Below are 57,671 nucleotides of genomic sequence, written 5' to 3'. Positions count from 1 at the left end.
ATGAGTTAGAACGGCAATTGAATAGCGATGCCAATGACGATGCGGCGAATACGGTGCGTAAGCTGAAGTTTATGCACAAGCTGCACCACGAACTCGAACAGCTTGAAGAGCGAGTACGATATTAGCTATTAGATATTAGATATTAGCAAGAGCTAGAAACATCAGATCTAATATCTAATATCTAACGGCTAATATCGCTCTCGTATTTAAAAAGAGGATTTAAATGGCTTTACTACAAATTGCGGAGCCGGGCCAAAGCACCGCGCCCCACCAACATCGACTTGCAGCCGGTATCGACTTAGGCACCACCAACTCATTGGTAGCCAGCGTGCGGAGCGGCGAAGCGCAGGTGTTGCGTGACGAGCAAGACCGCGCCATTTTGCCATCGGTTGTTTATTACGGTGCTAATGAGGTGCTAACCGGCCACGAAGCGCTGGCTAAGCACGCCGATAAAAGCATCGATACCGAGAACACCATTGTATCGGTGAAGCGATTTATTGGTCGCACCATTGCCGATGTACAGAAGAATTTCTCGAATTTACCGTATCGCATGAGCGAAACGGACAACGGCGTGCCGGTATTCCATACCGCAGCAGGCGAAAAGAACGCCGTGGAAGTTTCCGCAGATATTCTGCGCACGTTAGCAGCTCGCGCTGAAGCTTCGTTGGGTGGTGAGCTGACTGGTGTGGTGATCACCGTGCCGGCATATTTCGATGAAGCACAGCGCCAGAGCACAAAAGATGCAGCACAATTAGCGGGCTTGAAAGTTTTACGCTTGTTGAATGAACCGACCGCAGCGGCCGTTGCTTATGGTTTAGATTCTGGCCGCGAAGGCCTGATTGCTGTGTACGATTTAGGTGGCGGCACCTTCGATATTTCGATTCTGCGCCTGCAAGGTGGGGTGTTTGAAGTTCTGGCAACCGGCGGGGACAGTGCTCTTGGCGGCGACGACTTTGACCAACTCATTGTCAATTGGCTTAAGCAAGAGTGGCAACTACCCGACAATGTCGACGCCCGCACTGAGCGCGACCTCGTCAACGCCGCCAAAGCCGCCAAAGAGCTATTGACGGACGTCAATAGCGTAGTAGCCCGGCGTTCCACGCCGGGTGGTGCGCAGCACCGTGAATCTCGAATTGATGCACAAAGTTCTCTAGATGGCGAAACCATTGTTATAGAACCCTGCAGCGATGCTGAACCGATCACCGATTCCCGGCGTGCAACGCCGGGCTACAGTGTACTTACCCGAGACAAGCTTAATGAGCTCATCGAACCTCTAGTGCGCCGTACGCTCTCAGCCTGCCGCCGCGCTTTAAAAGACGCTGACGTTAGTGCCGATGAAATTCTCGATGTGGTAATGGTTGGCGGTTCAACCCGCGTCCCACGCATCCGCGAAGCCGTAGGCGAGTTTTTTGGACGTGAGCCACTCACCTCAATCGACCCAGATCAAGTTGTGGCGATTGGTGCCGCCGTACAAGCCGATATCTTGGCCGGTAATAAGCCAGATTCTGACATGCTATTGCTCGATGTCATTCCATTGTCGCTAGGCCTTGAAACAATGGGTGGCTTGGTCGAAAAAGTTATCGCGCGGAACACCACTATTCCTGTGGCAAAAGCACAGGAATTTACCACCTTCAAAGATGGTCAAACCGCCATGATGATCCACGTGGTGCAAGGTGAGCGTGAGTTAGTGGATGATTGCCGCAGCTTAGCTCGTTTCGTTTTAACCGACATTCCACCGATGGCCGCTGGTGCAGCGCACATTCGCGTAACCTTCCAAGTCGATGCCGATGGCTTACTCAGCGTCACCGCCATGGAAAAATCGAGTGGTGTCACTGCCTCGGTGCAAGTGAAACCGTCGTACGGTCTAGGCGATGACGACATCACCAAAATGATTCAGTCGTCGATGACTAACGCCAAAGAAGACATGGCCGCACGCATGTTGCGTGAGCAACAAGTAGAAGCCGACCGCGTGTTGGAAGCATTGAGTAGTGCGTTAGCCGCAGATGGCGCGTTGTTGAGCGAAAACGAGCGCGAGACCTTGGATACTGCGATGGAAGCGTTACGTATTGCCCGCAACGGTACCGACACTGATGCCATAGAAAAAGCTATTGAAGCTGTCGATAAAGCCAGCGATGATTTCGCAGCCCGCCGCATGGATGAGAGCATTCGCAAAGCCCTCTCCGGCAGCAAAGTCGACGAATTGTAGCCCGGCGTTCTACGCCGGGTGGCGCAAAGCGCCGTAAATCGTTTTTCGTTATTGGTTATTCGTGATTCGAAAATGCCCACCAATAACGAGTAACAAATAACGAGTAACGAGGTTTTATATGCCGAAGATTATTTTTTTACCGCACGAAGAATTATGTCCAGAGGGCGCAGCCATTGAGGCCGCCGATGGTGAAACCGTATTAGACGTCGCGTTGCGCAACGGCATCGGCATTGAACATGCTTGCGAGAAAGTGTGTGCTTGCACGACGTGTCACGTATATATCCGCGAAGGCATGGATTCGTTAAACGAAATTGAAGAAAACGAAGACGACATGCTCGACAAAGCCTGGGGCCTTGACCCAGATTCACGCCTGAGCTGTCAAGCTCGTGTGGATGGCGAAGATCTCGTAGTTGAAATACCGAAGTACAGCATTAACCACGCCAAAGAAAATCATTAAAAAAGTGGGGGGCAGTCCAAGGACTGCACCCCGCCTCCTGCTTAAAACTTGCACAAATCAAATTAATCCACCATAATTCATCCATTAGCGTTTTATTGATGATATATGGTGGATTATGAATTCCGAGCAATTTTTGCAATCAGTCGGTGAGTTGATCAAGAAGCACCGCACGCAGACCATGGATCAAGAAGAGTTCGCGAAGCGTTTGGGCTGTGGTGTGAATACCGTGTACCGGATGGAAAACGGGCAGGGGGTGAATGCGATGACCCTTGTGTCTGCACTTGAATTACTGGGCTTGTTGGGTGAGTTTACCAGTGTTGTTGATGAGCAGCTTGCTCAAGTTGCCGATGCACCAGAGCGCAAGCGCCGAAAACCGGTTGAGGATTTCTCCAATGATTTCTGAAGCCTATATATTCATTGAAGGCTTAGAAGATGAGCCAGTTATTTGCGCCAAGTTTCGTTACGATATCGCGCGCAAAGTTGGTCAGTTGCGTTACGGGAAATCCTATCTATCGCGTGATGATGCCTTTCCGCTCGATCCGATACACCTACCACTTAGCCAAGAAATTTTTACTACCAAACTCAATAAGGGCATCTTCGGGGTGTTAAGCGATGCCGGAGCCGATGCTTGGGGTCGTAAACTTATTCTGCAATTGCGTAAAACCAAACCGCAAAACGAACTTGAGTTTTTGATTGCTGGCGCCACCATGGGCGTTGGTGCTATTAGCTTTAGTTTGTCGCGCACCAAAGCTAAGGCAAAACAATCGCGAAATACGCTAGATGATTTGAACTTATTACTACGTGGGAAAAGAGCCATTCTCAACTCAGAGAATGTCAGTGTCGAGGTTAAAAAAGCCTTCCAGTTCGGTGACTCAATGGGTGGGGCGCGTCCGAAAACCTTGTTAGTTGATAACCATCAAACGTATTTATTGAAGTTTAACCGAGCCGACGATCTGTATAATGTCGCTCGCGTCGAATACGCCACCATGCAGATGCTAAACGAGCTCGAGGGGGTACGCACCGCTGATGTGCGCTTGCTCGAAGGTGAAGAAGATGCGTTGATGGTGAAACGTTTCGACAGGCATTTCGACGGTGTTATCGAATCGGTATCGCATCATTTTATCAGTGCAAACTCACTCTTGATGAATGACCATGTGAACGAGACAGCGCTGCGAAGTTGGTACTCTTATGGCGCACTGGCAGAGTTATTGCGTAAACACAGTGCTTCGGCCGAAGATGCACCCGAGTTGTTCAAACGCATGGTGTTTAACGTACTGATTGGTAATACCGATGATCATGCCCGAAATCACGCCATGTTGTGGCATTTACATGAACGGTATTGGCGATTAGCACCTGCTTATGACGTGCTGCCGATTAGTAATAGCAAGGAGCATGGATTAGGAATTGGCGATGACGGGCGCGCTGGATCTGTGGAAAACCTCGTATCACAATCACGTCGATTTGGGCTGCAGCCATACAAAGCGAGAGCAGTCATAAACGAAGTACAAGAGCTAATAGCAGAATGGCCGATTTACTTCCGACGCCACGGTGTCGGTGATGGTGACATTGAAATCCTTCGTAGTATTATTGCATAAACAGGGAATAAGAGGGGTGCAGTCCAAGGACTGCACCCCTCTTTTTTAGCCGTCGAGTTTCTCGGCAAATGTACGTTTAAATTTTGCCAATTTCGGGTGTACTACCGCCTGGCAATAGGCGTTTTCAGGATTACGTTCCACGTAATTCTCGTGATATTCCTCAGCTGGCCAGAATTTCTCGAGCGCCTCAATAGTCGTCACAATCGGCGCCTCCCACGTTTGCTCGCGCTCCATCTCGGCAATAATTTCTTCCGCTAAACGTTTTTGCTCGTCAGTTTGATAGAAAATTGATGTGCGATATTGCGTACCTACGTCGTTTCCTTGACGATTCACCTGAGTTGGATCATGCAGCGCAAAATAGATCTCGTAAATTTCACGCACACTCAGAGCAGCCGGATCAAACGTAATCTGAACCACTTCAGCGTGACCCGTATCCCCCTTGCAGACTTCTTCGTAAGTCGGTTCGGCTTTATGACCACCAGCATAACCGGACTGAACTTTTAGTACGCCACGAACTTGCTTAAAGGCGCCTTCAAGACACCAAAAGCAACCGCCACCTAATGTAATTTGCTGCGTCATAATTACCTCATTAAATTATATGGACGTCTAGATGCCCACACTTTACGCTCGTTCCACCCAAAGCGCAAGAGGGGGGAAAGGAGGGGTGCAGTCCTTGGACTGCACCCCTCCTATTGCTATATCGGCACATGCCAGGTGAGAACCCACAAATCTAAACCATCGTTGGGACGCTTGAGGTCAGCCTGGGAGTAATGTGAATAACCAAAGCTCAAACGCGCTTGGCTTATCGGATCATATTGCCAGCTTAAGGCGATACGATCTTCAAATTGGAATGAAATCGACAGCTCACGGTCCGATATTTGCTGATCATCAAGCAGTGAAACACCTATGCCAGCTTCCAACAGCAGAGGCTGTGAACCTCCCGTCAACGACCATTGCAAAACCGGACTAAAAGTAATCGCATTGATACGATCATGCGAGTTGCGCGAATTCACCCATGTATTCACGGCCGCTTCCCAGTGTACGCGCGGTGAGCCGATCAAGTCGAACCAACGTTGCGGCAGAATTTTCGGCCCATCGGTCCAGCGATACCCAGCCCGTAAACCATTTAAGTGCTCTGTTGAGTAACTCACCGCAAGATGCGCCTCATCGGCTTGCGCCTTGGGAACAATCGCTGCCATCAACACAATCCCAAAAAACAACAACCCAAACGCAATATTTTGTATTTTTTTCATACGCCTACATCCTTACAACAAGCGCTAAAAATCTAGTGAAACATACCACGCTATTTTACATACATACACGAATGTATGTAAGGGTCTGGATACCTCGAAAATTCGATTACCTTGTTCGAAAAAGTAAAAGGAGGGTGCAGTCCTTGGACTGCACCCCTCCTTTCGCTTGTCATAGGTTTTATGTATAATCCGCGCGACTAAAATTTTGACCCTTTATACTTAACTTCGATTGGAGAAAATCATGGCTTTAGAGCGCACCTTATCAATCATCAAGCCAGACGCAGTTGGCAAAAACGTCATCGGCGCTATCTACAACCGCTTCGAAACCGCGGGTTTCCGCATTGTTGCAGCGAAAATGATGCACTTGAGCACCGAGCAAGCAGAAGGCTTCTACGCTGAACACAAAGAGCGTCCTTTCTTCCGCGCGTTGGTTGACTTCATGACTTCTGGCCCAATCATGGTGCAAGTATTGGAAGGCGAAGACGCAGTAAAACGTCACCGTGACATCATGGGTGCAACCAACCCAGCTGATGCATTGGCAGGAACTTTGCGCGCGGACTATGCTGTATCTATCGATGAAAATGCGGTACACGGTTCTGACGCGTTAGAATCAGCGGCTCGCGAAATCGCATACTTCTTCACTGAAGAAGAACTCTGCGCCCGCACTCGCTAAGAGCAAAAAGCTCAAAGGCTCGGCAGACCGAGCCTTTGAGATATTAGCTATTAGATATTAGATATTAAAACAAGGCTGGTTTTTCTAATATCTAATATCCAATATCTAATATCGCACTAAGGTTTTCTCCATGAATGCTGTAGACAAAAAAGTGAATTTACTCGACTTGAACCGCGAAGGTATGCGCGCGTTCTTCAAAGAGTTGGGTGAAAAACCATTTCGCGCTGACCAAGTGATGAAGTGGGTGTATCACTATTGCGTCGATGACTTCGATCAAATGACCAACCTCAACAAGGTCTTACGAGAGAAGCTCAAGCAGGTGGCCGAAATTCGGGCGCCTGAAGTACGTATGCAGCAGCAATCATCAGACGGCACGATTAAGTTCGCAATGACTTTATTTGATGGTCAGGATGTGGAAACCGTCTGGATTCCCGATCGTGATCGTGCCACCTTGTGCGTGAGTTCGCAGGTGGGTTGTGCACTCGAGTGCACGTTCTGTTCAACCGCGCAGCAAGGCTTTAACCGTAACCTGAAAGTTGCGGAAATTATCGGCCAAGTATGGCGCGTGAATAAATTGCTCGGCGCCTTTGGCGACACCGGCGTGAAAGCCGTTACCAACGTGGTGATGATGGGTATGGGCGAACCGTTGCTCAACCTGAACAACGTGGTACCAGCCATGGACTTGATGCTAGACGACAACGCCTTTGGTTTATCCAAACGTCGCGTCACGCTCAGTACCTCAGGTGTGGTGCCTGCGCTTTACAAGCTGAAAGAAGAAATTGATGTGGCCCTCGCCATTTCACTCCACGCACCAAACGATGAGTTGCGTAACGAAATTGTACCCATCAATAAAAAGTACAACATCCAAGAGTTCTTAAAAGCCAGCCGCGATTATATTGAAGGCAGCAAAGCCAATAAAAACATCACCATTGAGTACGTGATGCTCGATCATATTAATGACTCAATGGAACAAGCGGCCGAACTTGCAGAGCTTCTCAAAGATACACCGTGCAAGATCAACCTGATTCCGTTTAATCCATTCCCCGGTTCAGATTACGGTCGTTCGAGTAATTCACGTATTGACCGCTTCGCCAAAGTACTGATGGAAAAGGGCTACATTGTGGTGGTTCGTCGTACTCGTGGCGACGACATTGACGCCGCTTGTGGTCAGTTAGTGGGTGATGTCATTGACCGCACCAAGCGCATTTTGAAAAAGCAGCAAGCGCAGCGTGGTGGTGACGGGATTCAAGTCAAAGCCGTATAAACGTCCGCAAAACCCTGCTTAAGACAAACTTAACACGCCTTTGACGCCGCACAGCTTGATCTGCCGCTGATAAAGGTTAAGATAGCTTTCTTTACAGGGGGAATTACATGCGGATACTACTGCTTGTGCTGTTTACTGTGCTCGCAACAACCGGTTGCGTCAGTCAGCGCACCGTCGACGGCAAGCAACAACCAGCTCAACAGTTCAATGCCGAAGAAGCGTCACGAACCCGGCTTGCGCTCGGTTTGCAATATTTACGTAGCGGTAATTTTGAACAAGCGAAAGCCAACTTAGAGCGCGCCCGCGAATATACCCCCGATAACGCTGATGTTTATACTGGCCTCGCGTACTATTATCAGCAGGTTCGCGACTTCAAAAGCGCCGAGGCGTACTACCGCAAGGCCATTGAGTTAAAGCCGAATGATGGCGATAACTACAATAATCTGGGTGTCTTGTTGTGTGGTCAGCAGCGCTACAATGATGCCGACCAAATGTTCCGTAAAGCGGTTGCGCAACCTGGTTATGTGAAGGTTGCCAGCACCTACGAGAACGCCGCACGCTGTGCCGCTGAACAAGGCGATATGGCCAATGCGGATAGATATTATGAATTGGCGCTCAATCACAGCGGTGGTGGCGTCGCCATTTTAGAAAATTACGCTACCTTGTTAATGCAGCAAAAGCGCTACGACAAGGCGGCAACCATGATTGCGCGTCGCAGTAATTACCCCCAATTATCGGCGCAATATCTGTGGCTAGAAGTGCAGTTAGCCCATGTCCAGAACCATAAGAATAAACGACAACAGTTCGGCGATCTGCTTGTGCAGCGCTTTCCTGCATCGCAGCAAGCGACTGATTATCTGAAACTTATTAAATAGCGATTCCCTATGGCACAAGATAAAGACTTATTTGACGAAAATAGCGAAGAGCAGGCTGCACCGCAACCGGAGCCATATACCGGCGAAACACCTGGGCAGATATTTCGTGAGGCGCGCGAAGCCAAAGGCTTAACCACGCAGCAGGTGGCTGATAATCTGCGTTTACGCAAGGTCGTGGTCGAATTTATGGAAGCCGACGAATACGACAAATTGTCGTCGCCGACCTACGTGCGCGGCTACTTGCGCTCGCTCAGCAAAGCACTCGATGTTGACGAAGCGCGGGTGTTTGAGGCCTACACTAAAATGGGTTTTGGCGAAGTCGCGCCAAGCACCATTACCATGCAAAGCTTTTCGAAGCGTAAAGTGCGTGAACGCAACGACAATCGCTTGATGCTCATTAGCTATCTGATTATCGCGATTGTGATTGCGATGGCGGTTGTGTGGTGGTGGCAAGATAGCAACGCTGGCGACATGTTCGCGAACGGTAACAGCTCGGGTAATGGTAATAATGGTGCGAGCCAGCAGATCACCGAGCGTGAGCCACTGCGTCGTACCGAGGCGCAAGTGCGCGAGCAACTGCAGAACCCCGCAGAAGCGCAGCAGGACACAAGTGCCGATGACGCAAACAGCGCACCACCTGAAACCGCCGACACTGATAGCCCGGTGGTCACCGCGGAAGACAATCAACAAGAATCCCCAGTTGTCACCGAACAGCCCGAACCAACCAAGCGCTCGACCACAACCTCAAATGATCAAGATGAACCAGAGGTCGTTGCCGACACTAGCCGCGAAGCGCCAGTCGTCACCGAAAATGTGGCAGCGAATCAAGCGAACCTTGTGATGGAATTTAGCGGCGCCTGCTGGATCAAAGTCACCGATGGCACCGGCACCGATATTGCGATTGGCGTCAAAGAGGCCGGCTATAGAATGCCGCTGACGGGCGAGCCACCATTTGATATCATTTTATGCAAACCAGAATTCGTCGAAATGACGTATAATGGTGAGCCGGTTGATTTGAGCAGTTATCGTCGCAACCGCAGCGTCACCATGACCCTAAATTGATAAAAGCGTTAATGGTTATTCGTTATTGGTTACTCGAAAAAGCATAAAACCAACCACGAATAACGATTAACGAATAACGAGTAACGAATTTATGCATTTAAACCCCATCAAACGTCGACCTTCACGCCGTATTTACGTTGGTAACGTGCCGATTGGCGATGGCGCACCCATTGCCGTGCAATCGATGACCAATACCGAGACCACCGATGTCGCGGCAACCGTCAAACAGATTCAAGCGATTGCCAACGCCGGCGCGGACTTGGTGCGGGTAAGTGTACCGACCATGGACGCCGCAGAAGCGTTTAAGTTGATTAAACAACAGAGTCCGATCCCGGTCGTCGCCGATATTCATTTTGATTATCGTATCGCTTTGAAAGTGGCTGAGTACGGGGTGGATTGTTTGCGCATTAACCCAGGCAACATCGGTAACGAACAACGCATTCGTGCAGTAGTTGATGCGGCGCGAGACCGAGGCATACCCATTCGCATTGGCGTCAACGGCGGCTCGCTCGAGAAAGACTTGCAAGAAAAGTACGGCGAACCCACGCCAGCGGCGTTGGTGGAATCAGCGATGCGTCATGTCGATATTCTGGATCGTTTGAATTTTCAAGATTTCAAAGTGAGCGTCAAAGCCTCCGACGTATTTTTGGCGGTTGAATCGTATCGTTTATTAGCGAAACAAATTGAACAGCCGTTGCACTTAGGTATCACCGAAGCCGGTGGCTTGCGTAGCGGCTCAGTGAAATCATCGATTGGTCTTGGCATGCTGTTAGCCGAAGGTATCGGCGATACGTTGCGTATTTCACTGGCAGCCGACCCAGTTGAAGAAGTGAAAGTTGGCTTTGATATTTTAAAATCACTGCGTATTCGCAGCCGCGGCATCAACTTTATTGCCTGCCCCAGCTGCTCACGCCAAGAATTTGATGTGATTGGCACCGTCAATGCACTGGAGCAACGTCTTGAAGACGTCACTATTCCGATGGATGTCTCGATTATCGGTTGTGTGGTGAACGGCCCAGGTGAAGCGTTGATTTCGCATGTAGGCTTGGCTGGCGCGAAGAACAAAAGCGGTTTTTACCTGAACGGAGAGCGTCAAAAGGACCGTCTCGACAACGCTGATTTGGTCGATGAACTCGAAAAACGTATTCGTGAACAAGTAAAACGTCTAGAAGCTGAACAGATTCCCGTGAAGCAAGCGTAAAGCTGCGGTATACTATGCGCCATTTTTCGTAATAAATTTCCGTCTTAAGTAGACCCTAAGCAGAAAAGAACTCGAACGTGGCAAAAAATATTCAAGCAATTCGCGGCATGAACGACATCCTGCCGGATCAATCGCCAGCGTGGCAATACGTTGAAGGCGTGATCCGTCAGGTTGCAGCCCAATATACTTACCAAGAAATCCGCATGCCGGTGCTCGAGAGCACCGATCTTTTCAAGCGCTCCATTGGCGAAGTGACCGATATTGTCGAAAAAGAAATGTACACTTTCGATGATCGCAACGGTGACAGCTTAACGTTGCGTCCAGAGGGCACCGCAAGTTGTGTGCGTGCGGGCAATGAACATGGCTTGCTGTATAACCAAACGCAGCGATTGTGGTATCTCGGCCCAATGTTCCGTCACGAACGTCCACAAAAAGGCCGCTATCGCCAGTTTCACCAGTTCGGTATTGAAGCCTTCGGTATGGATGGCCCCGATATTGACGCCGAAGTGATTTTGTTATCGGCGCGCCTGTGGCAAGCGTTTGGCATTAGTGAGCAAGTCGAATTGCAAATGAACTCGTTGGCATCAAATGAAGCGCGTGCGCGTTATCGCGAGGCGTTGCGAGAGTTTTTACGTGCTCATGAAGACAAATTGGATGAAGATTCGAAGCGTCGTTTAGACACCAACGTGCTGCGTGTTCTCGATAGCAAATCGCCAGAAACTCAAGCGGTACTTGCAGATGCCCCGAAGTTGTCAGAGTATTGGGACGACGAATCGCGTGAGCATTTTGACGGTCTGTGCAAGCGTCTTGATGCTGCAGGCATTCAATATGTGTTGAATGAGCGTTTGGTGCGTGGCCTCGATTATTACAACCGTACCGTGTTTGAGTGGGTGACCACTGAGCTTGGGGCACAAGGCACCGTGTGTGCTGGCGGCCGTTACGATGGTTTAGTGGAACAACTTGGCGGTAAACCAACGCCAGCCGTTGGCTTTGCCATGGGTATGGAACGCTTGGTCTTGTTGCTGGAGTCGCAAGGCAAAATTCCAGCGGAACAAGCCATTGATATTTACGTGATTGCAGCAACTGAAGCGGCGGAACTAATCGCCCCAGCCGTTGCCGAACAAATTCGAAGTGCCAAGCCACAGCTGAAAGTTCAGTTGCACAGCGGCACCCAGAACATGAAAAAGAAATTGGCGAAAGCCGACAAGTCAGGCGCCACCTATGCCTTGCTCGTTCGCGACACCGATTTCGAGTTAAAGCACCTGCGCGACCGCACCACCGCCCCTGCAGTGGCGGAAAGTGCAACGGCGCTATTAGATATTTGATATTAGATATTAGAAGAACCGTTCTCGCTATCAGCTAATATCCAATAGCTAATAGCTAATATCGTTTTTGGAGTTAAAAATGGAAACTGAAGAACAACAAGTCGAACGAATTAAACAGTTTTGGAACGAACACGGCAAAGGCATCGTTGCCGGCCTCGTGGTAGGTTTTGCGCTTTTCTACGGCTGGCGTTACTACGACGCGCAAGTGCGCGCCGACCAAGAAGCCGCTTCTGAAAAGTTCGAGAGCATTTTAGTGCAACTCGAAGCTGACCAAGAAAATAGCACAGCCGCAGCGCAAGAGTTTGTGAGCTCAAGTACCAGCACCTATGCCATGTTAGCTGCACTTGAACTCGCCAAACACGCCGTAGACAACAACGACTTAGCAACTGCAGTCAGTGCGTTGCAAACCGTACGCGATAACGCACAACCAGCATTGCGCGCTGTTGCAGATATTCGTCAAGCTCGCGTCTTGCTCGCACAAGAGCAGTACGACGCCGCATTAGCGGCAGCCCAAGCAGCTGAATCAGTTGAAGCTTTCAAAGCACAAGCCGCCGAATTAAAAGGCGATATCTTGTTAGCCAAAGGTGACAACGCTGGCGCACGTGCCGCATATCAAGCCGCTCTCGACGCTGGTGCGCAAGGCATCGCCGAGATCAAACTCAACAGCATTGTGGCGGGTTCATGAAACAAGTAAAAACCTTAGGTCTAGCAGCGCTTGCAACCCTATTTGTCAGCGGTTGTTCGCTATTTAGTACCGAAGAGATCACCTACAAAGAGTTGCAACCATTTGATGCACAAATTAACCCGCGCGTCGTTTGGGACTCAAGTGTCGGCGATGGTATCGATAACTATTTCTCACACTTAAATCCAGTGGTGGTGGGCGACAGCATTATCGCCGCTGATCGTCGCGGTGTGGTCGAGGCGTTCAACCGTGAAACCGGCGACAGCTTGTGGCGCATTGATTTACGCAACGTTTTAGATTTAGAGAAGAGCTCATGGTGGAGCGCAGGTGAACCGATGCGTATCGCAGGCGGTTTATCAGCACTCAATGGTGTGGTTTATCTCGGCAGTGAAAACGGTGATGTGGTCGCCATGAATGCCGCTGACGGTAGCGTCAAATGGCATCAAGTTGTGCGCTCTGAAATCATGTCTGATCCGGCCATCGGCGGTGGTTTTGTGGTGGTGAAAGGTTCGACGGGTGAAGTCATCGCATTGAATGAAGAAACCGGCGAAGAGTTGTGGAAGCACACCTCCGAAACCCCTCCATTGTCACTGCGTGGCACGTCGTCGCCTGTTTACGAACAAGGCGGTATTTTCGTAGGCACCTCGACCGGTAAAGTGATTGTATTAATTGCTGAAAATGGTCAACCCGCTTGGGAAGCGCGCTTAGCAATTCCGAGTGGTACCACGGAATTACAACGTCTTGTTGATGTCGATTCACGTCCAGTTCTTGCTGGTCGTTTCGTCTACAACGTGGCGTACAATGGTGCGTTAGCGGCCATTGAAGCCAACACCGGTGAAATCGCATGGCGTCGAGATTACTCGTCCTATCAAAACGTCTTGTTTGCCGGCGGTCGTTTGTTTGTTACCGATGCGGATGACGCTATTTCAGCGTTAGATGCCCAAGGTGGTGTCGAAATGTGGTCGAATAATGACTACACCGGCCGTAACGTTACGGCGCCAGTGCGTTTTGGTGACTACATTGTGGTCGGCGATCGATTCGGCTATCTGCATTTTATTAATTTACTGAGCGGCGTAACCGAAGGCCGTTTAGAAGTGGGTGAAGACGTGTACACAGCACCGATTGTGGTCGGCGATACCCTTTATGTTCAGTTACGCGACGGCAGTTTACTCGCGGTAAGGATTTAACGTTATATGTTACCCGTAGTTGCCCTGGTAGGGCGCCCAAATGTGGGCAAATCAACCTTATTTAATCGGCTTACCCGTACTCGGGACGCCTTGGTTGCAGACTTTCCTGGCTTAACGCGAGACAGAAAATACGGCCAGGCCAACTACGACGGTTACCAATTTATTGTCATCGACACCGCAGGTGTTCATGGTGACGAAGAAGGTATCGATGCTGAAATGGCATCACAGTCATTGCGCGCTATTGATGAAGCAGACGTGGTGCTATTCATGGTTGACGCACGTGACGGTATCACGGCGGCTGACATGGGCATTGCGACGCATTTGCGCCGTCTTGGCAAAAAGGCCTACGTGGTTGCTAACAAAATCGATGGCATTGACGCCAATGCTGCTCGCGCCGACTTTTTCGAACTCGGTTTAGGTGATGTGCATGGCATTGCTGCTGCACACGGTCGTGGCGTTGAGCAACTCCTACAGGAATGCTTTGATCCGCTGCTGGATGAATATCCGGACGTGCGCGTGCGCAACGCCGGCTCCGACGACGTGGCGGTCAACCTCGACGACGACGGCAATCCAATTGATTCTGATGGTAATATCGTCGAACCCGACGAAGACGGCAACGTTTACGACGCCGACGGTAATATTGTCGATGCCGATGGCAATATCATCGATCACGAAGGTAATATCATTGGCCAGTTGGGCGACCGCAGTCACGACGAAATCGACTACGATGCACTGCCATTAAAACTCGCCATTGTCGGCCGTCCGAACGTGGGCAAGTCAACACTGACCAACCGCATTCTTGGTGAAGAACGGGTAGTGGTATACGACATGCCAGGCACCACCCGTGACTCAATTTATATTCCGATGGAGCGTGAAGGCCGCCAATATATCTTAATCGATACCGCCGGTGTACGCCGTCGTGGCCGTATTGACGAGACCGTTGAAAAGTTCTCAGTAATTAAAACCTTGCAGGCGATTGAAGACGCAAACGTAGTTATCGCTGTGATCGACGCGCGCGAAACCGTCTCTGATCAAGACTTAAACTTGATTGGCTTCGCCCTGAACGCTGGCCGCTCAATCGTGATTGCCGTCAATAAATGGGATGGCTTGTCGCATGATCACCGTGAAGAAATCAAGCGTGAACTCGACCGTCGCCTAGGCTTCGTCGATTTTGCCCGCGTGCATTTTATCTCGGCACTACACGGTAGTGGCGTCGGTAACTTGTTCGAATCGGTACTTGAAGCTTATGCCTCAGCATCGGCGCGTGTTGGCACCGCCAAATTAACGCGTATTTTGGAAACCGCAGTGGAAGATCATCAACCACCATTGGTGAGCGGACGCCGCGTCAAACTCAAGTACGCCCACGCCGGCGGCTACAACCCGCCACGCGTCATCATTCACGGCAACCAAGTTGACTCGCTACCAGGCTCGTACAAACGCTATCTGATGAATTACTTCCGTAAATCATTAGGCGTGATGGGCACCCCCATCAAAATCGAGTTCCGCGAGTCCGTCAACCCATACGCCGGTCGCAAAAACCAGCTCACGCTCTCGCAAACCCGCAAGCGCAAGCGCCTCATGAAGTTCCTAAAGAAGAAAAAGTAGCCCGAATAGCATACATAGAACCCCTGAGTTTTGTGGACTATGTATGTGTTACCCATCTTTAAAACATGTGTTCAGTTGCATCAAAAAAGTTACATTTAGAGGGGCTATTTTTGTAACTTTTTTGATGCAACTGAACACTCAAAAAAAATAGGGTTGCCATAGTAACGGGAGTAAATTTACTGTTACTTGGGATGCTGGGGAGGTTGGTGATGCGGCGACTTTCGCAGGATACTGGGAATATTCGGAACGCCGACACGGCGAGCGCGTGACTCTAACGGTTTTTGAATTTGATGAGCTCGCGGCGTTCTTTTTTGTCGGGTTTGTGATCGGGGTGAGGGTTATACAACGCATTCATTTTGCGTAGCTCGGCCTCTTTTTCGCGGCGTGCGATGGAGTCGGCCGTTTCACGGTAAAGTTCTTGGGCTAACGGTGCACTCAGACGATTTTCACTTAAGCCTAAAACTTCGACTTCGTAGATATCATGGCCGCGTGGTGCTTTGACAATTTGCCCGATGGTAATAGTCTTTGAAGGTTTGCAACGCTGGCCATCAACGGACACTTTACCCGCTTGCACGACTTGGCGCGCAAGCGAACGCGTTTTATAAAAGCGTGCAGCCCAAAGCCATTTGTCGATACGTACGGCGTCCATGGGTCAGACGAGGTCCTGCTCGGTGAAGCGGTACTGGGTTTGGCAGTAGTCGCAGGTCATGACAACGGCACCTTCTTCGGCGAGAATCTCGCGCAGTTCTTCCGGTGACACAGACGCTAGGGCTTCCAATGTGCCCTCGCGTGAACAGCCGCACTTGAAGCTCACCGGTTGCGCAGGGTACAGCTCAACGTGCTCTTCGTGATACAAGCGATGCAGCACTTGTTCGCCTGGCAAGGTGAATAGCTCTGCCGCCGTAATGGTGTCGGTGAGGTGTTCAAGATGCTCAAACGCCTCTAACGTGGTACCAGCGGCAGGCATCACCTGCAACATCATGCCCGCAGCATGTTCACCATCGGCATGCAGCCAAATGCGCGTACGCAATTGCTCCGATTGCAAGAAGTAATCTTCCACAACCCCAGCAATCGAAACATTATCCGCACTCACCACACCCTGATAACGCTCGCCTTCAAGCGGGGTTAAGGTAATCACCATCACGGCTTTAGCGCCCATCAAGGTACGCAAGTCGTTCATGTCGTCAGCGATGTCTGCTCGAACGCGCGCAATGCCGCGTAGCTCTTGATGATGCGAGCCATTCACCGCCACGAAATTGACCGGGCCACTGCCTTGAACTTGAATCGAAATTTGCCCTTCAAACTTCAACGTTGCCGTTAACAACGACGTGGCCGCCATTAATTCACCCAACAAACGTTGAACTGGCGCCGGGTAATCGTGTCCTAGAATCATGCGTTGATAACTGGTGCTCAATTGAACCAGTTCGCCACGCACGTCTTGCTCTAAAAACGTATAGCGCAACAGTTTATCGGTCGGGTAATGGGTATCGTTTTTGCTCATGGTAATTATGCGTCTGTCATACTTGTGTAAAAAAGTGGCGGCAGTATAGCAGAATCCTCGAATTTGATCTGTTCTCTTGTGTATAGTAGGGCTAGAATGACCAAAAGGCACAAATGCCACATAATTATAACGAAAGCGTAGTATTAACCCATGCAGATACAGAACTCGCACGTCAACGCATTGATTACTGCGGTTTGCGCAGTAGCCGCAGTATGGTTTGGCGCGCAACTAACCTGGCAGCTTATTACGCCAGCTAGCGAGGTACCTTCGGGGCCGCTTCAAATCACCACACAAAGTGCTGAGTCGTCGTACTCGGCGCGCTCTATTGTGGCGCTCGATTTATTCGGTGCCGCAAGCGCTGGAACGCCCCAAGCGTCGTCGAATGCGCCGAAAACTTCGTTGAACATTCGCTTATTAGGCGTCTCGGCATCGAATGTGCCGGAGCGCTCGGCTGCCATTATTGAGCGTAGCGGCAAGCAAGAAGTGTACGTGATGGGCGACAAGCTTGAAGGCACACAGGTGACGATTAAAGAAATCTACGCCGACCGCGTGATTCTCGACAATAACGGTCGCCTTGAAACCCTCGAACTCGAAGGCATTGGTGAGTTGAGCGAAGGGCTGTCGCTCACCATGGCAAACATGACCAGCGATGTCCGCACCTCCAGTCGCGCCGTGCGTGAAGGTGGCTCTAGCCCGCGTCGCGATGACACCGACTCACAAATAACAGCCGCCGACGTGAATCCTGAAAGCCTTCTCGAGTTTATTCAAATTACCCCAGTGCGCGGTGGTGACGGTATTCGTGGTTACCGCTTAAGCGCTGGCAAAAATCCAGAATTATTCCGCCAAGCCGGCTTTCGTGACGGCGATTTAGCGGTGGCGATTAATGGCCAAGATTTAACCAATATAAGTACCGCGATGAAAATTACCAGCGAGCTGGGTGATATGACACAAGCCACGGTTACCGTGCTGCGCGGCAATGAATCGGTCGACTTGCAACTCGATATTCGAGACCTTCCTAGTGAAGTTGTGCAAGACCAAGATCAAAGGAATTAAGGGACAAGTATGCGTAAAACCTCATTGGCATTGGCCATCACACTCGGCGCCGCGCTCTCGGGAACCTTCCACGATGTTAGCGCGCAGCAATCACGCCAAGCGACGCAGCAGCAACGCCAAACCGCCGACGAGCCGGTTGAATACGCCGCCAGCTTTAAGAACACGGACATCACCGAATTTATTCAGGTGGTGGGGCGCAACCTAGGCCGTACCATCATTATTGACCCAGACGTGCGCGGTCGCATTGATGTGCGCAGCTACGATGTGATGAACGAAAGCCAGTACTGGCAGTTCTTCTTAAACGTGTTGGACGTATACGGTTTCGCAACCATTGAAATGGAATCGGGCGTGATTAAAGTCATGCGCGATAAAGACGCCCGCAACGGCGCCATTCCGGTGGTCGATGACAACTCATTGGGTGGCGACACACTGGTGACGCGTGTTGTACCTGTGGCGAACGTCAGCGTGCGTGAATTGGCACCGCTATTACGCTTGCTGAATGATCAAAGTGGCGGCGGCAACGTGGTGAGCTATGACCCGTCAAACGTGATCATGATTACCGGTCGCAGCGAAACTGTGCAGCGACTCGTCGAAATTATTGAGCGCGTGGACCGCGCCGGTGACCAAGATGTCACCGTGGTCAAATTGGAATATGCCTCGGCATCAGAAGTGGTGCGCATTGCGTTAAGTTTGTTTGAGAAAGCCAACGACGGCACACCACCGTTATTGATTCCAAAAATTGTGGCCGATGAGCGCACCAACAGTGTCGTCATTAGTGGCGAGCCGCGTGCACGCGATCGCGTGATCAAACTCATCAATCAGCTTGACCAAGATTTAAAAAGTGAAGGCAACACGCGTGTTTATTATCTCAAATACGCTAAAGCCGAAGAGTTAGTGGAAGTATTGCAGGGCGTGAGCCAGAGTTTGCAGGCTGAAAAAGAGTCTGCTTCGGCGGCAGCAGGCACAACAGCCGCAGCGCGCCGTTCGAGCGCTTCAAGCGGTGAAATTTCAATTAGCGCGCATGATGCATCGAACTCACTGGTGATTACTGCCGCCCCCGATTTATTGACGAGTTTAGAAAGCGTCATTCGTCAGCTCGATATTCGTCGTGCACAGGTGCACGTTGAAGCGATTATTGTTGAAATTATGGAAGGCGATGGCGTCGATTTCGGCCTGCAATGGATTAGCGAAGACGGCGGCATGGTGCAATATAACAACGGTCGTCAGGCGCCAATCGGTCAGATTGCAGCAGGTGCGTATTTAGCGCGTGAGCAGCCGGGTACCGAAACCACTACTGTGGTTGATGGTAATTTTGTGACCACCCGTGAACCCGACCGTCCAGGCGATGTGTCGCTATTGGCGCAGGTTTTGCAAAACGTCAACGGCATGATGGTTGGCGTGGTGAAAAACGACTGGGGTGCGATTTTGCAAGCGGTCACTACCAACACTAACTCGAACATTTTGGCGACGCCGTCAATTATGACCGTGGATAACGAAGAAGCTTCGTTCTTGGTGGGGCAGTCGGTGCCGACCATCACTGGCGCAACCACCGGTTCAAACAACGATAACCCGTTCCAAACCGTAGAACGTGAAGACGTGGGTATTAAATTGAAAGTCACCCCGCAAATTAACGAAGGCAGCGGCGTGCAGTTGGTAATTGAGCAGGAAGTGTCGAGCATTAGTGGCGCGACGGCAGTGGATATCACCATCAACAAACGTGAACTGAAAACCGTGGTGATGGCGGACGATGGGCAAACGATTGTGCTCGGCGGTTTGATTGACGAAGACGTACAAGAATCGGAATCAAAGGTTCCAATTTTGGGTGACATTCCGTTCTTAGGTCATTTGTTTAAGAGCACCTCAACCTCGCGTCAAAAGCGTAATTTGATGGTGTTTTTACGCCCAACCATTGTGCGCGATGGTACTTCAGCAACGCAGATTTCGTCGCGCAAATACAACTACATTCGCGCCGAACAAATCAAAGCGGACGAAGATGGCATCTCGTTGATGCCGCTGACTGACCAGCCGGTGTTACCAGAGTGGGATGGCCCGTTGACGTTGCCACCGTCATTCGAGAAATACATGGAAGAAGAGAAAAAGGGCAGTGGCAATGACTGATATCGCGAATGTGGCCGCGCAAGTGGCACCGCGACGGTTGCCATTTGCGTTTGCGAAACGCCACGGCGTGGTAGTGGCGTACGCCGGTGCCTCGGATGATGGCGCCGCAAATGATGCCGTGGTGCATGCGCGCCATGGCGTGAGCCCGCAAGCCTTGCTTGAAGTGCGCCGCGTTTTGGGTGCCCCGTTCGTATTGCAAGAGCACAGTGCCGACGAATTCGAAGCCATTTTAACGCAAGCCTATCAACGCGACTCGTCCGAAGCGAAGCAGTTGATGGAAGACATTGGCAACGAAAGTAACCTATTTTCGCTCGCCGATGAGTTGCCGCAAACCGAAGACCTACTGGAAAGCGAAGACGACGCGCCAATTATCAAACTGATTAACGCCATGCTTTCAGAAGCCATCAAAGAAGGCGCTTCTGATATTCACATTGAAACCTTTGAAAAAGATCTGTTGGTGCGGTTTCGCATCGACGGCGTGTTGCGTGAAGTGATTCGCCCGAACCGCAAGCTGAGTTCGTTGCTGGTGTCGCGCATTAAGGTTATGGCACAGTTGGACATCGCTGAGAAAAGAGTGCCGCAAGATGGGCGCATCAGCTTGCTGATTGCCGGTCGCGCGGTTGATGTGCGGGTATCCACCATGCCATCGAACCACGGCGAGCGCGTGGTGCTGCGTTTGCTCGATAAGAACAACGCACGTTTGAACCTTGAACAACTTGGCATGACCGAAGCCAATCGCCGTATTTTCTCGCAACTGATTAAAAAGCCGCATGGCATCATTTTGGTGACCGGCCCGACGGGCTCCGGTAAATCCACCACCTTGTATGCTGGCTTGATGGAAATTAACTCGCGCGACCGTAATATTTTGACGGTGGAAGACCCGATTGAGTATTCTATCGAAGGCATCGGGCAGATGCAGGTGAATCCGAAGGTGAACATGACGTTTGCCCGCGGTTTACGTGCCATTTTGCGCCAAGACCCTGATGTGGTGATGGTGGGTGAGATCCGTGACGTTGAAACCGCACAAATTGGTGTGCAGGCGTCATTGACTGGTCACTTGGTGCTATCTACGTTGCACACCAACACCGCCGCTGGCGCAATTACCCGTTTAGAAGATATGGGCGTCGAGCCGTTTTTATTATCGTCGTCGTTATTGGGTGTGCTGGCACAGCGCTTGGTGCGTACCTTGTGCGATGACTGCAAAGAACCGTATCAGGCATCTGCTGACGAGCTGTCGTATGTTGCCGACGCTGCCGTGGATGGCGGTGCGCAATTGTATCGTGCCGTTGGCTGTGAGAAATGTAACCACACCGGCTATCGCGGCCGTACCGGTATTCATGAATTATTAGTGGTGGATGAGCGCGTACGTGAACTCATTCACAACGGTCACGGCGAGCAAGCCATTGAAAAATATGTGCGTGCGTTGGCACCGTCCATTCGTGATGACGGTTTGGCGAAAGTCATTGCCGGCGTCACCACCTTAGAAGAAGTGCTGCGCGTGACGCGCGAGGAGTAACCGGTGGCAGCGTATGCATTTCAGGCGTTAAACGCCAGCGGCCGCAAAACCAAAGGCGTCATTGAAGCGGACACCGAACGCCAAGTGCGCGCGCAGTTGCGCGAGCAGGGGCTGATACCTGTTGCTGTCGAATTGGCAGAGGAGGGGGGGAGCAGTCCCAGCTCCGGAGCAGGGTCTGCACCCCTCCTCAAGCGCTTGCAAACCCGCGGTGTTGGCGCTGCCGATTTAGCGTTGATTACCCGTCAGCTGGCTACGTTAGTTGCGGCTGCGCTGCCGATTGAACAAGCCTTGTTTGCCGTATCGGAGCAAACCGACAAGCCGCGCCTGCAGAAGTTGATCATGGCCGTACGCTCAAAAGTGGTGGAAGGCTATTCGTTGGCCGAAGCCATGGCAGAGTATCCGCACGTATTCGATAAATTATTCACCGCGATGGTGGCTGCGGGCGAGCGCTCAGGTCATTTGGATGAAGTGTTAAGCCGCCTCGCAGACTACACCGAGCAACGCAACCGGTTGAAAGGCCAATTGGTGCAGGCGTTGGTGTATCCAACCATTTTGACGCTCGTTGCCATTGGCGTGATCATTTTCTTGTTAGTGAGTGTGGTGCCACAAATTGTCGAGCAATTTAGCGGCTTGGACCAAGACTTACCGCCAACCACCACGTTCTTACTCGCTGTCAGTCAATTCTTACAAAATTATGGCCTATTTTTGCTGGGGATAATTTTAGTGGGGTTAGTGGTTGGCGCACAACTATTACGAAAACCATCGCGACGCGACAAATTCGATGCCTGGGTATTGAAAGTGCCCCTATTTGGGCGCGTGATTAAAGGCGTGAATACCGCCCGTTTTGCCCGCACGTTAAGTATTTTGTCGGCGTCGGCAGTGCCGTTGCTCGATGGCTTACGAATTACCGGCCGTGTGCTGACGAATCGTGCGATGCAAATTGCCGTGGAAGATGCCTGTGACCGGGTGCGGGAAGGCTCATCGCTGCGCGCCGCGCTAGCACAAACGAAATTATTTCCGCCAATGATGCTGCATATGATTGCCGCCGGCGAAAAATCAGGCGAACTCGAGCAGTTACTCGGCCGCGCCGCCGATAACCAAGACCGCGATTTCGAAACCACCATGAACGTCGCACTCAAAATATTTGAGCCAGCACTGATCGTTGTCATGGCGGGCGTGGTCTTACTCATCGTGCTCGCCATCATTCAACCAATACTTGAGCTCAACCAAAGCGTAGGACTTTAAGGGAACACCATGAAAAAACAATCCGCATTCAGCCTTATCGAAGTAATGGTCGTTATCGCCATTCTCGGCTTACTCGCGTCATTAATTTTGCCAAACGTGCTCGGCTCAGCTGACCAAGCCAACCGCCAAAAAGCGCGCACCGATATCATCGCGCTCGAAAACGCCTTGGCGCAATATCGCCTCGATAACGGCAGCTTTCCAACCACCGAACAAGGCCTCGAAGCTCTAACCGAAGAGCCAAACGTTGACCCGCGCCCACGTAACTACCGTCGCGGCGGCTACATTCAACGTTTACCAGCCGACCCATGGGGCAACGAATACCTGTTATTAAGCCCAGGTGAATTCGGCGATATCGACATCTTCTCTGCCGGCCCTGACGGTCAAACCGGCACTGACGACGACATCGGCAACTGGAACATCGAGTAACCCGTCGTTCCACGACGGGTGGCCGAAGGCCGCTAATGATGCTACCCACGAATCATGCCGCTAATCGCAGAAGCCGAACGAGTCACCAAGGCTTCACCCTCGTCGAAGTCATGGTCACCATGGCGGTTATCGGCATGCTGGCGCTCACCGTCAGCTTTGTCGTACCCGACAGCAAGGACGACGAAACTGCCGATAACGCGCGGGTATTGTACGAACGCATCCGTTATGCGCGTGAGTACGCCCTAGTGCGCCACGCCATTCTCGGCTTACGGATTGACGATGCCAACACGTATCGTTTTTTAGAGTTTTCTGACGGACGCTGGCAAAATCTTACCCACCGAGGCTTGCGGCAAACCGAACTCAGTACCGATATTGAGTTGTCGGTTGAAGCTGGCGATCTCGAACTCTTGCAACAAGACGACACCGATTTAAACGACGTATTCGCGGTGGACGATGACGATCTCGGCACGCGTTCCGATGACGATGAACCGCCGAGTGAACCCACACCCCAATTATTTATTTTTGGTAGCGGCGATCTCCCACCGTTTGAATTATTTGTTCGCAACGTGGGTCTTGTTGGCGAACCCGTCAGTTGGCGTATCGCCAGCACCGATGGCATCGATATCGAACTCAAACGTGATCTGGGGCGTGACGACTGATGTATAGAAATAGCCGCGGATTCACCCTGGTTGAAGTGATGTTTGCGCTGGGCATTTTCGCCTTAGCAGCACTCGCTGCCGTGGCCGCCACCAGTCAACACTTAAACGACTTAAACTACATGCAAGACAAGTCGATGGCGCAATATGCGGCAGCGAATGCGATGGCGCGTGTGAGTCTTGAGTATCCACCGAAAAACGGCGCAAGCGGCACGGAATTGGTCGGTTCGCGCCAGTGGTATTGGCGCTCGCAAGTGGTTAAAACCCAAACCGACGATGTGTTTTATGTCACGGTACGTGTGTTCGCCGAGCAGCCCAATTCGCCTGACGCCACCGATGGCTCGTTGGTGACGTTGAGCCGATACTTAGGCCCTGACGCCGAATCTAATGATGACGGTGCGCGCCCATGATGCAGCAGCGCCGCGGTTTTACTCTCGTAGAAGTGTTGGTCACGGTTGTGATCATGGCGGTGATTGGATTGGCGTCCGCATCGGTGATTAATGCCATTATGCGCACCAGCGAACAGAGTGAAACCGCTATCGCACGGCTCGAAAAGCTCCAGTACAGTATGCTGATTTTAGAGCAAGATATTCGCCAAATTGTCGCGCGAGATAATCCTACCGGGCGTTATATTTTCATCGAGGAAGGACGCTTGGGTTTTGTTCGCTCGGGTTGGTTTAATCCGCTTGGCCTATTTCCGCGCAGTGAGTTGCAGCCTGTCGCCTATTTGGTGCGCGAAGGTAACCTGGTACGTGAGCATTTCAACTTTGTTGATGTGACCGAATCGTCAGAGCCGAAATCGCGCGTGGTGCTTGAAGGCGTCACCGCCTTCACCGCCAAACCGCTTAAGAGGGGTGCAGTCCAAGGACAGACCCCCACCTCGCGTGACAACAACGACATTGAAGGTTTACCGCCAGCGCTCGAAATTACCATTGAAACGGAAAGCTGGGGCACCATTACACGGGTGTTTTTGATTAATGACGGAGGTTTAAATGAACAACCGTCGCCGTAATCTGCAAGCATGCGCTGCCCAGCCGCAACGCCAGCGCGGTGTGGCATTACTCATGGTGCTACTAGTTGTCGCGCTGGTCTCGGTCATGGCCGTCACGCTAAGTGGGCGCTTACAAACCACGGTGTTGCGAACTGCCAACTTTCAACAAGCCGAACAAGCCTATTGGTATTGGTTGAGCGCGGAAGAAATTGTACGAGAATTGCTGCAGCGCGAAATCAGCGAAAGTGACGGTGTCGTGCACCAGCAACAAATGTGGTATCAGCAAACCAAGAGCGGCAGCATCTACCCGGTTGATGGTGGCGCCATTAAAGGCGAGATACAAGATTTGCAGAGTTGCTTTAATCTGAACGCGTTGCGGGTTGAAGACGGGGTCAGCTCCGGCTCCGGAGCAGGGACTGCACCCCCTTCAACTGCGCCGCAAGGCAACCAAAGCGGTACCAACACCGGTACCAACACCGGTACCACGGGCAACAATGCTAACACCGGTGCGAACACAGGTACCAATACCGGTGGCTCACTGGCTCCTGACGTTTTACGCGAACGCCGCAAAGCGCAGCTCCGCATGCTGTTTATGGCGGCAGACGAAAATATAGAGTCGTATGCGGTGGATGTGATTGTCGATTCGCTCGCCGATTGGCTCGATAGCGATGACAACATTGATGGCAGTTATGGTGCCGAGTCGGTCGATTACCAAAGCTTGCAGTTTCCGTATCGCGCCGCAAACAGTTGGCTGGTTCACGTGAGTGAATTACGCCTTGTTCGCGGTGTGACAGCGCGTATTTATCAGCAGATAAAACCGTACGTTTGTGTGATTCCGCGTGATAACACATTGAAATTAAATATAAATACCGTGAGCAAAGAGCAGCCTGCGCTGTTGCATGCGGTGACTGTCGGTGCGATGTCGATGGGCGATGCCGCGAGCTACTTGGCGTCGCGTCGTGAAAGTGGCTATGAAAGTATGGACGATGCGCGTAATAATGGGGCAATCAATGATGCCGCAACGCGCGGCGTACAACCTAAATTTGTCGGTAACGTGCCACCAAACGGCGTGACCGCACAAACCATCGGTGGCGCACTTGACGATTTAGATGTGAAAAGTAAGTATTTCCAATTAAACGCAAAAATTGGCTACGGTGACCTGACCATGGCAACTGAGAGCCAGTTTTTAATCACCAGCGAGACCGCAGAAGTTTTGTATCGCGGCGCAGGAGAACCCTAGATTATGGAACAACTATTTATCCGCTTGAGCTCGGCTGAGCGCGAGCCGCTGCACTGGCTGATTTGGAGCCCAGCGCAAAGCGAATTGATTGCAAGCGGAACGCTGAATGATTTGTCTGAGTTAAGCCAACTGACCGATCACGCGCGTAGCCGCGAGGTGATTTGTTATGCGCCGGGTACCGATGTGTTGCTCACGCAAGTAGAGCTGCCAAGCAGCGCCATTCGCATGCTGCCGCAGGTGGTGCCGAACGCTTTGGAAGATGAATTGGCGCAGGATATCGCCGAGTTGCACTTCGCATGGCCGCCGGCGAAGAAGGGGGGTGCAGTCCTTGGACTGCACGTTGCTGTTGTTGCTCGCGATGCCATGCAGACATGGCTGTCGGCGCTTGAGCATGCGGACATCTCCTGCGACGAAATTTACCCGGATATTTTTATGGTGCCAGCACCGCCGACAAAACCAGAAGAGGAGGGTGCAGACCCTGCTCCGGAGCAAGGACTGCACCCCACCTCGCTCACCCTAGGCGACACAGTGATTGTGCGCACAGGGCAATACACCGGCTTCACCACGGACACTGCATTAGCGCCGGTGGTCACCGAGGGCATGCAGTTGCAGGCGGTGGAGCAGATGGACATCGAGGTGCCATTGAGCGTGGTGGCAACCACTTATAACGCGCGCAAATCAACGCCGCCAATGATCAATCTACGTCAGCAAGATTTCCGCGTGCAGCACAAAAAGCGGAAAGGCGTGAAAGCAAGCACTTACAAACCAGCAGCTATCGCGGCTGGCGTATTGCTGGCTGTGGCGTATAGCTCGCAGATCATTGAGTATGTGCAACTCGGCAGTCAAAGCGCGCAACTTGAGCAAGCCATTGAGCAAACCTACCGTGATGCGTTTCCGAATGAGAAGCGCATTGTGAATGTGCGCTCGCAATTGAATCGCCATCTTGAAAGCTTGGGCATGCAAGGCACCAAGTCATCGCCGCTTGAGTTATTGGCGCATTTAGAAGGTGCGTTTCAAGCCAATCGCGACATCAGACTTGAGCTGATTCGATATGATGACAAGACCCTGCGCATGCAAGTCACCGCCACGAGTTTCGCAAGCTTAGAGAATTTCCGTAAAGTAGCGAATCAAGGTGGCCAAGTGATTGTGGAGCAGGGGCCTGTGAATAACCAAAGCGGTGCAGTCAGCGGCGCATTAACTGTGAAGAAGGATGTGTAATGGCGAGTTTATTGCAACAGTTGATGCAACGTGTTCCGGGTTTAGAAGCGCGCGTGAATCAAATGAACCAGCGCGAAAAGCTGCTCGTGAGCGTCGCCGCGGTGTTACTGGTGATCACCCTGGCGTATTTCATTGCGTGGAAGCCGTTAGCCGATGGCATTGCCGAGCGTGAAACGAAAGTTGCTGCGCAGCAAGAGTTGTTGCAGTGGGTGCGCGAAAATACCGGCCGCTATTTGTCACAACAAGGTGGGGTGCAGTCCAAGGACAGCACCCCCACCTCAGCCATGAGCGGCAGTATGAGCGAGCGTGTGACGCGTCTCGCAACCGCTGCCAAAATTGAAGTCACCCGCATGCAGCCGCAGTCCGACAGCTTAGTGGTGGTCATCGACCAAGTGCCTTTTAATGCATTGCTGCAATTCATCGAAAACCTCGAAACCGAGGCCGGTTTAGTTATCGAACACCTCGATGCAACCGAAGGCGGTGAGCCTGGCATCGTTCGCGTCCGTCGCTTGCAGGTGGCCGAATGATGTCGTGGCGTTGGTTGTTGTGGTTAATTCCGTTGTATTTGATTGCGTTGGTGGCACTAACGCCAGCTTCAGTGATTAAGTGGGGGGCAGGCCTAGCTCCGGAGCAGGGACTGCACGTCTCCTCCACCGCAGGTACGATATGGAACGGGCGCGCGAACGTTAGCGCGAAGTTACCAACAGGTGGCACGTTGATTCTGGAAGATGTGCAATGGCGATTGAATCCGTGGAAGTTATTCATGGCAGAAGCTGAAATTGCACTTGATATTCCGTCGAAGAATTATCTGTACGGCACCGCGACCATCAACGCGAGCATGTCGCAGGCTCAGCTCAAAGGTAATCTCCAAGGTTCAATGCAGCCGGCGATCCAACAACTGAAACTGCCCGTACCCATCACCATGGCTGGCAACTTCGAACTTGATATCACTGACTATCAAGTTTCTGATTTTAACAGCGGAAAGATATGTGATGCGTTAGCTGCTACAATCAATGCGCAGCGCACTGAAATGCGCATCAACCAGCAATGGCATGAGTTGGGCGACTATTTAGCGACGCTTTCATGCAACGCTCAAAACGGCATTAATGTTGTGATTGACGATAATAACGTTGTTGGTTTGCGATTAAACGCACAAGTTAACGGGCGTATTGATGCGCCGCAAGTCAGCTTAACCGGCAGCATGAAACCAACGTTGCAAACGCCACAGCCAATCTCAGAGCTGTTAGTTTTCATCGGAAAACCGGACGCTCAAGGCCGATACAACTTTAAATGGTAAAAAGGAGTACTTATGGAACAAGTAATGACTTGGATTAGCGAAAACCAAGAGCTAATTCTTAGCTACACTGTGAAATTCATCGTCGCAATTATCATCTTAATTGTCGGTAAGATTGTGGCGAACTCAGTTGCCAAAATAATGGGCAAAGGCATGGAAAAGCGCGGCACCGATAAAGCCGTGATTAGCTTCCTTGGCGCCATTGTTCGTTCGGTTATTTTCATTGCTGCCGTGCTGATGGCATTGTCGCAAGTTGGCGTTGAAACCACCTCGTTTATTGCCATTTTAGGTGCCGCCGGCTTGGCGATTGGCTTGTCATTGCAAGGCTCGCTGTCAAACATGGCGTCTGGCGTGCTGATTATCTTGTTCCGTCCGTTCCGTGCCGGTGAGTACGTTGATGCGGGTGGCGTTTCGGGTACCGTTGAAGAAGTAAACATCTTCCAAACCATCCTGAAAACACCAGACAACAAAGTGGTATTCGTGCCAAACGCGCAGATTACCGGCTCACCAATTACGAACTACAATCGCGAGGATACGCGCCGCGTCGATCTGCTCATTGGCGTGTCATACGACGCCGACTTGCACAAAACCAAAGAAGTGCTTGAAAGTGTATTGAAAGCAGATGAACGCTTATTGAAAGATCCAGCTTGGAACATTCAAGTTCATGCACTGAATAGTTCTTCAGTCGACTTTATCGTCCGTCCTTGGGTGAAAAGCACTGACTATTGGGCGGTGTATTGGGACTTGATGCGCGAAATTAAAATTGCGCTTGATAAGAACGATATTGGCATTCCTTACCCACAAATGGATGTGCATCTGCACAAGTAAATTCTGAGCAAAAGAAGGGTGCAGTCCTTGGACTGCACCCCACCTCTCGCCTATGCTGAAAGCAGGACTTCAACAAAAGGAAGAGAGCAATGAAACCTTTCGTAACAAAAATGTCAGTTGCTGCGGTAGCAATCGCCGCATTAACAACAACCGCGCAAGCGCAACAAACGCTACAACAGCCTAGCTTCGACAAGCTCGGCGTCAGCTATATCAACTACGACCTCGAAGGCGAAACCTTGAACGGCGCCGGCCTGCAGTTTAACCGCCACATTAATCAAGACTGGTTCTTCGACGTAAATTACATCTATGCCACCGACGATTACACCGTTAGCGGCGTTGACGTCGATGCCACCGCAAACACGCTGTACGGCAACCTTGCCTTCAAGTTCTATCAAATGAATAACATGGTGGCCTACGCCAGCGCTGGCTTGGTGTACAGCGAAATTGACGTCGACAGCGGTGTTGGTAGCTTCAACGAAGACGACACCGGTTGGAACGCACAAATTGGTATGCGCACCCGTATCACCGACGTTTTTGAAGTCGACGCAAACGTACGTCACGTCGATATCTACGACGACAGCGACCAAGAATGGAGCATTAGCGGCCAGTACTACATCACTAATGAATTCAGCTTAGGCCTTGGTTACACACTTGTTGACTCCGATAACAGCTACGTCGCGCTAAGCGGCAACTTCCACTTCTGATAAAGAGGGTGCAGTCCTTGGACTGCACCCCACCTCTCATTTACAATTTTCACCTTTACAGACCTCTAACTACCTGATAGATTTACAAGTGATCACTCACATAGACGTGAGCTGATTGGCCAATCAAAGAAGTAAGGAAGAGGAAATATTATGAAAACTTTATCAGCATTATTTGCTGCTGCACTTATGGCGTTAGCGCCAACTGCAATGGCATCTGGTCAAGCTGGTGGCGCTGATGCATCTGGTTCAGGTGCAGCATTCTCTACTGGCGCAATGGTAGCCGCTGGTGTTGCTGGCGTAGCTGTTTTAGTTGTTGCAACTGACGATGACGACGATTACGTCATGCCAGAAAACAACGACAACGACGACGATGATGACGACGATAACGGCAACGGTACCGTTACTTCAACTAGCACAACTACCTCAACTGTAGGTATGTAATCTAGTTTGAAGTAAACATAAAAGTCGCAAGCGCAAGCTTGCGGCTTTTTTATTTTGTGAAGGTGATAATTATGTTAATATCGCCGGAATAAATAGAACACAAAAGCCCCAGCAAACAGAACCCAAAACAAAATCATGAAAGCCAAACAAATCTTTTACATCCAAGTCATCATTTTGGCTCTCATCAGCACGCTGATTAGTGGCTGTAGCGCTCGCCTCCAAAATTATCAAGAAATTGTCACCGAACTCTTCAGCACACCGGAAGACGTGACGCTCAGCCAGCAAGAAATTGAAGAATTCCCGTACGCCGGTAGCTACATTCAAGTTGATAAGCGACCGCGCGCATTTATGGCATTGGCATTCGATGATAATGGCGTACTTAAATGGCGCACCGGCGGTGAAGAAATTATCCACACCAAGCACGGTCGAATTACCGCGACCAATAATATGAGCGGCGCTATCGCACATACCAGTAACTTGAAAAACGACCCCCTGCAGTGTTTCCGTGTGGCTATTATTGATGACAACGATCTCGAGGCCTGCCCAACAACCTGGCAGCGTGAGATCTGGGTCACCACCGCTACGCCAGAAAAAATCGAAGATCAGGCGTACACCTATACCTCTGAATTTAAAGTAGGCGCTACCGAGCAAGTCAGTTTGGCTAACGGCAGCGAGCACCAAGTCATCAAAATTGAAGAACGCGTAAGCACTGGCACAAGCGACCACCACATCACCAACACTTTCTACATCAGCACCGACAACGGTCGCATTGTGAAGTCGCACCAGCTCATCGCGCCCCAAAGTAACTCCGAAAGTACCTTCGCAACCATTGAAGAAGTGAAGCCGTACACCCTAGAAAAAGTGAAGAATAACGGATGATCACGCGCACTCTTAAACTCACAGCCATCGCATTCGCTGTAGCAACGGCTGCAACAAGCGCTTATGCCCAGAACCAACAAGTAACGGTCGCCGTCAAAATTCAAGGCCCAGAAAAGACCCCAGAGTTGCAATTTGCCGGCAGCCCGCGTCTACACCAGGTGTACGAGAACGCGCAAATTAAACCAGAAGAAATCTTCTGGCCGGGCGTGCGTCTTGTCAGCGCAGAAAAGCACAATGAGATCATTCAAAAGCAAAAGCAGCTTACCCAGCAACTCTACAAACTCGAACGCTACTTTCAGCAAGAAGGCCAACGTAGTTATGCGCAACTAGCCAACCGCATCGCCAGCCAAATCTCAAATTGGCCGGTAGTGGGCGCTGAGCCAATTGGTCGTGGCCATGTTGAGCAGGGTCCGAAAGATGTCACGCTAGGCGTCGATATCAACAAAAAGAGCAGCCTTACCAGCTATTACGACGAAGCGCGCCTCAACATCAATGCGAACCCGCAGCTACCGCAGGGCTCCAAAGAGCAGCCGGCGCGGTATCAGTTGCTCATGCCAACAATCGAGAAACACCAAACAAAGCACCTGCAAGTAATTGGCGCTGTGTGGATGCCGTTCACCATGAGCTACCACCCGCATTTCACCGCACGTGAAACCGCGCACAAAGAGAACTTCAAGCAGCGCCTTGAAGCGATCACGCATAAAGACAAAGTGCTACAAGTAACCGCTCAAGGCGACATTCAAGAAATCGCAATCGATCCATATAACGCTCACAGCCAGAAATTTTCAGCTGGCGCAAAAATACTAGCGTTGTTCAACACCAAAAAACTGCCAAAAGAATTCAAAAACATAAACACGCAAATGGCAGAGCTGGCGAAATACTGGAACCCATTGCAGCCAACTCTGCAAGAAACCAGTCATTTCACTACGCTGGGCAAGTACACCCAAAGCGAAAAAGAGCAGCAGCCACCAATGCTTATCTTCGGCGAAGCGGACAAGAAGCCACGCCCAAGCACGAGTGATTATGGCAGCGTGGGTCTGTTGCAAATGCCAAGTGGACGTCATGCCGAACAGGGTGAATTTAGTTTTACCTATTCCGATCAGGAAGAGTACCGTCGTTGGGCATTGAATCTACAACTGTTTCCGTGGTTAGAAGCAACACTGCGATACAACGATATTCGTACCCGCAAGTATAGCCAATTCGAAGAGTTCTCAGGCGATCAAACCTATAAAGACCGCGGTGTCGATTTAAAACTTCGTCTTACCGAAGAAACGCGCTGGATACCCGAAACCAGTGTGGGTATTCGAGACCTTGCTGGTACCGGTTTATTTGCTGGTGAGTACGTAGCTGCCAGCAAGCGTTTAGGTAACTTTGATTTTACTGCGGGTATCGGCTGGGGCTACCTCGGTAAAAATAACAACATTAACAATCCGTTTTGCGAACTCACCGACGAATTCTGCAATCGCACAGGTGGTTTCAGCGGCCGAGGTGGAAGCTTTGAAGTGGATAAATGGTTCAAAGGCAACACCGCCTGGTTCGCGGGGCTTGAATACCAAACGCCGTGGGATCCGCTTAGCATCAAAGTTGAATACGACAGTAACAACTATAAAAATGAGCCGTCGACTGTTGCTATGCCGCAAGACTCACGTTGGAACTACGGCTTAGAGTATGATCTCGGCAATAACATGAGCCTGAAAGCCAGCTACGAACGCGGCAACACCATCATGTTTGGTTTTACTCTGCGCACCAACTTGGCGAATGCAAAACAGCCAAAAATAGATAGCCATCGGAAGCGCCCACCAGCGCCACCGCGGCTGCAAAGTGTCGAACAGCTCAAGCAACAAGATGAGCTCAATAAACTACGCACAACAATGAACGCTGAAGCGAGCACGTGGGTACGTGAGTTGGCGCTTAGCGAAGACGAGCAAACGCTCACGTTATATGGTAGCCAATATCGCTATCGAGACAGTGAACTTGGCCTTGAAAAAATCAGCCGCATACTCGCAACCGAAGTACCTGATTCCATTAAAACGTATCAGTTCATTGATCAATCAGGCACCATGAACTTGGCACAAAACAACATTGATGCTGAGATATTCAAAGACGCCATGGGCCGCCGAACTATCAATGCCACCACGCAGCAGGCATACAGCCGTAGCGAGGTGACCGATAATCCAGGCGACATGATTTACAAGAAAGATTTTGAGTTCGCCGATCTACCAACGGTGAGCATGAAGCCATACCTAGACCAAAGCTTTGGCGGGCCAGAAGACTTTTATTTGTATCAGCTCGGCGTTGATGCGCGCGTGCGTTACTCATTAAGCCGTAACACGTTCGTCGCCGGTACCGCCAGTTTACGCGTTATCGATAACTACGATAAGTTCAATTACACAACCGGCACGGAAACCGGTGCATTGCCGCGCGTACGTACCTATGTACGTGAATATGTGACAGGCAGCGATGTGTTCTTGCGCAACCTGCAAGTAATCCATCGTCGCCAGCTAGCCGACAATTGGTTCGCCGCGGGTTACGTCGGGTACCAAGAACAAATGTTTGGTGGCTTTGGTGGCGAATTGCTTTATCGTGAATTAGACAGTAATTGGGCGGTGGGCTTAGATATTAACTATGCCAAGCAACGTGACTGGGAAAACCACTTCGGTTTCCGTGATTATGACGTGATTACCGGCCATTTAACCGGTTACTGGCGTCCGAACTTTATGCCAAATAGCTTGGTGCGTGTAGCAGCAGGTCAATTCTTAGCCGGTGACCGTGGTGCGCTCGTCGCATTTGATCACAAGTTCGACAGCGGCATCATTGTCGGTGCCTATGCAGCGAAAACCAATGTCTCAGCGGAAGAATATGGTGAAGGTAGCTTCACCAAAGGGTTCTATATCAGCATTCCGTTTGACATACTGCAGCTACGTTATAGCCCGGGCCGCGGCACAATCGGCTGGAGTCCATTGACACGCGATGGCGGCCAAATGCTAGGTCGCGAATTTAGTCTGTTTGGCGCAACCGATAAACGTAGCCCGTATTACGTTGATTAAGAGGGAATTTAAATGGCAAAAGTAGTTGTCGCCGGCACCGGATACGTTGGCCTGTCAAATGCCGTCTTACTTGCGCAGCACAACCAAGTGCATGCGCTCGATATTGTGCAAGAAAAAGTTGACCTGATTAACGCAGGCAAAAGCCCCATTGAAGATAAAGAAATCAGCGCGTTTTTAGCCGAAAAAGAACTCAATTTAACGGCGACAACTGACCCAAGCGTCTATGCAGAAGCCGAGTGGGTAATCATTGCGACGCCAACCGATTACGATGCACAAACCAACTACTTCAACACGCGTTCGGTCGAGGCCGTAATTGAAACCGTACTGCAGCATAACCCGCAAGCAGTGATGGTAATTAAATCAACCATTCCAGTGGGCTACACCAACGAACTCAGAGCAAAATTCAAAACCGACAATATTATATTCTCGCCAGAGTTCTTGCGTGAAGGGAAAGCGTTGCACGACAACTTGTATCCGTCGCGCATTATTGTTGGTGAGCGCTCACCACGCGCTGAGGCTTTTGCCACTATGCTGAAGCAAGGAGCCATCAAGCAAGACGTACCGGTGTTATTCACCGATGCCACTGAAGCCGAAGCCATTAAACTATTCGCGAATACCTTCTTAGCCATGCGCGTGGCGTACTTTAACGAGCTCGACACCTACTCAGCGGTGCACGGCTTAGATAGCCGTCAAGTCATTGAAGGCGTATGCTTAGATCCGCGCATTGGTAACCATTACAATAACCCGAGTTTCGGCTATGGTGGTTACTGCTTACCGAAAGACACCAAGCAGTTACTGGCAAACTACGATGAAGTGCCGCAGAATATGATTCGTGCCGTGGTAGATGCCAACCGCACGCGCAAAGACTTTATTGCCGAAGATATTCTGCGCCGCAGCCCGAAAGTTGTTGGTGTATACCGATTGGTAATGAAGCAAGGCTCAGACAACTTCCGTGCTTCGGCGGTGCAGGGCGTGATGAAACGCCTGAAAGCCAAAGGCATTGAAGTGGTAGTGTACGAACCGGTATTAAAAGAAGAATCATTTTTTAACTCGCGTGTGATTCGTGACTTAGACGAGTTTAAGCGGGTGAGCGATGTGATTGTGAGTAATCGCCACCAAGACGTGCTTAGCGATGTTGCGGATAAAGTGTATACGCGTGATTTGTTTGGTAGTGACTAATCCACTATAAAAAATCAGCAAGCTCAAGAAGAAGCTTGCAGTTCCACCTGTTCTATAATCGTGATTAGCTGATCTATTTTAATTTTAACGTCAAAATTTTCTTTAGCGTATCGTATAGAACTTTCTCGTAAACTAGCGCGAAGTTCCGAACTATCAGTCAATTTCTGAATATTTCTAACGATACTGTCGATGTCCTTGAACTTTAAAACGTAACCATTTGCACCATTCTCAACAGCATCTTGGCAACCCGGAACATCGTAGGTCAACGTTGGTATTCCCATGGCGCTTGCTTCCATAACACATACAGGAAAACCCTCGCGTACCGACGGTAATAACAATACATCAGCATCGGTATATAATTCTTCGATATTTTGAACGAATCCCAGAAATTCGATGTGCTCACCGAATTTTTTCTTGATACATTCAATATCGTTGTGAGTCAGAGAGGAAGGATTATTGGGATAATAATCTCCAATAACCTTTAGCTTCACATTCAGTCCCTGCGAGAGGCATCTTTCTAGCACCGCAAAAGAATCCTTGATTCCTTTATCTTCAATTAGACGACCGACATAAACAAGTGTTAAACCGTTATGAGGTACAGTCTGTTGACTTTGGAACCGTTCCAAGCTTATTCCAATACCATTTGTGACTATATCAGATGGTTGGCCAATTTGCTCTCGCTCGTCCGTATTACAGAAAACTCTTGCTTCGGTGAAACGTTTTATTAGCGTTCGGAGAATTGTCTTAGCAAATTTCCGTTTTGTAAAAAAACTACCTAATCCTTCAACCGATAACAATAGACGCTTATTAAATAGTGCCAATGTTGGAAGCGAGAAAATAAATGTAGTTAGAAAAAAACAAAGATAGGTTGTGTTTTTGCGTCTAAATCTGAATTTTGTAATTGTCCAATTAAAGGCGAGAACGCTCCACAGCAGACCAATCCCCTTGTTGAACTTTTTAACTGAAACGATCTCACATCCTAGATTTTTCAAGGCTTGCTCTGACTTAATACAGTCTGCTGGAGCTATAACAAACACGCGCCTGCCATCGGCAATAAATCGAGCGATGTATTCTTGACGGAAGATATAGGTTGTTCTAATTGAGTTTTGAACTATACAAATATCGTTCATGAAATTACTCGTTTAGCGGTGTAGTAAAGCGCTTTCGAAAGAAAGCTAAATGAGACAAGACTTCTGTTGCTTGCCGCTTTATACCATTCGTTAAAAACACCCGCTTGAAGGCTTGGACCGAGAAGTTGAACAATCATGAAATTCTCGCGTATATTCCTAGCCTCCGTAAATAAATATCTGTCGAAAAAATGAAGCGACTTCTCAAGCGACCAGTTATGTTTAATTTTGGCTATCTTGCCCGATTTGACATAATCAACGAGGACATCATCGACAAACTTCAATTTGAGACCGGTTGCTTCGGCGTTAATTATGAATTGATAATCTTGATGTCGTGGCAAAGAGCTATCAAAACCGCCAATACGAAGAAAATCTTCTTGTCGCATCATTAGTGTTGAGGTTTGGAACGCTAAGTTGTGAAATAATGAGCCAAATAAGTTCTCACAAAATGTTTTTCTAACATCAAATTCACTTGCAACCCTAAGAGCGGTTATTCGATCCGATGCAACAGCACGTACTCGACAGCTAACGATGCTGGATAATTCAAGAGCATGTAGTTGTTTTTCCAATTTTTGAGGGTACCAATAATCGTCAGCATCTAAAAAACACAAGACATCTCCCGAAGCATTCCGAGCACCGATATTACGACTATCGGCAGCATTAGTGTTCTCATGCTTTTCGATAAGCTTAATTTCCGACATGTTAAAACTTTGAAGAATCTGATGTAGATCAAAAACATCCTTAGAACCATCGTCAACAATAATGATTTCGTATGGTTTAATTGTTTGTGACATCAAGCATTCAAGTGCATGTTTGACGGTTTTTGATGCATTGTATGTGGGTATTACGACGCTAACTTTCATCTTTTTTTTCGTTGCCAACAGAGTAAGAAGGGTTTCGTAATAAAATATCCAAAATTATAAATACCAAAAAGAAGTAAATATATTTATATTTGCTCCCAATATAATAGGAATAAAAGAACATTAGATACGAAATTAATATGTAGGACTTCAAATATAAGAGAGTAATCGACGATTTTCTAATTGAAATATATATCGTATTAAATAACGTGTAAAAAATTACGAATCCAAAGATAGAAAGCGATGCTAAAACAGTGGCAGCACCGGTTATCATATTGTATTTTTCGTTTAAAATGAAACCGCCAGCGAGTCTATGTTCAGCAAAAATTCCACTCAAATGACCGAAGAATATGTCGATTGATAGAGTCATTGGAAACGTATTCAATTCAAGCTGATAGAATAAATTGTAGTAATTGGGAATAAGATAATTTAGGAACGCCAGAGCAAGGTCTAGGCCTTCGCTATCGGACCCTCTAACGAAAAATGAAAAAACAGTGAAAAAGCTTAAAAATAAAAGAACCGAAAAATAAAATACGCCACGAATTTTTTCGAATCCAACTAATGCTATGTAAAACGTAAGCGGGAAAAATAACGCATCAAAAACTGTGTATTTTATACCGTGAAATGCGGATATCAGGACTAACCCTATTGCAATTATATGATCGAAAAATTTATTGTTTCCAATATAAATTCTTAATGCATACATGATCAAAGCTGGAACATGTAAAAAGTATAAATAGTTAATATACCAATATTGACCGAACAGAACTTCATACTTTCGCGGCGCAGTAAACATCATTGCTACAGAAAACCCAACGCGACTAAAGTTTAGAAGAAATGCGGTAAAAGCTAGAACTGATAGCAGATAGAAAAATAATTTAATTTTTGCAGGTGAGTACGTATTAATGAGGGACGTGCTCAATCTATGTTGTCCAACTGCTTCACCTCTAGACTCAACTAAGTATCGCGTCATCAAAAATGCAAGTGAATAGGATAGACTAATAATTGTTAACCACAACCAAGAGCGCCAAGTTAAGGTATATGAGTCTAGGGCTAACCATCCTTTCTCGGCTCCGATTCCTGTTAAAAAGTGTGCTGGGAATAGCCCGAGAAAAAAGACAAACGGAGCAGAGAATATAAAGAGAACTTTTCCTTCTGATGGATCAGCCCACAAAGCAACTATCAAACTTGATAATGTCAACAGAAGGAATAGCCATGCTTCGAACATAATTGTTTGTCACTCAGCTATTTGGTTGACGGCATCAAAATCTGCTTGAAAACGATCAAAAACACGGAAACAAAACCGCCTAAGAAAGCTCCGAAAATAATAATTAATCCTCGCTTAGGAGAGTCTTTACTTTCCGGAGTAACAGCGGGATCAATAACCTTTAGTACATAATCAGGTCGAACATTCGCAAACATTCTTTTTCTTGTTTGCTGTTCGATCAAGTTATAGAAAACACTGCGCATTTCCGTCAATGAGCTCTCTGCAATCTCATTTTGAAGATATTCAATGCTGCGATTTGCTTCTTGGATATCTCTTACACGCATATAGTCATTAATATCGTTAATCAACGCTGTCACCCATTGGTGAGCTATCATCGGAGAAATATGCGTTACAGCAATATCGATAAGCCCAGTTTCAGGGTTTTTAGTGATCTCAATTCTTTCTCGTAGTTTTGGTATATAGTTCCAACTTGAGGGAGCGAGTGATTGACCGGTGACTTTGTTAACCGCCCATTCTCTTGTGTCAGGATCGAAAATATCATGATTATATTCGAGCAGCCCTGTCTGCGGATTCCAACTTTCAACAGCTACCAACTCTGGAAGAATATCGTGCTTTTCAACGAACTGTGTTAAAAATTTACGCGAAGTTAGCGTTTCAATAGCAATGGTTAGTTCGTCAACTTTGCTCGTTCCTAAATTTAATCCTGTAAGCGAAACAACACTGGAGAGTGGGGACGCCATGCTTGATAGCGAATTAGAATCACCAGATTCTGCCGGAGCAACAATCACTTCTGACTTATAGATATTTGGCTGTGAGAATGCATAAATCCCAAATCCAAGAGCAAAAACAAAAACGGAAACTGTCAGGAATATCCAGTTTGTTCGCAATACTACTAAGATTTCGAGCAATGAAAATCCGGAGTACTGGTCTTGGCTATGATTCATATTCATATTCACAATGTCTCGAAGGTGTCGTTTAGAACTTGGGATATGTCAAAATTCATATCCACCCATCAAATTGAGGTTAGCAAATGCGCAACATTTATTTGATTAATTTAGCTTCGATGTCTTCTATCGTGTGCTAAGAAGCCTTGATTCTACCAGTGCTAAACTGCACGTCAATGCAAAGGTAGACTATAGTTAACTAGTATAAAACAGACGGTGAAATGTAAAAGTGGCGGGTATTGTTAATTTGCTGCTTCAACACACTGTGGCTTTCAGATAGAATTTATCAAGCTTAACATTTCGGTTACTTAAGCTCACTACTGATATTGTGAAGAATCTCAGACTGAATTCGGGAGTTAGACTGTAAGGTATGTCAATAATTTTACCTATCGTAGCATTACTGGGTACAGCGATAGCGCTGCGGATTATGCATCCAGTTGCAGAATTCATGGAGCTTTTTGATAAACCATGCAATCGAAAACAGCATAACGGGGCCGTTCCACTAATCGGCGGTGTGGCTGTATTTTTCGGTCTAGCAATTTCTTTGATGGTATCGTCGGAGCTAGAACTTCATAGTCGACTATTTCTAATCAGCGCGGCGATGATGGTATTTATCGGTATGCTTGATGATAAATATGATTTGAGTGTGAGGTTGCGTCTGGTAGGACAAGTTATCGCTGCAAGTGTGATTATATTCGGTGGTGATCTATATATTTCTAACTTAGGTAACTTACTCGGTTTTGGAAGTGTTGAATTGGGGTTGGGTGGGGTTCTATTTACCTATCTAGCAATTTTAGCTGCAATGAACGCTTACAACATGATAGATGGTATCGACGGCCTATTAGGGGCGATGGGTATGATTTCCTTCTTTACGCTTGGAGTGATTGCCGCTTTAAATGGGTTAGAAGAAGTACAATTAATAGCACTTCTTGCTGGCTGCGCGTTAATTCCTTTTATGTTGTGTAATTTATCTTTATCTCCACGCTATCGTAAAATCTTTATGGGTGATGCTGGCTCAATGTTTGTTGGGTTAGCGATCGTTTGGTTATTAACTATGTCTACACAACCACGTTTCTCGGGCGGAGAACTAATAAGTCCAGTTACTTCATTGTGGTTGGTTGCAATTCCAATCATGGACATGGTTACAATCATGTTCCGTCGAATGAAAAACGGTAAAAATCCGACGTCGCCAGACAGAGATCATATTCATCACTTTTATCTAAGAGCTGGATTTACAAGTCTGCAAACATTAGTCATTCTTTCAAGTCAGGCGCTAATTTTGGCCTTTTGGGGATTGGTGTTGAACCAACTTCAGACCCCAGAATGGGCGTCATTACTCTTGTTCTTAGGCGCATATACGGTATATTGTCGTCAGTTTAAGATGTTAAAACGCAAAGCCCGCGCATTAAGCGAAGCTCAACTAGAAAAATAATCGCAGTACAAACATATAGGAAGGAGACGGTAGTGCGCCGCATTCTCTCAATTACTGGCCTAGCCATGGTCATGCTATGGACAGGCCTTTTCGCATTTTCTTATTCTGCGCAGGCACAAGTTGCCGGCGTGACTCCGCAACAGCTCGAACAATTCAAAAAGTTACCGCGAGCGCAGCAGGAAATGCTGGCGCGCCAGTACGGCTTCGACCTGTCGCTACTCGACTCACAAGGTAGTTCCACGGGCAGTCGTACGAACGAAGAACCGCAAACGGTATTTCCGCGGGGTACCACGTTTGATGAAAACGGTGACCCGATTATTCCTGAAGACATTCGTGCCCAGTTTGCTGAAGATGAAGGCGTACCGAAGCCATTCGGTTATAAACTATTTGCCGGTGAGCCGAGTACGTTCGCACAAGTGACCGGAGCGCCTGTTCCAAGCAACTATATTATTGGTGTTGGTGATACGATTTCGGTGCAGCTGTATGGCAAAGAATCTAAATCACATCAGTTAAAAGTCGACCGCCAAGGCCTAATCACTGTTCCTGATCTCGGCCCTATTCAGGTCGCAGGTTTAACGTTCGACAAAATGCGCGAACTGGTTCAACAAGAAGTATCGCAACGCCTCATTGGTATGCAGGCAGCGGTAAGCATGGGCGAACTGCGCTCGATTCAAATTTTTGTAATGGGTGAAGCGCATAAACCAGGTGCTTATACGGTTAGCTCGCTGACCACCATTACTCAATCGTTGTTTGTCAGTGGCGGTGTTTCAGATATCGCCTCGTTGCGTAACGTACAGTTGAAACGTGATGGCGAAACCATTGCGACGCTCGACCTCTACGATTTCCTCATTCATGGCAACATGGGTAACGACCGCTTGTTGCAGTCGGGCGATATGGTATTCATTCCATCGCGCGGTGACATGGTGACGGTACAGGGCGAAGTCGTTCGTCCGGCTATTTACGAATTAAAAGATGAAGATAGCTTAGCCGAAGTGCTTGAGTTGGCCGGTGGTGTGTTACCAACGGCCTATAAAAAAGCAACGCGCATTGAACGCGTACGCGATGGACGTCGTTTAGTCAGCACGGTTGATCTTGCCAACGCAAAATCGCTCAACGTGGGCAACGGCGACGTGGTTGAAGTGCCACGAGTATCGAACGAAATTGTCGATTCAATCATGTTAGTTGGTGCTGTTGCACGCCCTGGCTACTATGAATTCAATGCCGGCATGACGGTGTCAGATATTATCACTGACGTTAAAACCAGCCTACTGAGTTATGCCGATTTAGGCTACGGCCTGATTGTGCGTGAACGTGATAACCGCGGCAATATCGAGTTACACCAATTTGATGTGGCGGCTGCGGTTGAGGGTGACGCTGAACATAACAAACAACTAAAAGCGCATGACCAATTGGTTATTTTTTCGCGCTATGAAGATAAAAAACTGCAAGAGCTGCAGTTAACAGACTGGATTGTGAGCGAAACCGAGAAGCAACGCAAAGAACGTGAGCAATTGCTGAAAGATTATCGTCAGAATTATCTACGTGGTTTAGTAATTCAACAGCAGCGCGACTTCGCTGATGAAGACGCTGAAACGGGTGAATCTGAAGCACAGCAAGAGCTGCAAGGTTTGTTTATCCAGCGCACGTTAGACGATGAAATGAATGCGATGAAAATTCAGGAATATGCTGAATATTCGCGTAATAATCTGCTTGAGCCAATTCTGACCAAATTGCGTCATCAATTCAGTGAAAGCGGTAACCTGCCATTGGTGTATGTGGCTGGTGAAGTGAAGTATCCTGGCGTCTACCCGTTAGTTGAAAATGCGGATGCGTCAGATCTTGTCGCAGCAGCCGGTGGCTTGAAAGAATCGGCCTACTTGGCTCGCGCTGAAATCACGCGTACGCAAGTAAAAGGCGGTGAAACGGTCACGGATTACTTAAGCTTTAATTTGTTTGATGCCTTAATGGGTAAGCAAAACGTGCCAGTAAAAGGTCGCGATAGTTTAAATATCTTCGCGATTCCAGATTGGCAAAATACGTTAGAAGTAACCCTTGAAGGTGAGGTTCGATTCCCTGGCAAATACACCATTCGCCGTGGCGAAACGCTAACCGCATTGATTGAACGTGCGGGCGGGCTTACGCAATATGCGTTCCCTCGAGGTGCTATTTTTACGCGTGAAGAACTGAAAGAGCTTGAGCGTCAGCGTATGCAAGCCTTGGCTCGAGAGCTTCAGCATGAAGTAGCAACCAACAGCATCACGGGCAATAACCCAAGCCGTATGGGTTACCAAGAAACCCGTCAGTTACTTCAAGACTTAATGGCTGTTGAGCCAGTTGGTCGTTTAGTTATTGATTTGCCGTACGTGATGAGCGGCAGTATGAATGCCGATATTCAGTTGAAAGACGGTGACCGCTTGGTTATTCCTGCACAGCGCAACACAGTCAATGTGATTGGTGAAGTTCAGTTGGCAAGCTCGTTCTTGTATGACGGAAGCTTGAATGTTGAAGATTATCTACGTCGCGCCGGCGGTACGCGTAAGAAAGCGGATGAAGAACGCATATTTATTGTGAAAGCCAACGGCGCTGTTGAAATGGTTGAATTGGGTGGATGGTTTAGTTTAGCCTCAGACAACCGTCTTGAGCCAGGTGATACCATTGTGGTACCACTCGATACCGAGTACACCAACAACATGGAACTATGGCGTGATGCAACGCAGATTCTGTATCAGATTGGCGTAGCACTAGCTGCACTGACTGCTATCTAGTAGACATGGATGAACAATGATTATAGAAAGTGATTTTCTAAACTTGGATACCACTTACCAAGGCGTCGATATCGACGCCTTGCGTGACTTTGCTGCGAAGCGTTTGCCGGAAAATTTCGACAAGTTGCGTACGCAATTACTGCGTGGCGAGTTTTATAACGCAACCGAAGATAGACATGTCAGTCACTGTTTGAATCGTTCCATTCATAACGTGGTAACCGCGGGTAACGGTAAGAATCGTTTTTGCACCATTGTACGTGAACTGCGCGCAGGGAAATGGCTCGGAGCGACTGGTAAACCCATTAAAGATGTAGTGAACATTGGTGTTGGCGGTTCAGACCTAGGCCCAATGATGGGTAGCTTTGCGCTGAAAGAATTTGCTGACGATAACAGCCTTCATCACTTGAGCGTACACTTCGTGAGCTCAATGGATGGTGGCCAGTTGTACGCGGTACTGCCAATTGTTGACCCTGAAACCACGTTATTCATCATTGCATCAAAAAGCTTCGGTACCATTGATACCTTGGCCAATGTCGATACCGTGAGAAAGTGGATTGAATCAACGCTTACGCAAGAACAGTGGCTTAGCCGACATGTCATTGGTGTTTCAGCTAACAACCAAGCGATGACCGATTTCGGCATCCCTCCAGCGCAGCAACTCAGTTTTGCAGAATCAGTTGGTGGGCGTTTCTCGTTATGGTCAGCGATTGGCTTGCCTATTGCGCTCACCATTGGCTCGAACCAGTTTGGACGCATGCTTGACGGTGCCAAGGCGATGGATGAACATTTTGCCAACGCTCCGCTAGAGCAAAACATCCCAATGCAAATGGCGCTACTGGGCGTTTATAACCGTGAAGTGCGAGAGATTAATAACCTTGCTGTTTTGCCGTACGATGGCCGTTTACGTTACCTACCTAACTATTTACAACAATTAGATATGGAAAGTAATGGTAAACAGTGCGACTTTGAAGGCAATGCCATAGATTACCCGACCGGCCCAATTATTTGGGGCGGCTTTGGACCAAACGGGCAACATGCGTTTTTCCAACATTTGCACCAAGGTTACGACAAGTTCTGCGCTGACTTCGTGGCTGTATTAAAACGTGCGGCACCAGACTTCGAGCCAGCAGTTCAAGAGGGCTTAGCCGAACAACAACGCTTAGCGGTTGCAAACTGTTTGGCGCACCGACGCCTTATGTGGTTCGGTGCTGAAAACGGTGAAGCGCGTAACCACTATATTGGTAACCATCCGTCAAACTTATTGTTTGTGGATGAGCTCACGCCGCAAAGCTTTGGTGCCTTGATCGCAGCGTATGAGCATAAAGTGTTTACCCAAGGCGTGATTTGGAACTTAAATAGCTTTGATCAGCCGGGTGTTGAGAAGGGTAAGAAACTTGCACAAGAAGTTCTGAAGGTTCTCGATGGCCAATCTGCGACAGAATTTGACGCATCAACCGATGCAATAGTGAAAAGGCTTAAATAATGCGAATTTTAATAACTGGTGGTGCCGGCTTTATTGGCTCGGCTGTTGTTCGCCACATTATTAAGAACACTAACGATGAAGTTGTAAATGTCGACAAGTTAACTTACGCCGGCAATTTAGAAAGTCTTTCAGAGGTATCTGATAGCAACCGCTATAAATTCGAGCAAGTTGACGTATGTAACGCACAAGAACTCGAACGAGTGTTTTCACAATACCAACCAGATGCCGTGATGCATCTAGCGGCCGAAAGCCATGTTGACCGTTCAATTGATGGGCCGGCTGCGTTTATAGAAACAAACATTATTGGTACTTACACACTACTTGAATGCACGCGAAAGTATTGGGCGCAACTTAGTGATGATAAGAAGGAAAGTTTCCGTTTCCACCATATCTCCACCGACGAGGTGTTTGGTGACCTAGAAGGTACCGACGAGTTATTTACCGAAACGACGCCTTATGCACCAAGTTCACCTTACTCGGCAAGCAAAGCAAGCTCAGATCATCTTGTTCGAGCGTGGCGAAGAACCTACGGGTTACCGACTATTGTGACGAACTGTTCTAATAACTATGGTCCTTTTCACTTTCCGGAAAAGTTAATTCCGTTGATGATACTAAATGCGCTCGAAGGGAAGCCGTTACCGGTTTATGGAAAAGGAAATCAAATTCGAGATTGGCTTTATGTTGAAGATCATGCAAAAGCTTTATACAAGGTCATCACAGAGGGCTCAGTAGGCGAAACATATAACATCGGTGGCCATAACGAGAAACAAAACCTAACGGTTGTTGAGAGTATTTGTGACTTGTTAGAAGAACTCGTACCGCAAAAACCATCTGGGGTATCGCATTACCGCGATTTAATTAGTTTCGTAACCGATCGCCCGGGTCATGATGTTCGTTACGCAATCGATGCATCTAAAATCCAACGCGAGTTGGGGTGGGTACCAGAAGAAAGTTTCGAAAGCGGACTGCGTAAGACAATTGAATGGTATTTATCAAATGCCGGATGGTGGCAGCGCGTACTAGACGGAAGTTATCAACGTGAGCGATTGGGAGTAAATTCATGAAAGGTATTATTTTAGCGGGCGGTTCAGGAACGCGTTTGTACCCAATTACAAAGGGTGTTTCGAAACAGTTACTGCCTGTTTATGATAAACCAATGATTTACTATCCACTGTCGGCTTTGATGCTGGCTGGTATTCGAGAAGTGCTGATTATTTCAACGCCGGACGACTTACCAAACTTCCGCAACTTGCTTGGTGATGGCTCTCAGTTTGGTATTGACCTGCACTATGCTGAACAACCGAGTCCTGATGGCTTAGCACAGGCGTTTATTATCGGTGAAGATTTTATCGGTAGCGATAGTGTTTGTTTAGTTCTTGGCGATAACATTTTCTATGGTCAAGGTTTCACGCCGAAACTCCGTAACGCAGCTCAACGCTCAAAAGGCGCAACCGTATTCGGCTATCAGGTGAAAGATCCTGAGCGGTTTGGCGTAGTGGAGTTTGACGATAACTTTAGAGCATTAAGCATTGAAGAGAAGCCGAGCAAGCCTAAGTCAAATTTTGCAGTAACCGGCTTGTATTTTTACGACAACCAAGTGATTGATATGGCCAAAGCCGTTCAGCCGTCTGAGCGCGGCGAACTCGAAATTACGTCAATTAATCAAATGTATCTTGAACAAGGCACTCTCAATGTCGAGATACTCGGGCGCGGCTTTGCTTGGCTAGATACCGGCACATTCGATAGTTTGAATGAAGCCGGTCATTTTGTACAAACCATTGAGCATCGACAAGGTTTCAAAATCGCTTGTTTAGAAGAAATTGCCTATAACCAAGGCTGGCTATCGAAAGATAAGCTTTTAGAAACAGCCAATACCATGAGCAAGAATTCTTATGGTCAATACCTTCGTTCACTCGTTAAAGATTAATGGCAAGCTATGGAACCGTTAATTAAAACTTTCGACTTTGATTTGGTCGGCGATGAAAGAGGTTTCTTAGTCGCTCTTGAAGAAAACAAAAACATTCCGTTTTCAATCAAACGTGTCTACTTTATGACAGGCATGAATCCCGACACACCTCGTGGTTTTCATGCGCATAAGCAATTAGAACAGGTTGCAATTTGTGTAGCGGGGAAATGTCGTTTTGTTCTTGATGACGGTTTTCGCAAAGAATCATACGAGCTGAACGAAATTAATAAAGGGCTATATATCGGCGATATGGTTTGGCGAGAAATGCACGATTTCAGTGAAGATTGCGTGTTGTTAGTACTCGCGAGTGAACAATTTGATGAAGCTGATTATATTCGTGATTATGAAGAGTTTTTAACGATTCGTAGAGGTGAACATGGCTAAAATCCATGCATTAGCGGATGTTCAATCGGAAAATATTGGCGAAAATACCCAAGTTTGGCAGTTTTGCGTCATTCTTAAAAACGCAATCATTGGTGATAACTGTAACATTTGCGCACATACGTTTATTGAGAATGACGTGTTCATAGGCGACAACTGCACAATTAAATCGGGCGTCTATCTATGGGATGGTATTACCCTTGAGAACAATGTTTTTGTTGGGCCAAATGCAACCTTTACCAATGACAAATCACCTCGTTCAAAAGTCTATCCTGAGTCTTTTCCAAAAACGTTAGTCAAGGCGAACGCATCCATCGGTGCTAACGCAACAATATTACCTGGTGTAGAAATTGGCACAGGAGCCATGGTTGGGGCTGGTGCCGTCGTCACTAAATCGGTGCCAGACTATGCAGTTGTTGTGGGAAACCCTGCGCGCATCGTTCGTTACATTGACGTTTAAAAGACAAACTAATTTTAGGAAGCATAAATGCAAGTTCCTTTTCTTGATCTGAAAAAATTAAATGCCCAATACGCAGATGAATTGAAAGCTGCGGCAGCTCGTGTAATTGACTCTGGGTGGTATATTCTTGGGGAGGAAGTTTCAGCCTTTGAGAGAGAGTTTGCTGATTATTGTGGAACAAAATACTGTATTGGTGTTGCTAACGGTTTAGACGCATTGACGTTGACGCTTCGCGCATGGAAAGAGCTAGGATTAATAGCCGATGGTGATGAAGTCATTGTGCCGGCAAATACTTATATTGCGTCGGTTCTAGCCATTACTGAGAATAATCTAAAACCAGTATTTGTGGAGCCATCAGAGGTTACATTTAATCTTGATACTACAAATATTGAAGCTGCCTTAACCGCACGAACGAAGGTTATTTTACCTGTCCATTTATACGGACTAATATCACCAATGGATGAAATTAAAGCTCTGGCAGATGAGCACGGGCTTCTTGTTCTTGAAGATTGTGCGCAGTCTCATGGTGCTGCAATAGATGGGAAACCAGCAGGAACTTGGGGAGATGCGGGAGCATTCAGCTTCTACCCGGGTAAAAACTTAGGTGCACTTGGCGATGGCGGTGTCATTACAACAAGTGACACAAAATTATTTGAAGTTCTAAGTGCACTTCGCAATTATGGCAGCGAAGCGAAGTATAAAAATAAGTATACAGGTGTAAATAGTCGTCTTGATGAAATTCAGGCAGCTATGCTGCGTGTAAAGCTTAACCATCTTAATACAGAAATAGAGAAGCGTCGGGAAGTTGCACATGCTTATTCTCGTGGCATCACTAATAGCCTAATAATGAAGCCTACTTGGCAACTTGATGAGAGCCATGTATTTCATTTATTCGTAGTTAGAGTTAGAGAAAGGGATGCGTTCCAACAATATTTGGCTGAGCATGGTGTTCAAACCGTTGTACATTATCCAATTCCTCCACATAAGCAGGAGGGATATAAACAGTACAATCACCTTAACTTACCAATTACTGAAGAAATTCATCGAAGCGTTGTGAGTCTCCCAATTAGCAGTGCAATGTCTGAGGCAGAGATCGACCATGTCATGAAAATGGTCAATTCGTTCCGGAACTAATTATGCTTATTAGTAAGGATTCAATAAAAAAATATCTGCCGAACTTTCTCAAGAATATGTTGCGAGCATTTCGCTCACGAGTACTAATGCCTCATAGAATGAGAAAACAGATTTGGAAGATACAGCAAGAGTTCGAGTTACTCATCAATGAAAAAAAGAATAAGAAAATAATAAAAGTAGTTTTTGGGGTTATTCAGCGAAGTGTTTGGAAGGTCGATAATATATTTCAGCAGTTATTGTCTTATCGGGATTTTGAACAAACACGAGCTATTAGATTATTTACTAATTGCATATGTCAAAAAATAATGAGGGAAGCGTTTTATAGGCGTTTCATAGATTGTAAATTATGAGCTTGAAGAATAAAGCAGTTAGTGGATTTTTTTGGAGCTTTTTCGATAAGGTTGGCAACAATGTTATCCACTTCTGCGTACTTCTATTCTTAGCTAATGTACTTGGGCCTGAAGCATTTGGTTTAGTTGGAATGCTGGCTGTATTTGTTGCTGTTGCCGATAGTTTAGTAAACAGTGGATTCTCGCAAGCACTTATACAAAGAAGTAAGCGCGCAACAGACGACGATTTTAATACCATTTTTTACGTCAATATTGCGATTAGTGTAGTGCTTTATTTAATTCTGTTTTTTAGCGCTCCCTATATTGCTCAGTTCTATGGTGACGAGAGACTGACATTCGCTGCACAAGTGCTCTTTCTCTCTATTGTTATCAACGCGTTCTCTGTTGTAGCTCGAGCGACACTGACAATAGAAATCAACTTCAAAAGCCAAATGTTTTCCAATACCTTTGCGACCATTGTAGCGTCTATTGTTGGTATCTCGATGGCTTTAATGGACTTTGGGTATTGGTCAATTGTTGCCTTGACGCTAACTAGATGCTTGTTAGATACGTCTTTGTTGCTATATTTTGCTGCCTGGAGGCCTCGGTTAGCCTTTTCAATACAATCGCTAAAAACGCTATTCTCGTTTGGTTCGAAAATACTAGCTGCAGGTTTAGTCGCGACTATCGTCAACAATTTATATGTTGTTTTAATTGGGCGATTCTTTGATTCCACCAGAGTTGGATATCTGACTCAGGCCACGAATTTGACGAACACGGTGTCTAAATTAATAACTTCGTTGCTACAGGGTGTGACGTACCCAATTATGACATCTGTAAACGACGACGAAGAGCGTATGATTTCCATATATAAGCAACTGATTCAGTTGACGTTTTTTGTTACAGTGCCGGTGATGGCGGGATTAGCAGCAGTGTCACCAAGTTTTACAGATGTATTTTTATCCGAAGAGTGGGCGCCTATTGTTCCAATTTTAACGCTCCTCGCTTTAGCGCGATTAATCACCCCGATTAGCGCGGTAAACATGAACTTGTTGAACGCAATTGGACGTTCTGATCTTTATCTTAAAATCGACTTAATGAAACTGCCACTGACATTAACTGCCGTTATAATCTCAGCTCCTTTAGGTGTTAATGCTGTGGCCATGGCAATATTAACGACGTCGATTGTTGCCTACTTTATTAACGCTTATTATCCAGGAAAGTTTTTTAAGTTTGGTGCAATTGCCCAGTTTAAAGCGACCTGGAGAATATTGTTATCCGGCGCAATAATGTATGGCTCGGTGTCTCTCATTTCATTAGAAAATGAAGTGTTGACTTTAATTCTGCAAGTTACCATAGGTGCTCTCATCTACTTTGCTTCTTGTTTCTTTATGAGCGAGCCAAGCATGAAACAAGTCGTGAGCCTTCTCAAACGCGCGCACGACAAGAAGCCCCTAGCGGATATTTAATGCAATGAACACCAACAAAGCACTCCCATTAGTCACATACGCGATTAGCTGCTACAACCACGAAAGTTTTGTAGCGCAAGCCATTCAGAGCATCATCTCGCAAACCTACGCAAACATTGAACTAATTATTATCGACGATGGCTCAACAGATGGATCTCGACTTGAAATTGAAAAGTTACTTGATGATTGTCGCCAGAAATTGACGCGTTTTGAATACCGCAAGAATCAAAATAAAGGGTTATGTGCGTCGTTAAACGAAGCTATCGAGTGGGCGCAAGGTGATTACTTTGCCTGTTTAGCCTCAGACGATTTTATCTACAATGAGAAAATTTCAGCTCAAGTTGAGTACCTTGAACGGCAACCAAGTGTGGCGGCTGTTTTTTCGAATGTTGATGTGGTTGATGACAACGGAAAAGTAACTCGAACTTATAGCCCTGAAGCAAAGACTTATTCATTCGAAGAGGTCGCGTTGCATAAGCACTATCTGCCGGCTGTATCACAACTCATCCGAACGAATATTTTGAAAGAGCAGGGTGGGTATCCTGAAGATCTCAAAATAGAAGATTGGTATATGTGGCTGGCGCTCACCAATCAGGGTATGCAAGTACATCGATTGAATGAAGTTTTAGCCGGGTATCGACGGCACGCCAGCAATACATCGGCAAGAATCGATGTGATGCATAAAGGCCGGCTAGATGTGCTTGAAAGATTTGAATTAGGCAAGCTACAAAAAGCAGCTAAAGCATGGGCTTATTTAACCAGTGCAAAAGAAGTTTGTGACATTGATTCAGCAAAGGCATATCGCTTATTTGCAGAGGCCATCAAACTGTATCCGTTGGTGCTGACGAAGAAAAAAACGTTCAGTATTTTGAAGTCGATCTTGTTTTCAGACAGAAAATCACAAAAGAAGTTATCTAAATGATTTCAGTTATAGTTCCTATATACAACGTTGAAGACTATATCGAAGAATGTATAGCGTCACTGGTATCTCAAACCGATCCAGATTTCGAAGTGATTTTTGTCAATGATGGCTCTACTGATTTATCGCTCGATCGTGCAAAAATTAGCGCTGCTGCATTAAAGCAATATAAGTTTATTGATCAGACAAATGGTGGGTTATCGGTTGCAAGAAACACCGGGCTTGCTCATGTAAGCAATGATTATGTGATGTTCTTAGACTCGGATGACTTTCTCAGAACAGATAGCATTGAAGTACTGAAGTCAGCTATTCAAAAACACAACTCTGACTTGGTATTGTTCAGTGCTGCGAGCTTTGGCGAGGGAGTCGACGCAAGAGAAATCCAACGACTTGACGACATGTATTGTCGTCATTCGAGCCTGTTTGCGAAGAACATCTCAGGTGTCGAATTTTTATCGCAAGCACTGAGCCAACATGTTGGATATATAAAGTCAGCGTGCCTCTATGTATTTAATCGAACAAGTGCACCGGAATTGCGCTTTATCCCGGGCATAATTCATGAAGATAATCACTTTACCGCCCTCATCACTTTAGCTTCGCGACGAGTCGTTAGCTTGAATGAACAACTTTACTGTCGAAGAGTTAGACCTGGCTCTATCATGAGTACAACTATCTCGGATAAAAACGTAAACGGCTATCTAGAATCTAGCAAAGCGATTTTCAGAGAGCTTCAAAACTCGAACGATAGAACGCGTCGCAAAACGATTGAGCTATTAACTGCAGACTGTTTGTGGCAAGCGTTTACAAGCGCCTTGAAATTACCATCACACAATGAAAGCATACGGTGGGTTTCATCGGTGAAGGATAGCGGATTGTCAGAGACTGTTATGCACTGGCGCTTAAAGCAGCGATTATTTTGGTATTTACCTCAGCTCGCTAGGTTAACTCTGGAATTACGGAACAATAGAAATAGGGTAAGTAGATAGATGATTACAATTTTAAAACGAATTGTGCCGGCGTCAATTAAGGAAGGCCTAGTTCGATTGAAAACAACGACAATTAACAATTGGCGAAAGCGAAACCTTGCATTAAAGATGCGAGCTAAGCATTTTCAGCTCCTTACGAAGCTAAAAAATAAGGAAAGTATTACGGTAGTTTTCATTGTCATACATAAAAGCGTTTGGAAAGTTGATTCTATTTTCAAAAGAATGCTCAAAGATGATTTTTTTGAACCAATCATATTGATTTGTCCTTATGTATCTTATGGCACAGAGAATGCGTTTGAATCAATGGAAGACGCATTTTCTTTTTTTAGTTCAAAAGGATATCCGGTGGTATCTAGCTACAATTATAAAGAAGGTAATTGGTTGAGTTTAGAGGATTTAAATACCGACATTGTCTTCTTTACAAATCCCCATAATTTAACTAGGAGGGAGTATTACGAGTCTGCTTACTTTAATTACTTAACTTGCTACGTTCCATATTCTCATGATATCTCTAGGTACAATAATTACCAGACTCAATATAACCAATTTTTTCATAATGCAATGTGGAAAATATTTGCTCCACATCACGAGGATTTAGAAATATTTAGAGAATACTCACAAGCAAAAGCAAGTAATGTTGTTGTAACAGGTTATCCGGCTGGCGAAGGGTTTTTCTTAAAGTTGGGAAATAATCCATGGAAAGAGCAAGAGAAATCGAAGCTCAAAATTATTTGGGCTCCTCATCATACTATTGATGGGGGAGATTTAATGTTGTCGACTTTTCTTCACTATGCAGAGCATTTCATGAACATCGTTAAGTCTTATGAGGACAAAGTTCAATTCGCATTTAAGCCACACCCCATTCTGAAGTCGAAACTATATAATTTGCCAGGATGGGGCAGAAAAAAAACAGATGATTATTATAAATTTTGGGAAGAAGAAAAAAATACTCAGCTAGAGGATGGAGACTATGAAGATTTATTCAGGTGGTCAGATGGAATGATACATGATTCAGGCTCATTTTTGGCCGAATATCATTATGTAAAGAAGCCAGTACTATATTTGTGTAACGCGAATGTCGAGCAGTTTCTCAATCCCTTTGGAATATCGGCGTTACGTTCGTGTAAGAAGGGATACGATATCAACGATATTATTAAATTTATAGAATCATTGCTCGCAGGTGATTTGATGCACGATGACAAGTTCTATATTAATCATGTGAATCCATATTTTGTAAATGAAATGCCTAGTGAAAAAATAATCAATATCATTAAATCTGAATGTAGGATTAAATAAATCGGTTGGAAATATTAATTTCCATTTAGTGATTATATTAGCGATAGAAAGGGAATCTAATGTGTGGGTATTTTTTAACCAACTCAACTCTTGTAGATAATGCAGCCATAAATAGAATTAGGAAATATATTGATTTTCGTGGCCCGGATTATCAATCTGGAATTATTGACTTTAAAGGCTGGAAGTTATACCACGCTAGATTATCCATAATCGATCCTGAGAACGATAATTCAAATCAACCATTCTTCGATGAGAGCGGCGGAGTGCTTTTATTTAATGGTGAAATTTTGAATTACAGTGAGTTAGCAGAAAGATATTATGATGAGGATTTCTATAGTGATACAGCGCTACTAAGTCGATTAATTGTCGATGAACGTCTTGAGTTGTCTGAATTAGATGGGTTTTTCTCCTTTGCATATGTTGATGTAACCGGTACTTTAAAATGGTTAGTGAGAGATCAATTTGGTGTAAAGCCATTGTATTATCATCGTGATCTCTCAGGAGCTTTAACGATATCTTCAGAACCTAAACCTCTTGCTCTTATTTTCAATTTACCAGTTAATAATGAAGCTATAGAAGAGTATAGGGCGGCTAGGAGTCCCATTTTTTCAAGTAGTTATTTTGATGGCGTAGAGTCTTTAGCGCCAGGATGTTGTTTGATTAACGGAGAGTACTTTAATTTAAAAGACGAACTTGAATTTGAAAAGTCTCGAGAATGTGACCAGTCTGATCTTCATTGTGTTTTAAAAACAGCAATAGAGTCGCGGCTGGTCGCAGATGTTCCAGTGGGCTTGTGCCTGAGTATGGGAGTCGATAGTAATTTAATTTATAATTTAGCAGATTTTGATAAGTTATATTCGATCGGTTTTGAAGGTGATCCAGACTTTGAATATTTAAGGAAGAATGGTCCGGCGAAGCTTAACTTAATAAAGGCAGAGCATTCTCAGTATGCATCTGATTTAGACTTTCTACTTAAATTAAGAGGGGAACCGCTATCTGTTCCCAATGAAGTTTTACTATTTCAGCTTGCGAAAAAGGCTAAAGCTGACGGCGTCAAGGTACTCTTGTCAGGAGAAGGAGCCGATGAGTTCTTTGCTGGTTACGATAGAATCTTTAAAGCTTTTTCGAATCTGAACGCATTCGACATAGATCTTTTCATAGACTTATACTGCTATGAAAAACCCGCCAAGTACTCTAGTGTATACAAAAAGTTTGAGAGTATTTTTTTAAGTATTGACCTTGAGCCCTTTGAAAAGGTTCGCTGGTTCTTCGTTAAGTATCACATGCCGGTTCTATTTAGACGACTGGATTTTGCAATGATGGCGGCGGGAGTAGAAGGGCGAGAACCTTTAGCGAATCGTCATACTTTTAATTTAGCGAAAAAGTTAGCAGCGAAGACTTTAATCGGGAACAAACTTGGTAAAATTCCTCTCCGCAGATTACTAGCTGATTTAACTACGGAGAACTTCGCATATATGGATAAAGTTGGCTTTCCAGTTGATTTAACAAAGGTTTTTCCTGAGATATCTGATCAAACATCTTATGACATCTGGTTTTCGAAAAATTTGGAGATATTAAATAAATGATAATTGGCTATACCACTGGAGTATTTGATCTTTTTCATATTGGTCACGTCAACGTTCTGCGCAACGCCAAGGCGATGTGCGACAAGCTAATTGTTGGAGTTACTGTGGATGAGCTCGTCCAATATAAGGGAAAGCGATCTGTAATTCCGTTTCACGAGAGAATCGAGGTTGTTCGAGCTTGTCAGTATACCGATGTGGTTGTACCGCAGTATAATATGGACAAAGTTGGAGCGGCAAAGAAATATAAAGCAAATTTTATTTTTGTTGGGGACGATTGGTACAACACCGATAAATGGCGTGAATACGAAACTGAGCTCGCCGAAGTGGGGTGTCAGGTTATATATTTCCCATACAGTCAAGGAACGTCCAGTACATTAATCAATCAAACGCTTGAGTCGCTGAGAAATAAATAACTTCGCGTATCAAATTGATTGACGGAGCTAAATTCAAGTGCCGTGAGACTGTCGTTTAGTAATAAAAACAAAAAGATAGAGCTCGGTGGGAATAACGTGCTGCTGAGTTCTAACATTTAAAACAACGATTATTTTGGTATTTGCTTTTTTTGTAGAGTTAACGTAAGCCCTGCGAACTAGACAATAGGTTGCATCCAATATGAAATGGTACGTAATCCGCACCAAACCGCGGCAAGAACAACGCGCGTTGGTGAATCTCCAGAATCAGGATATTGCGACCTATTTGCCGCAAATTACTGTCGGCAAAGTGCGTCGCGGCAAGCGTGTGCCGGTGACCGAGGCGTTGTTTCCTGGCTATATCTTTGCGCAGTTAGACGATTTTGCTGGACGCTTCCATAAAATTCGTAGCACGTTTGGCGTACAGAAGTTGTTAATGTTTGGTGACAAGCCTGCGACAATTCCTGACGCACTAATTGATGAGTTAAAGACGCTTGAACACGACCCGATCACGCAGGCGACAGCGGAACATCAGTCATCGCCGCAAGTTGGTGATCAAGTTGAAATTGCAAGTGGCCCGTTTGCCGGATTTATCGCGAAGATCATTGATTTAGATGGTGATTCTCGTTGTATCGTTCTACTTGATTGGCTTCAGAAAGACGTACAAGCATCGTTTTCGTACACTGAAGTGAAGAAGGTTTAGCGTTATTTTTAATCATTTAACGCTTACATTTTAAACGACTCCCCACCCCCGAAGCCCGCACCGCATAAGCCATTCACAGAAATTTAATTTAATTTTCCAGTTGTAAAAATTTAATTAAAATGCTCCAATATCGCTAATAAAAATACAACAATTCAAAGCGCTAAATAACACAATAACGAAGAGCTTTTGAGCAGGGAGCAAAGTGGGAGCTGTAACCCAAGGGCGGTAGCGTGTCTGAATTTCGTGCAAAACACTGCATAAATATCGCACAATTTGTTTTGCTAATTTCCTACAGCCTGCTATCCTTTTCACAACATTCAAATTCTTTTAGGGACAACAACAAATTGTAATCCCCCCGAAAAATCGGAGCAGTTATAAGTAGAAAATTCCGTTAAACTAAAACGAAGGAGTTTTCTATGCGCAAATCACGATACACAGACAGTCAGATCTTAGCGATTCTGAAACAAAACGA

55 protein-coding genes (1 of these 55 running past the window's edge) are annotated in these 57,671 nt (G+C 47.2%); 47 read left to right on the top strand and 8 right to left on the bottom strand.

The genetic code is table 11. From position 1 onward, the window contains the following. The 5 genes from hscB to CWI76_RS05880 form a co-directional block, all read left to right on the top strand. Positions 1-125, top strand: the final stretch of a protein-coding gene (gene hscB / locus CWI76_RS05900) for a co-chaperone HscB (RefSeq protein ID WP_126759442.1). It extends 379 nt beyond the left edge of the window; only the last 125 of its 504 coding nucleotides appear in the window; its start codon lies off the left edge, out of view; the stop codon is at positions 123-125. A 98-nt stretch (positions 126-223) separates the two neighbouring features. After that, on the top strand, positions 224-2,206 hold the full coding sequence (gene hscA / locus CWI76_RS05895) for a molecular chaperone HscA (RefSeq protein WP_126759441.1): 1,983 nt from the start codon (positions 224-226) through the stop codon (positions 2,204-2,206). A 118-nt stretch (positions 2,207-2,324) separates the two neighbouring features. Further along, on the top strand, positions 2,325-2,663 hold the full coding sequence (gene fdx / locus CWI76_RS05890; RefSeq protein WP_092856290.1) for an ISC system 2Fe-2S type ferredoxin: 339 nt from the start codon (positions 2,325-2,327) through the stop codon (positions 2,661-2,663). A gap of 115 nt (positions 2,664-2,778) precedes the next feature. After that, positions 2,779-3,066, top strand: a complete 288-nt coding sequence (locus tag CWI76_RS05885) for a helix-turn-helix domain-containing protein (RefSeq protein ID WP_126759440.1) — start codon at positions 2,779-2,781, stop codon at positions 3,064-3,066. After that, the gene (locus CWI76_RS05880; RefSeq protein WP_126759439.1) at positions 3,056-4,258 is read left to right on the top strand and encodes a type II toxin-antitoxin system HipA family toxin; all 1,203 of its coding nucleotides are present in this window, start codon (positions 3,056-3,058) and stop codon (positions 4,256-4,258) included. Before CWI76_RS05885 ends, CWI76_RS05880 begins: the two co-directional genes overlap by 11 nt. A gap of 45 nt (positions 4,259-4,303) precedes the next feature. On the opposite strand, the gene msrA is transcribed toward CWI76_RS05880, so the two are convergent. Together msrA and CWI76_RS05870 are read right to left on the bottom strand one after the other, a co-directional pair. Further along, positions 4,304-4,837 carry a peptide-methionine (S)-S-oxide reductase MsrA gene (gene msrA / locus CWI76_RS05875; protein WP_126759438.1) on the bottom strand — a complete coding sequence of 178 codons (534 nt, stop codon included), beginning with the start codon at positions 4,835-4,837 and terminating at the stop codon, positions 4,304-4,306. 116 nt (positions 4,838-4,953) lie between these two features. Then, positions 4,954-5,511: an acyloxyacyl hydrolase gene (locus tag CWI76_RS05870; RefSeq protein ID WP_126759437.1), complete on the bottom strand. Its 558-nt coding sequence runs from the start codon at positions 5,509-5,511 to the stop codon at positions 4,954-4,956. A 241-nt stretch (positions 5,512-5,752) separates the two neighbouring features. On the opposite strand from CWI76_RS05870, the gene ndk reads away from it, so the two are divergent. The 9 genes from ndk to der all read left to right on the top strand — a co-directional run bounded on the left by ndk (position 5,753) and on the right by der (position 15,385). After that, on the top strand, positions 5,753-6,184 hold the full coding sequence (ndk, locus tag CWI76_RS05865; protein ID WP_092856280.1) for a nucleoside-diphosphate kinase: 432 nt from the start codon (positions 5,753-5,755) through the stop codon (positions 6,182-6,184). A 130-nt stretch (positions 6,185-6,314) separates the two neighbouring features. Next, on the top strand, positions 6,315-7,448 hold the full coding sequence (gene rlmN / locus CWI76_RS05860; protein ID WP_126759436.1) for a dual-specificity RNA methyltransferase RlmN: 1,134 nt from the start codon (positions 6,315-6,317) through the stop codon (positions 7,446-7,448). Positions 7,449-7,555: 107 nt separating this feature from the next. Beyond that, a complete protein-coding gene (gene pilW / locus CWI76_RS05855) occupies positions 7,556-8,323 on the top strand; it encodes a type IV pilus biogenesis/stability protein PilW (RefSeq protein ID WP_126759435.1) in 768 nt (255 codons plus the stop codon). A 9-nt stretch (positions 8,324-8,332) separates the two neighbouring features. Continuing rightward, on the top strand, positions 8,333-9,385 hold the full coding sequence (locus CWI76_RS05850; RefSeq protein ID WP_126759434.1) for a RodZ domain-containing protein: 1,053 nt from the start codon (positions 8,333-8,335) through the stop codon (positions 9,383-9,385). A gap of 91 nt (positions 9,386-9,476) precedes the next feature. Continuing rightward, positions 9,477-10,586: a flavodoxin-dependent (E)-4-hydroxy-3-methylbut-2-enyl-diphosphate synthase gene (gene ispG / locus CWI76_RS05845; protein ID WP_126759433.1), complete on the top strand. Its 1,110-nt coding sequence runs from the start codon at positions 9,477-9,479 to the stop codon at positions 10,584-10,586. Positions 10,587-10,663: 77 nt separating this feature from the next. Then, on the top strand, positions 10,664-11,911 hold the full coding sequence (gene hisS, locus CWI76_RS05840) for a histidine--tRNA ligase (protein ID WP_126759432.1): 1,248 nt from the start codon (positions 10,664-10,666) through the stop codon (positions 11,909-11,911). A 79-nt stretch (positions 11,912-11,990) separates the two neighbouring features. Beyond that, positions 11,991-12,596, top strand: a complete 606-nt coding sequence (locus tag CWI76_RS05835; protein ID WP_126759431.1) for a YfgM family protein — start codon at positions 11,991-11,993, stop codon at positions 12,594-12,596. Continuing rightward, entirely contained in the window at positions 12,593-13,780 is a 1,188-nt protein-coding gene (gene bamB, locus CWI76_RS05830) for an outer membrane protein assembly factor BamB (protein ID WP_126759430.1), read from the top strand. The genes CWI76_RS05835 and bamB overlap by 4 nt, the downstream gene beginning before the upstream one ends. A 6-nt stretch (positions 13,781-13,786) precedes the next feature. Next, a complete protein-coding gene (gene der, locus CWI76_RS05825; protein ID WP_126759429.1) occupies positions 13,787-15,385 on the top strand; it encodes a ribosome biogenesis GTPase Der in 1,599 nt (532 codons plus the stop codon). Between the two features lie 271 nt (positions 15,386-15,656). Here der and CWI76_RS05820 read toward each other — a convergent pair whose 3' ends face one another. After that, entirely contained in the window at positions 15,657-16,034 is a 378-nt protein-coding gene (locus tag CWI76_RS05820) for an RNA-binding S4 domain-containing protein (RefSeq protein WP_126759428.1), read from the bottom strand. A gap of 3 nt (positions 16,035-16,037) precedes the next feature. After that, positions 16,038-16,886: an Hsp33 family molecular chaperone HslO gene (gene hslO, locus CWI76_RS05815; protein WP_126759427.1), complete on the bottom strand. Its 849-nt coding sequence runs from the start codon at positions 16,884-16,886 to the stop codon at positions 16,038-16,040. 150 nt (positions 16,887-17,036) lie between these two features. On the opposite strand from hslO, the gene gspC reads away from it, so the two are divergent. The 18 genes from gspC to CWI76_RS05725 all read left to right on the top strand — a co-directional run bounded on the left by gspC (position 17,037) and on the right by CWI76_RS05725 (position 35,721). Continuing rightward, a complete protein-coding gene (gene gspC, locus CWI76_RS05810; protein ID WP_126759426.1) occupies positions 17,037-17,939 on the top strand; it encodes a type II secretion system protein GspC in 903 nt (300 codons plus the stop codon). Between the two features lie 9 nt (positions 17,940-17,948). Then, positions 17,949-20,057: a type II secretion system secretin GspD gene (gene gspD, locus CWI76_RS05805; protein WP_126759425.1), complete on the top strand. Its 2,109-nt coding sequence runs from the start codon at positions 17,949-17,951 to the stop codon at positions 20,055-20,057. Next, positions 20,050-21,573 carry a type II secretion system ATPase GspE gene (gspE, locus tag CWI76_RS05800; RefSeq protein ID WP_126759424.1) on the top strand — a complete coding sequence of 508 codons (1,524 nt, stop codon included), beginning with the start codon at positions 20,050-20,052 and terminating at the stop codon, positions 21,571-21,573. Before gspD ends, gspE begins: the two co-directional genes overlap by 8 nt. Before the next feature lie 3 nt (positions 21,574-21,576). Beyond that, a complete protein-coding gene (gene gspF / locus CWI76_RS05795) occupies positions 21,577-22,818 on the top strand; it encodes a type II secretion system inner membrane protein GspF (protein ID WP_126759423.1) in 1,242 nt (413 codons plus the stop codon). A gap of 9 nt (positions 22,819-22,827) precedes the next feature. Continuing rightward, on the top strand, positions 22,828-23,244 hold the full coding sequence (gene gspG, locus CWI76_RS05790) for a type II secretion system major pseudopilin GspG (protein ID WP_126759422.1): 417 nt from the start codon (positions 22,828-22,830) through the stop codon (positions 23,242-23,244). 35 nt (positions 23,245-23,279) lie between these two features. Then, the gene (locus CWI76_RS05785; protein ID WP_126759421.1) at positions 23,280-23,903 is read left to right on the top strand and encodes a prepilin-type N-terminal cleavage/methylation domain-containing protein; all 624 of its coding nucleotides are present in this window, start codon (positions 23,280-23,282) and stop codon (positions 23,901-23,903) included. Further along, the gene (gene gspI / locus CWI76_RS05780) at positions 23,903-24,310 is read left to right on the top strand and encodes a type II secretion system minor pseudopilin GspI (RefSeq protein ID WP_126759420.1); all 408 of its coding nucleotides are present in this window, start codon (positions 23,903-23,905) and stop codon (positions 24,308-24,310) included. The genes CWI76_RS05785 and gspI overlap by 1 nt, the downstream gene beginning before the upstream one ends. Further along, positions 24,307-24,912, top strand: a complete 606-nt coding sequence (gene gspJ / locus CWI76_RS05775) for a type II secretion system minor pseudopilin GspJ (RefSeq protein ID WP_126759419.1) — start codon at positions 24,307-24,309, stop codon at positions 24,910-24,912. The genes gspI and gspJ overlap by 4 nt, the downstream gene beginning before the upstream one ends. Next, entirely contained in the window at positions 24,893-26,131 is a 1,239-nt protein-coding gene (gspK, locus tag CWI76_RS05770; protein ID WP_126759418.1) for a type II secretion system minor pseudopilin GspK, read from the top strand. The genes gspJ and gspK overlap by 20 nt, the downstream gene beginning before the upstream one ends. 3 nt (positions 26,132-26,134) lie before the next feature. Then, positions 26,135-27,349, top strand: coding sequence for a type II secretion system protein GspL (gene gspL / locus CWI76_RS05765; protein ID WP_126759417.1), 1,215 nt, complete (start codon positions 26,135-26,137; stop codon positions 27,347-27,349). Further along, positions 27,349-27,876 (top strand): type II secretion system protein GspM, encoded by a 528-nt coding sequence (gene gspM, locus CWI76_RS05760; protein ID WP_126759416.1) that lies wholly within the window; start codon positions 27,349-27,351, stop codon positions 27,874-27,876. Before gspL ends, gspM begins: the two co-directional genes overlap by 1 nt. After that, positions 27,873-28,646, top strand: coding sequence for a type II secretion system protein N (locus CWI76_RS05755; protein ID WP_126759415.1), 774 nt, complete (start codon positions 27,873-27,875; stop codon positions 28,644-28,646). Before gspM ends, CWI76_RS05755 begins: the two co-directional genes overlap by 4 nt. A 12-nt stretch (positions 28,647-28,658) precedes the next feature. Beyond that, a complete protein-coding gene (locus tag CWI76_RS05750) occupies positions 28,659-29,471 on the top strand; it encodes a mechanosensitive ion channel domain-containing protein (RefSeq protein ID WP_126759414.1) in 813 nt (270 codons plus the stop codon). An 89-nt stretch (positions 29,472-29,560) separates the two neighbouring features. Continuing rightward, positions 29,561-30,175: an outer membrane beta-barrel protein gene (locus tag CWI76_RS05745; RefSeq protein WP_126759413.1), complete on the top strand. Its 615-nt coding sequence runs from the start codon at positions 29,561-29,563 to the stop codon at positions 30,173-30,175. 150 nt (positions 30,176-30,325) lie between these two features. Next, entirely contained in the window at positions 30,326-30,616 is a 291-nt protein-coding gene (locus CWI76_RS05740; protein ID WP_126759412.1) for a hypothetical protein, read from the top strand. A gap of 135 nt (positions 30,617-30,751) precedes the next feature. After that, the gene (locus tag CWI76_RS05735) at positions 30,752-31,495 is read left to right on the top strand and encodes a YjbF family lipoprotein (RefSeq protein ID WP_126759411.1); all 744 of its coding nucleotides are present in this window, start codon (positions 30,752-30,754) and stop codon (positions 31,493-31,495) included. Further along, positions 31,492-34,542 carry a YjbH domain-containing protein gene (locus tag CWI76_RS05730; protein ID WP_126759410.1) on the top strand — a complete coding sequence of 1,017 codons (3,051 nt, stop codon included), beginning with the start codon at positions 31,492-31,494 and terminating at the stop codon, positions 34,540-34,542. The genes CWI76_RS05735 and CWI76_RS05730 overlap by 4 nt, the downstream gene beginning before the upstream one ends. Positions 34,543-34,554: 12 nt before the next feature. After that, positions 34,555-35,721, top strand: coding sequence for a nucleotide sugar dehydrogenase (locus tag CWI76_RS05725; protein WP_126759409.1), 1,167 nt, complete (start codon positions 34,555-34,557; stop codon positions 35,719-35,721). A gap of 23 nt (positions 35,722-35,744) precedes the next feature. On the opposite strand, the gene CWI76_RS05720 is transcribed toward CWI76_RS05725, so the two are convergent. From CWI76_RS05720 to CWI76_RS05705, 4 genes are read right to left on the bottom strand one after another with little or no spacing between them, the layout of a single operon-like run. Further along, complete coding sequence (locus CWI76_RS05720) at positions 35,745-36,851, bottom strand: glycosyltransferase (protein WP_126759408.1); 1,107 nt, start codon at positions 36,849-36,851, stop codon at positions 35,745-35,747. Beyond that, positions 36,848-37,711, bottom strand: coding sequence for a glycosyltransferase family 2 protein (locus tag CWI76_RS05715; RefSeq protein ID WP_126759407.1), 864 nt, complete (start codon positions 37,709-37,711; stop codon positions 36,848-36,850). The genes CWI76_RS05720 and CWI76_RS05715 overlap by 4 nt, the downstream gene beginning before the upstream one ends. Further along, positions 37,701-38,936 (bottom strand): oligosaccharide repeat unit polymerase, encoded by a 1,236-nt coding sequence (locus CWI76_RS05710; RefSeq protein ID WP_126759406.1) that lies wholly within the window; start codon positions 38,934-38,936, stop codon positions 37,701-37,703. The genes CWI76_RS05715 and CWI76_RS05710 overlap by 11 nt, the downstream gene beginning before the upstream one ends. 17 nt (positions 38,937-38,953) lie before the next feature. Further along, complete coding sequence (locus tag CWI76_RS05705; RefSeq protein WP_198678577.1) at positions 38,954-39,880, bottom strand: Wzz/FepE/Etk N-terminal domain-containing protein; 927 nt, start codon at positions 39,878-39,880, stop codon at positions 38,954-38,956. A 370-nt stretch (positions 39,881-40,250) separates the two neighbouring features. Between CWI76_RS05705 and wecA the strand changes: the two genes are divergently transcribed. From wecA to rfaH, 15 genes are all read left to right on the top strand, one after another. After that, positions 40,251-41,312 carry a UDP-N-acetylglucosamine--undecaprenyl-phosphate N-acetylglucosaminephosphotransferase gene (gene wecA, locus CWI76_RS05700; protein ID WP_126759404.1) on the top strand — a complete coding sequence of 354 codons (1,062 nt, stop codon included), beginning with the start codon at positions 40,251-40,253 and terminating at the stop codon, positions 41,310-41,312. A 32-nt stretch (positions 41,313-41,344) separates the two neighbouring features. Continuing rightward, positions 41,345-44,077 (top strand): SLBB domain-containing protein, encoded by a 2,733-nt coding sequence (locus tag CWI76_RS05695; RefSeq protein ID WP_241967975.1) that lies wholly within the window; start codon positions 41,345-41,347, stop codon positions 44,075-44,077. Between the two features lie 16 nt (positions 44,078-44,093). Beyond that, positions 44,094-45,560 carry a glucose-6-phosphate isomerase gene (gene pgi / locus CWI76_RS05690; RefSeq protein ID WP_126759403.1) on the top strand — a complete coding sequence of 489 codons (1,467 nt, stop codon included), beginning with the start codon at positions 44,094-44,096 and terminating at the stop codon, positions 45,558-45,560. Next, positions 45,560-46,624, top strand: coding sequence for a dTDP-glucose 4,6-dehydratase (rfbB, locus tag CWI76_RS05685; RefSeq protein ID WP_126759402.1), 1,065 nt, complete (start codon positions 45,560-45,562; stop codon positions 46,622-46,624). The genes pgi and rfbB overlap by 1 nt, the downstream gene beginning before the upstream one ends. Then, the gene (gene rfbA, locus CWI76_RS05680) at positions 46,621-47,487 is read left to right on the top strand and encodes a glucose-1-phosphate thymidylyltransferase RfbA (protein WP_126759401.1); all 867 of its coding nucleotides are present in this window, start codon (positions 46,621-46,623) and stop codon (positions 47,485-47,487) included. The genes rfbB and rfbA overlap by 4 nt, the downstream gene beginning before the upstream one ends. 9 nt (positions 47,488-47,496) lie before the next feature. Further along, positions 47,497-47,910 (top strand): sugar 3,4-ketoisomerase, encoded by a 414-nt coding sequence (locus CWI76_RS05675; RefSeq protein ID WP_126759400.1) that lies wholly within the window; start codon positions 47,497-47,499, stop codon positions 47,908-47,910. Next, positions 47,903-48,367, top strand: a complete 465-nt coding sequence (locus tag CWI76_RS05670) for an acyltransferase (RefSeq protein WP_126759399.1) — start codon at positions 47,903-47,905, stop codon at positions 48,365-48,367. The genes CWI76_RS05675 and CWI76_RS05670 overlap by 8 nt, the downstream gene beginning before the upstream one ends. 27 nt (positions 48,368-48,394) lie before the next feature. After that, complete coding sequence (locus tag CWI76_RS05665; protein ID WP_126759398.1) at positions 48,395-49,501, top strand: DegT/DnrJ/EryC1/StrS family aminotransferase; 1,107 nt, start codon at positions 48,395-48,397, stop codon at positions 49,499-49,501. Positions 49,502-49,847: 346 nt separating this feature from the next. Next, the gene (locus CWI76_RS05660; protein ID WP_126759397.1) at positions 49,848-51,299 is read left to right on the top strand and encodes a lipopolysaccharide biosynthesis protein; all 1,452 of its coding nucleotides are present in this window, start codon (positions 49,848-49,850) and stop codon (positions 51,297-51,299) included. Between the two features lie 4 nt (positions 51,300-51,303). Beyond that, positions 51,304-52,221 carry a glycosyltransferase gene (locus CWI76_RS05655; protein WP_126759396.1) on the top strand — a complete coding sequence of 306 codons (918 nt, stop codon included), beginning with the start codon at positions 51,304-51,306 and terminating at the stop codon, positions 52,219-52,221. After that, the gene (locus tag CWI76_RS05650; RefSeq protein ID WP_126759395.1) at positions 52,218-53,204 is read left to right on the top strand and encodes a glycosyltransferase; all 987 of its coding nucleotides are present in this window, start codon (positions 52,218-52,220) and stop codon (positions 53,202-53,204) included. The genes CWI76_RS05655 and CWI76_RS05650 overlap by 4 nt, the downstream gene beginning before the upstream one ends. After that, the gene (locus tag CWI76_RS05645; RefSeq protein ID WP_126759394.1) at positions 53,205-54,500 is read left to right on the top strand and encodes a CDP-glycerol glycerophosphotransferase family protein; all 1,296 of its coding nucleotides are present in this window, start codon (positions 53,205-53,207) and stop codon (positions 54,498-54,500) included. A gap of 59 nt (positions 54,501-54,559) precedes the next feature. Beyond that, positions 54,560-56,086, top strand: a complete 1,527-nt coding sequence (locus tag CWI76_RS05640; RefSeq protein ID WP_126759393.1) for an asparagine synthetase B family protein — start codon at positions 54,560-54,562, stop codon at positions 56,084-56,086. After that, entirely contained in the window at positions 56,083-56,499 is a 417-nt protein-coding gene (locus tag CWI76_RS05635) for an FAD synthase family protein (protein ID WP_126759392.1), read from the top strand. Before CWI76_RS05640 ends, CWI76_RS05635 begins: the two co-directional genes overlap by 4 nt. A 199-nt stretch (positions 56,500-56,698) precedes the next feature. After that, positions 56,699-57,199 carry a transcription/translation regulatory transformer protein RfaH gene (gene rfaH, locus CWI76_RS05630; protein ID WP_126759391.1) on the top strand — a complete coding sequence of 167 codons (501 nt, stop codon included), beginning with the start codon at positions 56,699-56,701 and terminating at the stop codon, positions 57,197-57,199. The last annotated feature ends 472 nt before the right edge of the window (positions 57,200-57,671 follow it).

The sequence above is a fragment of the Pseudidiomarina marina genome (assembly GCF_003987045.1).
GTDB classification, from domain to species: domain Bacteria; phylum Pseudomonadota; class Gammaproteobacteria; order Enterobacterales; family Alteromonadaceae; genus Pseudidiomarina; species Pseudidiomarina marina.
Note: the sequence above shows the minus strand (reverse complement) of the source record. Positions and strands in the feature narration are given on the sequence as shown.

Bases quoted from the DNA above. Each gene is read 5' to 3' on its own strand.
- hscA (WP_126759441.1), top strand. From the start codon at position 224: ATGGCTTTACTACAAATTGCGGAGCCGGGCCAAAGCACCGCGCCCCAC.
- fdx (WP_092856290.1), top strand. From the start codon at position 2,325: ATGCCGAAGATTATTTTTTTACCGCACGAAGAATTATGTCCAGAGGGC.
- CWI76_RS05885 (WP_126759440.1), top strand. From the start codon at position 2,779: ATGAATTCCGAGCAATTTTTGCAATCAGTCGGTGAGTTGATCAAGAAG.
- CWI76_RS05880 (WP_126759439.1), top strand. From the start codon at position 3,056: ATGATTTCTGAAGCCTATATATTCATTGAAGGCTTAGAAGATGAGCCA.
- msrA (WP_126759438.1), bottom strand. From the start codon at position 4,837: ATGACGCAGCAAATTACATTAGGTGGCGGTTGCTTTTGGTGTCTTGAA.
- CWI76_RS05870 (WP_126759437.1), bottom strand. From the start codon at position 5,511: ATGAAAAAAATACAAAATATTGCGTTTGGGTTGTTGTTTTTTGGGATT.
- ndk (WP_092856280.1), top strand. From the start codon at position 5,753: ATGGCTTTAGAGCGCACCTTATCAATCATCAAGCCAGACGCAGTTGGC.
- rlmN (WP_126759436.1), top strand. From the start codon at position 6,315: ATGAATGCTGTAGACAAAAAAGTGAATTTACTCGACTTGAACCGCGAA.
- pilW (WP_126759435.1), top strand. From the start codon at position 7,556: ATGCGGATACTACTGCTTGTGCTGTTTACTGTGCTCGCAACAACCGGT.
- CWI76_RS05850 (WP_126759434.1), top strand. From the start codon at position 8,333: ATGGCACAAGATAAAGACTTATTTGACGAAAATAGCGAAGAGCAGGCT.
- ispG (WP_126759433.1), top strand. From the start codon at position 9,477: ATGCATTTAAACCCCATCAAACGTCGACCTTCACGCCGTATTTACGTT.
- CWI76_RS05835 (WP_126759431.1), top strand. From the start codon at position 11,991: ATGGAAACTGAAGAACAACAAGTCGAACGAATTAAACAGTTTTGGAAC.
- bamB (WP_126759430.1), top strand. From the start codon at position 12,593: ATGAAACAAGTAAAAACCTTAGGTCTAGCAGCGCTTGCAACCCTATTT.
- der (WP_126759429.1), top strand. From the start codon at position 13,787: ATGTTACCCGTAGTTGCCCTGGTAGGGCGCCCAAATGTGGGCAAATCA.
- CWI76_RS05820 (WP_126759428.1), bottom strand. From the start codon at position 16,034: ATGGACGCCGTACGTATCGACAAATGGCTTTGGGCTGCACGCTTTTAT.
- hslO (WP_126759427.1), bottom strand. From the start codon at position 16,886: ATGAGCAAAAACGATACCCATTACCCGACCGATAAACTGTTGCGCTAT.
- gspC (WP_126759426.1), top strand. From the start codon at position 17,037: ATGCAGATACAGAACTCGCACGTCAACGCATTGATTACTGCGGTTTGC.
- gspD (WP_126759425.1), top strand. From the start codon at position 17,949: ATGCGTAAAACCTCATTGGCATTGGCCATCACACTCGGCGCCGCGCTC.
- gspE (WP_126759424.1), top strand. From the start codon at position 20,050: ATGACTGATATCGCGAATGTGGCCGCGCAAGTGGCACCGCGACGGTTG.
- gspG (WP_126759422.1), top strand. From the start codon at position 22,828: ATGAAAAAACAATCCGCATTCAGCCTTATCGAAGTAATGGTCGTTATC.
- CWI76_RS05785 (WP_126759421.1), top strand. From the start codon at position 23,280: ATGATGCTACCCACGAATCATGCCGCTAATCGCAGAAGCCGAACGAGT.
- gspI (WP_126759420.1), top strand. From the start codon at position 23,903: ATGTATAGAAATAGCCGCGGATTCACCCTGGTTGAAGTGATGTTTGCG.
- gspJ (WP_126759419.1), top strand. From the start codon at position 24,307: ATGATGCAGCAGCGCCGCGGTTTTACTCTCGTAGAAGTGTTGGTCACG.
- gspK (WP_126759418.1), top strand. From the start codon at position 24,893: ATGAACAACCGTCGCCGTAATCTGCAAGCATGCGCTGCCCAGCCGCAA.
- gspL (WP_126759417.1), top strand. From the start codon at position 26,135: ATGGAACAACTATTTATCCGCTTGAGCTCGGCTGAGCGCGAGCCGCTG.
- gspM (WP_126759416.1), top strand. From the start codon at position 27,349: ATGGCGAGTTTATTGCAACAGTTGATGCAACGTGTTCCGGGTTTAGAA.
- CWI76_RS05755 (WP_126759415.1), top strand. From the start codon at position 27,873: ATGATGTCGTGGCGTTGGTTGTTGTGGTTAATTCCGTTGTATTTGATT.
- CWI76_RS05750 (WP_126759414.1), top strand. From the start codon at position 28,659: ATGGAACAAGTAATGACTTGGATTAGCGAAAACCAAGAGCTAATTCTT.
- CWI76_RS05745 (WP_126759413.1), top strand. From the start codon at position 29,561: ATGAAACCTTTCGTAACAAAAATGTCAGTTGCTGCGGTAGCAATCGCC.
- CWI76_RS05740 (WP_126759412.1), top strand. From the start codon at position 30,326: ATGAAAACTTTATCAGCATTATTTGCTGCTGCACTTATGGCGTTAGCG.
- CWI76_RS05735 (WP_126759411.1), top strand. From the start codon at position 30,752: ATGAAAGCCAAACAAATCTTTTACATCCAAGTCATCATTTTGGCTCTC.
- CWI76_RS05730 (WP_126759410.1), top strand. From the start codon at position 31,492: ATGATCACGCGCACTCTTAAACTCACAGCCATCGCATTCGCTGTAGCA.
- CWI76_RS05725 (WP_126759409.1), top strand. From the start codon at position 34,555: ATGGCAAAAGTAGTTGTCGCCGGCACCGGATACGTTGGCCTGTCAAAT.
- CWI76_RS05720 (WP_126759408.1), bottom strand. From the start codon at position 36,851: ATGAACGATATTTGTATAGTTCAAAACTCAATTAGAACAACCTATATC.
- CWI76_RS05715 (WP_126759407.1), bottom strand. From the start codon at position 37,711: ATGAAAGTTAGCGTCGTAATACCCACATACAATGCATCAAAAACCGTC.
- CWI76_RS05710 (WP_126759406.1), bottom strand. From the start codon at position 38,936: ATGTTCGAAGCATGGCTATTCCTTCTGTTGACATTATCAAGTTTGATA.
- CWI76_RS05705 (WP_198678577.1), bottom strand. From the start codon at position 39,880: ATGAATCATAGCCAAGACCAGTACTCCGGATTTTCATTGCTCGAAATC.
- wecA (WP_126759404.1), top strand. From the start codon at position 40,251: ATGTCAATAATTTTACCTATCGTAGCATTACTGGGTACAGCGATAGCG.
- pgi (WP_126759403.1), top strand. From the start codon at position 44,094: ATGATTATAGAAAGTGATTTTCTAAACTTGGATACCACTTACCAAGGC.
- rfbB (WP_126759402.1), top strand. From the start codon at position 45,560: ATGCGAATTTTAATAACTGGTGGTGCCGGCTTTATTGGCTCGGCTGTT.
- rfbA (WP_126759401.1), top strand. From the start codon at position 46,621: ATGAAAGGTATTATTTTAGCGGGCGGTTCAGGAACGCGTTTGTACCCA.
- CWI76_RS05675 (WP_126759400.1), top strand. From the start codon at position 47,497: ATGGAACCGTTAATTAAAACTTTCGACTTTGATTTGGTCGGCGATGAA.
- CWI76_RS05670 (WP_126759399.1), top strand. From the start codon at position 47,903: ATGGCTAAAATCCATGCATTAGCGGATGTTCAATCGGAAAATATTGGC.
- CWI76_RS05665 (WP_126759398.1), top strand. From the start codon at position 48,395: ATGCAAGTTCCTTTTCTTGATCTGAAAAAATTAAATGCCCAATACGCA.
- CWI76_RS05660 (WP_126759397.1), top strand. From the start codon at position 49,848: ATGAGCTTGAAGAATAAAGCAGTTAGTGGATTTTTTTGGAGCTTTTTC.
- CWI76_RS05655 (WP_126759396.1), top strand. From the start codon at position 51,304: ATGAACACCAACAAAGCACTCCCATTAGTCACATACGCGATTAGCTGC.
- CWI76_RS05650 (WP_126759395.1), top strand. From the start codon at position 52,218: ATGATTTCAGTTATAGTTCCTATATACAACGTTGAAGACTATATCGAA.
- CWI76_RS05645 (WP_126759394.1), top strand. From the start codon at position 53,205: ATGATTACAATTTTAAAACGAATTGTGCCGGCGTCAATTAAGGAAGGC.
- CWI76_RS05640 (WP_126759393.1), top strand. From the start codon at position 54,560: ATGTGTGGGTATTTTTTAACCAACTCAACTCTTGTAGATAATGCAGCC.
- CWI76_RS05635 (WP_126759392.1), top strand. From the start codon at position 56,083: ATGATAATTGGCTATACCACTGGAGTATTTGATCTTTTTCATATTGGT.
- rfaH (WP_126759391.1), top strand. From the start codon at position 56,699: ATGAAATGGTACGTAATCCGCACCAAACCGCGGCAAGAACAACGCGCG.